We start from the raw sequence: 56,314 nt of genomic DNA, 5'->3' as shown, positions 1-56,314 counted from the left end.
CAAGATCGGCATACTGCTCAGGAACGGCGGCGATGACAATTCCATCAGGTGAGATCACAACCGAGGAGTGGGCATACGCAAAATTTTGGAGCGTTTGCTTCAGGAAGTTCAGCGCTTCCGGATGATCGAGCCCGAGTGCGGCGAGCTGATCTGCATTCTCACCGGTTGCCAGGGAGATACTCACAAGCTCTTCGTTGATCGAGGTGATCGATTCGTCCAGTATCCGGTTCATCTCACGCTGATTGCCGGTATCTTCATCTGATCCTCCAATGCATCCGCAGATGCATACGGCAAGGATGATCACCGGGAGTAGCAGTGCATTCAATTGTCGCATAGAGAAGATATATTTTCATCATCGATAAAAAGGCGATTGATATCCCTCTTCCAATGCGGGAAGGAGGGAAATATTTATGATTTCTATGGTATAACGCTGATATTGCCAAGTGAGAGAGATGTCGCGACGGAACACGCGTTTTTCACGGGATATCCTGTATCAGGAAGAGTATTTCGGTGGCTTTCCCGATGCACCAGAGTACCTGGCCGCAAAGGATCCTGAGAGGTACAATCGAAAACAGAAACGAAATGAGAAGGCGCCGAAGAAAAATCCGATGCGGGGAAGAGGTGATGATCTTCTCGATGCAGATCTTTTTCCCATAAAGAAGAAGATGAGAGGGAAGATGGGTAGTTTTGATTCTGAGAGATTCATCTGAACAATAGGCATTTATTTGTTATCTCCGGGTTCCAGCCTTTCCAAAGCTGCCGGAGGGATATGGTATTTTTACGTTAGGGCTCATTTTTTGAGCCTTTTTATTTAAATGCCCTCTCCTTATCTCCAGTCCTTCTTCATCGCCTCTCTCCGCATCTCCTGCGGCATCAGCTCGATTGCGTACCGAAGAGCCGTCCGGGGCATCATCCTCTTCTTCCTCTGGACATAGGCGAAGACCTCGTCCCGGTGTTTCCTGCTCTCCTCCTTCAAAAGCCACCCGTATCCTTTCTGCACCAGATCCTCGGTATCCTCAAAGAGGATATCTGCGATTCTGAATGCTTCTTCGAGGAACTCTCCTTTCTTTGCAGGGACGATCAACGAGACTGCAGCAGCACGCCTGAGCCATCGGTTCTCAGATTCTGCCCATGAATAGAGCTTTACTATAGATTCCGGATAATTCACCAGGAGATCGCCGATGGTGTGATTGCAGAAGGTGTCGCAGGTTGCCCAGTTTGTGACATACCGCAGAATCCAGCCCTCGAAGATATTCAGATCATCTGCTTCGAACCGGTCGCTGAACCGGGGTAGCCATTCAGAAGCGATGAATGATTCCTCCAGGTAGCCCGAGGCGAACAGCTCTTCGCATAGGGAGAAGACCTCTTCTTTCTCCATCCTCTTCAGAGCGGGAAGATAGGATCTGGCAATCTTTGCCACCTCGGCAGTCTTCATACCGTAGGTAGTAACTTCCTCCTTAAAGAACCGCTTCCCGCTTTCTGCGAGCGCCGGATCTGCTCTCTCCTTCAGGGTGGATCGGATCTCTTCAAGTATGGTATCCATACAAGGAGATCTCTCTTTTTTGGCAATAGAGGTTCCTCTATATGCTTCCCCCTGAACAACCCCTTCATTGGTATCGAATCAGTCCGCTTATGTACCGGTGTGCCCAGAAGAGGGCAAAGAGACCTCCACAGGTATTTCCGGCAACAACACCCCACCAGACTCCTATCTCTCCATAGGAGAGCGATATGCCGAGCAATAAGATGAAGAGCGTGATAAAGACGATGTTTCGGAAGAATTCCAGGATAAGTGCGGAGAGGCCCCTGCCTGTACCCTGGAAGATGGCTGAAGAGAACATGCCTGCCGGCACAAACGGGAAGAACCAGCAGATCGTCCTGAGAAATGCTGTTATCCCGGGTGCCATATGGGCGCTCTCTGCTGAGTAGGTGAAGATGACCGCAAGGTACGGCGCCAGCAGCCAGGTGGCGGCGGTCAGGGTGAGCGAGATCAGAACCCCGTACCGCAGGGCGATCCCATGGACAGAACGGAGTTTCGAATAGTCACGGGCGCCATATGAGGCACCGGCAATTGAGATCATGGCGATGCTGATCCCGATTAGCGGGATGATTGCAAAGAGCACAACCCGCCATCCCGCCGTATAGATTGCCACCGCATCTGTCCCGGTGGTTGTGACGAGAATGGCGTTGATTAAGATCGCCACACCCGACATCATAACGAACTGGAGGCTCCCGGGGATGCCGACTTTGATGATATCCGATGATATCTCACGCCTGGGCCGGATCTCTGATACATTCAGGGTGACATACGTTGAGCGCTCAACAAAGAGCCAGTAGAGGATCAGGGCCGATACGATCACGATGGATATGAGGGTTGCCCAGGCAGCACCCGCAACCCCAAGCCCCATCGGGTAGATCAGGATCGGGTCAAGGATACAGTTGATTAAAGCCGATGCACCCATTGCGTACATTGTCTTCTTTGTTGATCCCTCAGCATTGAAGATCGCATATGAGATGGAGGCGAAGAGCAGGAGCGGTGTTCCAGTAAAGACGATCCTCGCATATTCGGCGGTGAGCGGGGTTGCATCTCCGGCGCCGAGGAGCAGTGCCATCGGTTCGGCGAAGAAGACCAGAATCGGAGTGATCGCAGCTGAGATGATAAGGATAAGGCCGATCCCCTGCATCGCCGCCTGGTCGGCCCCCTTCCGGTCACCTGATCCGATCCTTCGGGATATGGCGGAGCTTACACCCGCTCCAAGCCCGTTCCCCAGCCCGACCAGGATAAGAAAGAGCGGTGTCACGAACCCGACAGCAGCAAGCGCATCTCCTCCAAGACCGGCAACCCAGATAGCATCGACAAGGTTATAGATGGACTGGAGGAGCATCGCGATGATCACCGGGATTGAGAGTGCAATTATCGCCTTCTTTGGATCGCCGGTTAAGATGGAGACTCCTCTGTGAGATGGCTGGTCTGTGGGGTTCATAGTATCATGGAATTATAAATTTTGTCTTTAACTGTATTGATCTCAGGACAGATAATCTCTCCGAAAACAGAACCCTGCATATCCTATTGTCTCTTGCAAATGTTCCCTGCTAACTTCCAGGAAACAATTTAGAGCTGCATAAAGCACCTTTATTGGATAGTCCACCTCAAAGGGGTTTAAAATCCTTGCGATCCAAAAAGCCTCCTTTATCGCCTTTGTACCTGGATCTCGGTTGACCCTCCCGATACCGATGATCCTTCCTGCTACCCCTGGATGCTGTATGCCGGGCAATATCATCATGCGGATCCAAAAAGGGATCTATCCGCGCAGGAGAAAGGTATAGCCTCGTATGCATCATCCAAATAGATGGGTTTCTTTATCTTGGCAGGAGAATATTGATTATCAATGACGCTCCGGTGTGACCTGCATATTCATACCAGCTATTCTCGTGACGGTGAGAGCCGGGTCGAGGATATCATCAGAAGAGCTGAGGAGATTGGACTGGATGCGATTGCGATCACCGATCATGATACCGTCACAGGAGCGAGATATGCGCTTGGCCAAAAGACGAAGGTATTAATCATCCCCGGAATCGAGGTCTCGACGAAAGAGGGGCACCTCCTTGTCCTTGGGGTGACCGATCCGATACCGGCGGGCCTTCCTGTCAGGAAGACGATTGCCATTGCAGAGAAGATGGGCGGGGTGACGATCCTGCCCCATCCGTTTCATATGTGGCGGCATGGTGTCGGGCTGAAGCTGAAGGATGCCCTTGAACTCGTCGATGCAGTGGAGGCATTCAATTCCAGGTATATTGTCGGGACCGCGAACCGGAAAGCGGCCCGTCTTGCCAGGAGGTTGGGGAAGCCCTGTATCGGCGGGAGCGATGCCCACCACTGGCGGTATGTCGGATATGGTTCCACCCTGATCGATGCCGAACCGACTGTCGAATCGGTGCTTGAAGCCATCCGTTCCGGAAAGACGATTGCATCCTGCCGGATGACCCCGCTCCGCACCTATACCCGCCAGTCGCTCAGAAGCACATGGAGGCGGTTGCAACGGAGGATACCAAACCTTCGCCGGTAAGAATCGCCCTTTGTATCAGCTATTTCGGGCAGGGATTCTCGGGTTCACAGCAGCAGCCTGATGCAAGGACCGTCGAAGGTGTACTGATTGACGCCTGTATGAGGCTTGGCCTCTTTGAAGATTTCCGCTCTGCGGGATTTGTCTCTGCCGGGAGAACCGATGCAGGTGTTTCGGCACGACGCCAGGTGGTTGCGTTGACAACATCCTATCCTGAACGTGTAGTATCTTCCTTAAACCGGATGCTCCCCTATGACTGCTGGTGTTCTGGCTGGGCAGAGGTTCCTCTGAATTTCAATCCCCGGTACAGTGCGGCCAGCAGGACATACCGGTATCTCTTCCCGGGCGAGGGTCTTGATCTGCATCTGATGGAGGAGGCGGTATCCTGGTTCATCGGCTTCCATGATTTCCGAAGGATTGCACGGGTGGAGGAGGGGAGAAACCCGGTCCGCCATATCCTCTCTGCCCGGATCTTCTCAGAAGATGGCCTGATTGTCTTTGAAGTGAGCGGCGAGAGCTTTCTCTGGAATATGGTTCGGGGTATGGCGACGCTCCTCCTTGCAGCTGGTGCCGGGGTGATTTCGCCGGATCGTATCGGCACCCTCCTCACCGAAGCAGGTCCCCGGATCCCGGCCGCCCCGCCGGATTCGCTCATTCTCTGGGATGTTGACTGCAACATCCTCTTCAATCCACTTGAGCGATCAGATAAGGGTGATCAGAAACTCAGGAATGAAGCAGACCGGCTACGGATCGGAGAAAAATTAGTTGAGTGGTTAGGCGGGGACCGCCGAGATCTCTTTAGGAATAAGGAGATTCACGATAAACTGCGGCACCTGTTTTGATGTCCTTACTGCAAGGAAGAAGTTTGCAGTCTGCGGGTCAGAGAGGCCGCGGTAGGTGAGGTATATCTGGAAGTTCGTATCGATGACGGTGATACCAAGCGTCTTCACAACCGCCCGCCGCTCGGATATCAGCTTATCTTCTCCGACAACCAGTTTCTGGGTCTGCCCGTCAACTGCGATCATCATCTCATCCTGGGTGGAGAGGGCGACCATATCGATCCCGCCGACTGTCACGGTCTTTCCAAGCGGGAACCATACATTGTAGGTGGTAGTATAGGGGTACGACTGCCCCTGCACCGGCGCATACATCGTCACATTCAGCGTCGCAAAGATCGCGATCACGCCGATGAGGAGGATCAGGACGAGCACTCCGATGATCTTCAGCTTACTGCTCTTCTTTTTCTTCTCCTCAGGCTTTTCCATGTACCGAATCTCATGGATCGTCTCCTTCTCATGGGTGGCCTGCGGTGGTGGAGCGGCAGCTGGCTTCTCAACCGGAGCATTCAGGGGGTCCTGGGTCACCTCCGGTTCTTCTATCTTCTTTTCATCATCTGTCATAGTGCATCACACACAATGAAAGGATGCGATCAAAATATATAATGTATATGGGTCGCAGGACGTTATCTCTTGATAAATGGAAGAAGGGCAATTACAAGATGAAAGAGCGATCGTATCCTGATTCGTGCCCTGATATTCGCTGACCATCCGGCCTCTGCAAAATCAGGGATGATATTCAGGTCAAGCCGGGTTGTCCGGAGTGCTCCCCTGAGAGCAGCGATCCAGCCGTAGAGCTTCCCTGTTTCACCGGCATCTCCTGTCCCGATCCTGCCGGAGATCGAAACCGAGTCGATTGAGATCGGCAGCTTCAACAGTGCGGAGAAAGGAAACCCGCTCTCTTTCTCTGCCTTCTTCAGGATCTCACCGTCTTTTTCTTCCTCTTTTTTGCCTGCCTCTCCTGTATCTTCCGGAATACGAAATGAAAAGACCGGTTTTTCAAAAAGCCAAAGCTCAAGGGTGTTTCCCGGGAGGAGGAGGATCGCGATTGGACCGAGTCCTGCTCCGGCAGACCATTCCCTGGAACTGATCGATCCAAGTACCGTGACACAAAACGATACCAGCACAAGGGTGGCCAGCCCACCAACGCATGCAAATACGAGGAGTACGGGGTAGAGTTCCATTCACTCTTTCTTGGATCCCCGGATCGCCTCGATCACCGAGGGGAGAGACTCAGCGGCTGTTGAGATCGCTTGTGCAACCTCCCCTTTCTTTCCGAGTGTGAAGATCTGGATCCCCTCAGGTCCCGGAATATTCTGGTGAATCACCATCACCGCAACCGGGGTGACACCAGCACCGGCGCCTCCACCGGCTCCAAGCCCGTCATCGCTCTTTCCTTCTCCACCTCCAAATCCAAATCCGACTGACGAGATGGTGAAGATCGACCGGTCGCCCGATATGATTGGATTTGAGACAAGTATATCTGAAGAGACCATCGTTCTGAGGTGCTCCAGAATTGCATCAAAGACATTTCTCTCTGACATGGTAGTGAGATACTACCAGGTGATTATTAAGTATGTGTATCCCCCCTCTGAACACATTTATTCAACAATGTATAAATATGTACAAAACACACCATAGAATATGCAAGCAACAGTACACCAGACGGTGATGCCATCGGACTGGCAGCAGCCGCAACCGGATTGTTTCTCCCGATAAGGGAAGCAGATCCGGTTGCGGTCTACCACGCGATTGCCGATGGCCCCGGTTATATTCTTGAATTCCCCGGCCTTCCGGCGATGATCGGAATTGGATCACGGGTGAAAGCACTTGCGGGCGATCCTTTTGATGCCCTGAGGGCAATGGCAGCAGATCCCCCATTCTCCCCGGCGGGATATTGCGGTTATGAGGGGGGAGGAAGGTTTCTCTCTGCCGGTTTTGCACTTCGTGTCGATCCCAACGGAATCACCCTCTTCCCGCGTATTCCGAATGACGAGGCAAAAAGCCGGATACAGGGGATGGCCGAACTCCTCCTCTCACGTGATCTCTCCTATTCTGCACCGCAGACCGGTGATCTTCCGAAAGATCAGAGGACAACAATGGAGCGTTCCCGCTTTACTGATGGCGTTAAGCAGCTCAAGTCCCATATCGTTGATGGCGACTGTTACCAGGCGGTCCTCTCCAGAAAGATACATCTCCCCTTCAAAGGAGATCCCCTCCGGATCTATTCTGCTCTGCGATCCAGGAACCCCTCATGCTATGGATATTTCCTTGATTTTGGTGATGAACAGGTGGTGGGGGAGAGCCCGGAGATGCTTGTTGCGGCGAGCGGGAGTGCCCTCACCACTGTTCCTATCGCTGGTACACGGCCGCGGGGCGGAGATTCGGTTGAGGATGACGCGCTCGCAGCAGATCTGCTTGCCGACAAAAAAGAGCGGTCCGAACACCTGATGCTCGTCGATCTGGCGAGGAACGATATCGGCAGGGTGGCGGCATATGGCACAGTGGCGGTCTCCCGGTATGCTGAGGTGGCGAAGTACCGAAAGGTCCAGCATATTGTATCAATAGTGACAGCAGAGACAGCTCCCGGATATGACGGCTATGATGCGCTCCGCTCCTGTTTTCCCGCAGGCACTGTCACCGGCGCCCCGAAGAAGCGTGCGATGGAGCTGGTTGATGAACTGGAGCGGGAGCCTCGCGGGATCTATGCAGGTGCGGTCGGGTATGCAGGGAGATCCTCACTCTCATTTGCGATCGCCATCAGAACCGTTGTTGTGAGGAACGGTCTTGCAACTGTGCAGGCAGGTGCCGGGATCGTTGCAGGATCCGACCCGGATCGGGAGTTCGATGAGACTGCAATCAAGGCGGAAGCCTGCCTCCGTGCAATCTCGGCAGCCGGGAAGGAATCGGCATGAGAGTGGTGATCGTGGACTGTTTTGACAGTTTCAGCTATAATCTTCTTCAGCTCGTGGGGAGCCTCGGGGGTGATCCGGTGGTGATACCAGCAGACCGCCCGCTTATGGCTGTACAAAAAGAGGAGCCTGACAAAATCATCCTCTCACCGGGACCTGGAAAACCGGGGGATCTGGCGCTCCCGATGGAGGTGCTTGACACCCTTTCGAGGAGAGTGCCGACACTCGGCGTCTGCCTCGGGCACCAGGCGATCTGCTCTTTTGCCGGCGGGCAGATCATCCATGCTCCCCGCCCTGTGCATGGGGAGGTCTCGGAGATCTCCCATGACGGCTGCGGGATCTATACCGGCCTTCAGAATCCGTTTCCGGCTGTCCGGTACCATTCGCTTGTTCTTGACGAACGCACCCTCCCGGACGATCTGCTGATCACCGCATATTCCCTGGATGATCACCTTCCGATGGGTGTCAGGCACCGCCGATTTCCGATCGAAGGGGTGCAGTTCCATCCTGAGAGTTTCCTCACCAGTATGGGGGATCGCCTGATCGCCACATTCCTTGATGGAGGGTTCGCATGATCCAGGAGGTCTGCGTTGCGATGGCGGAGAACGCACCACTGCCGCAGGGAGGCTTTGCCCTGGCATTTGAGGATCTCATATCGGGGTCTGCAACACCTGCCCAGGCAGGAGCGTACCTCTATGCCCTGAGAAACCGCACCCTGACAGGAGCGGATCTCGCCACCTGTGCCTCGATCCTAATCTCTCATGCAAAAACCATTCAGATACCAGGATCGGATCGTGCGATTGATACCTGCGGGACAGGCGGCGATCACGCGATGACGTTTAATATCAGCACGGCCGCCGCATTTGTCGCGGCAGGTGCAGGAATACCTGTCCTGAAGCATGGGAACCGGGCACAGACGAGCAGGTCGGGGTCTGCGGATGTTCTCTCTGCACTTGGTGTCTGTGTAGATGCTTCCGGGGACCAGGTGATCCGATCCTTTGAAGAAGCAAACATTGCCTTCCTCCCGGCCCCGAAGTACCATCCTGCCCTGAAGAAACTGGCAGGTGTCAGATCCGAGCTTGGATTCAGGACGATCTTCAATATCATCGGTCCGCTCTGCAACCCGGCAGGCCCAATCAACCGGATCATAGGTGTCGCTGATCCCGCTCTCCTCAGGCCGATGGCAGAGGCGCTCAGATCACTCGGAGTTCAGCGTGCACTCATCGTCGCGGGTGACCGGATGGATGAGCTCTCCCTCTCCGGCGAGAACCGGATCTGTGAGCTTTGTTCAGGGGAGATCACCGGGTATACGCTGAATGCAGCCGATCTCGGGCTCCCGGAAGCTTCATGCGATCTCCTCCGTGTCAGGAGTCCTGAGGAGAGCGCTCTCTGTGTCAGGCAGGTGCTCGCCGGGAGAGAGGGGCCAGCCCGGGATATCGTCCTCCTGAATGCGGCAGGGGCAATCCTTCCCGGGGGAGGGGCATCGTCCTTCCCGGCGGCCCTCAGAATGGCAGCAGATGCGATCGATTCGGGCCGGGCAGCCGATGCTCTGAGCCTTCTTGCGGAGATTACCGGGGGTATCTGAATGGTTCTTGATGCACTCATCGCCTCATCTCATCGGCGTGCAGCCGCACTGCCTGATACTTTTCCATCCGCGCTGTTTCCTCTCCGGAGCCTGAAGAAAGCCCTCCTTTCCCGGTCACCGGCGATTATTGGGGAGGTGAAGTATGCCTCTCCGGGGGGGCCGACTGGTGCAACCCTGCCGCCGGGACGGCTTGCTGCTGCAATGGCTGCGGGCGGTGCAGTCGCAATCTCGGTCCTAACCGAGCCGACGGTCTTTGCCGGTGATCCCTCTTTCATACGAGAGGTGCGGCGGCATGTGACCCTCCCTATCCTCAGAAAGGATATCCTGGTGCATACGCATCAGATACGGGAGAGTCGGGCGCTTGGTGCGGATGCTGTCCTGTTGATCGCTTCAGTCCTTGGGGATGATCTCCCTGTATTTGTCGACTTCGCGATCGCATGCGGGCTTGAGCCGCTTGTTGAGGTGGTGTCATCTGAAGAGGCGGTACGTGCCCTTGCCACGAGGGCCGATCTGATTGGGATTAATAACCGCGATCTCAGGACACTTGAGATAGATCTTGCCTGTTCTGCCAGGATCGCTCCGGTAATAAGGGCCGCAGGCCGGATACCCGTTGCGATGAGCGGGATCTCAAATCCGGTTGAAGTGCAGCAGGCGATGAAGAGCTGTTGTGGGGTACTCATCGGAACCTCGATTGCATCGGCAGCGGATCCGAGGGAAGCAACGGAGGCGTTTGCATGTACGTGAAGGTCTGTGGGATCACCCGCCCAGCCGATGCGGAGCTTGCAGTATCTGCCGGAGCTGATGCAATCGGCATCCTCCTTTATACCGATTCACCACGCTCTGTTACACCCCGAAGGGCTGAAACAATCCTCAAGTCAATCGAGGGGAGGGTGGAGACGGTCTGCGTCACTACCACCCGGTCACCTGCATACCTCCGGGAGATATGTAGCCTCCGTCCGGATGCGATCCAGACCTATCATCCCATGCATGTGCCTGACCGGTTCATCTCTGTATCAGGCTGGGATGGGATCAGCCCGCCACCCGGTGATGCCGATCGCCTCCTCCTCGATGCTTCGCATGGCAGGGGTCTGTTACTGGATACTGCGGTTGCACAAGCGGCGATTGCAGAAGCAACGGTGCCTGTTGTTATATCCGGAGGGCTTACGCCTTCATCTGTTGTCGGCGTAATCCAGTCGCTCCACCCTGCAGGGGTCGATGTCTCAAGCGGTGTCGAATCCTCTCCCGGTGTGAAGGATATGCACCGGATGCAGGCGTTTGTCGCTGCCTGCCGGGGGTCTTCACGATGAGGTTTGGAGAGTACGGGGGAAGATATGCCCCCGAGATACTGATTGCACCCCTCCAGGAGCTAGCAGAATCGTATGCATCATTCAGGGAGGATTCCGGGGCACAGTCTGAGCTTGAAACGCTCCTCACCAGCTATGCCGGAAGAGAGACGCCGCTCTATCGATGCAGGAACCTTGGGAGGGAGACCGGGGTTAGAATCTGCCTGAAACGGGAAGATCTCCTCCATGGCGGCGCCCATAAGATAAACAACACCCTTGGCCAGGCGCTCCTTGCAAAACGCTCTGGAAAAGTCCGGCTGATCGCAGAGACAGGAGCCGGCCAGCACGGGGTGGCAACCGCAATGGCAGGGGCTGTCCTGGGACTTTCGGTCGAAGTCTTCATGGGTGCTGTCGATATCGGGCGGCAGGCATTGAATGTTGCGCGGATGGAGCTTCTTGGCGCCACCGTCACCCCCGTGTCCAGTGGTTCAGCAACACTCTCCGATGCGGTCGATTGCGCGCTCCGGAACTGGGCTGCCACCGCAGAGAACTCCCATTACCTGATTGGGTCCTGTGTCGGCCCTGATCCGTTTCCGGGACTGGTGCGTGATTTCCAGTCTGTCATCGGCAGGGAGCTGTATCATCAGTCGCTTGCACTGGAAGGGAGGCTCCCCGATGCGGTTGTTGCCTGTGTAGGAGGAGGATCGAACGCAATCGGGACCTTTGTCCCGCTTCTTGATACCCCGGTCAGGCTGATCGGGGCAGAAGCCGGTGGCCGGGGTCTCAGTCCCGGCGATCATGGGGCTTCCCTCTCCTGTGGCACACCGGGGGTGCTTCATGGGGCATTCACGCAGGTACTCCAGGATGCAGAAGGAATGATCTCCCCGACGCACAGCATCTCAGCAGGGCTTGATTATCCAGGTGTTGGTCCCGAACATGCCAATCTCCGCGATATCGGGCGGGCGGAATATGTGTGCGTCTCTGATGCAGAGGCGGTCTCTGCTTTCCGGCTCCTCTCAAAGAAAGAGGGGATCATACCGGCGCTTGAGTCTGCCCATGCGGTTGCAGCGGCACTCCGGCTCGCAGAAGATATGGATCGCGGGAGCATGATTGTGGTCACCCTCTCAGGGCGCGGGGACAAGGATCTCGGCACTATCCTTGGAGGCGGGGCATGACCCGGATCAAAGAGGTGTTCAGAGAGAAGAGCAGTCCACTCCTGATCGCCTGCACGGTCGCCGGGGATCCGACCCCGGATGCCTCGCTTCAGGTAATCAGGTCGATGATAGAATCCGGTGCTGATATGATCGAGCTGATCGTCCCAAACACAAACCCGGTCGCAGACGGCCCCGTGATCTCCCGTGCTCATGAACGGGCTATCCGGGGCGGTATTGGTATTTCGGGGGTCTTCTCCCTAATCTCTGCAATCCGGAGGGAGAGCCAAATACCGATCTGCCTGATGACGTATGCCAATCCTTTAATCGTCCGCGGCGTATCAGCGTTCATCGCTAATGCCGCTTCAGCGGGTGCAGACGGGATACTGGTTGTTGATATGCCGCCTGAGGAAGGAGAGCTGCTTCTCTCCCAGCAGATGATCGATCCGATCTTCATCATCGCCACGACAACGCCGCCTGACCGGAGAGAGATGATCGGCAAAATCGGTCGGGGCTTCCTCTATATCGTCTCAGCTCCGGGCGTTACCGGAAAGAGGGAGCATCTTCCGGATGATCTGAAGCAGAGGGTAATAGAAGTGAAGAAGAGCACCACTTTGCCGGTTGCAGTCGGATTTGGTATCGGATCAGCACAAACCGCGTTTGAGGCGGCGGCTGCCGGTGCTGATGCTGTGATCGCCGGATCGGTGATCTCAGGTGCGATCGAGAGACACCCGGACAATCCTGATCCGTATGTGCGAGAAGCAATCAGATCGATTAGATCCGGAATTGACCGCCACCGATTCTCTCGATCCGCCGGGCGATAATATTTGCTGCATCGATGACGGTGTCCGGATGCGGTTTTAAGATTGCAACCGGGATATCGACGATCTTCTCGATGATTGAGGCTATTATCGGGGCGCAGATGATGCCTGATGCTCCCTCTTTCTTCGCTTCGACCGCCGCCATCATGCATTCGTCGATCGAGTTAGCAGGATACCCCTTCAGCATGACCTGTGATCCGCCGATTGAAACCTTGGCTCCTTCGATCTCGTCGAGGAGGAACTTTGCGGCGACGACGGCGATGAATGTTCCTTCATGCGGCTCAAGCGTGGAAACGATCCTCCTGACCGTCGAGAGCCTCGGATCGCGCTCGCCTGATGCGATCTTATAGAGTGTTGCGGCGGGAATGCCGGTCTTCTGCGAGAGCTCGCGGATCGTCATATCCCTCCTCTTCAGCTCCTCGTCAAGCGCCTCGGCAAAGTCAGTCTCAAAGATCCGGCGTGAAAACATTGCGAGTAGGATCTCTTATCGGGAGGTAATAAGGCTCTCCTCAAAGTGTTTATGAGGAGAACCATCTCATCATGACGAGTCCGTCCTCGCCGTCCTTGTAATAGCTGTCATAGACGAAAACCTCCTGGTATCCGAGTTTTTTGTAGAAGGTGATTGCGGTGTGGTTTGAGATCCTCACTTCAAGCTCGATTGCGGATGCACCCTTCTGCCGGAGATCATATTCGATCCAGCTGATGAGCTCACGCCCGACACCCCTCTGCCGGTACTCATCTGCAACAGCGAGGGTGCAGATGTGACCGTAGATCACATCCCCGGTATCCTCGATGCCACCGCCGGAGAACCCGACGATCCTGCCGGCAGCCGTTGCCACAAAAAACGAGGAGAGATAAAGGTTCATTGCATCGCGCATCCCTGCCTCTCCCCATGGGTCGGTGAATGCCTTCTCTTCAAGAGCAATGATCTCCGGGATATCGCCAGGGTTTGCTTTCCTGATCATAAAGGTGATCCCATGCCCCGGATTGAAACCAGCCGTCACCATCTTTCAATAGACTATAGCACCTACAACTACGTGGAGTTTTCCATGGTTTCCATCTATCCTTTCAGAGCCCTCCATCCGTCAAAGGAGGAATCAGCCTACGTTCCGTCCGTTCCCTACGATGTTGTCGACAGGGATGAAGCGGCGGCATGTATCTCAGAAAACAGAAAGAGTTTTCTCAGGGTAATCCGATCTGATGCAGAACTCCCCGATCTCGATCCATATGATGATGCGATCTATGCCCGTGCCCGCGCGGTCTTCGATCAGATGCGGGCAGAAGGTCTCTTCGTTCAGGATGCGGGTGAGAGCTATTCGGTGTACCGGGTTGAGTATGAGGGACGCGTCTTCACCGGACTTGTTGCCTGTATCGGGGTCTCCGAATACCAGACGAAGGTCGTAAAACGGCATGAGCTGACACGGTACGACAAGGAGGAGGATCGGACACGGCATATCGATGCTGTTGGCGCACATACGGGCCAGGTCTTCCTGCTGTACAAGGATATGCAGGGGATCCATGATCATCTCGCCTCGCTTGCAACAGGGGAGATGGTTGCAGAGATGAAGACGAAATCTGGTGCAGTGCACCGGATCTATCCAATCACCGATCCGGATGCGATCCGAAAAATTACCGGGCTCTTTGCAGAGGTTCCCGCGCTCTACATTGCTGATGGACACCACCGTGCTAAGAGCGCCGTTAATGTCTATGAACGCAGGAGCGAACGAGGGGATGCTAACCTTGAAGCCAGCCGGTTCATGGGCGTCCTCTTTGCCCACGATTCCGTCCTGATTCATGGGTATTCCCGTCTGGTCCGTGACCTGAACGGGATGGCGCAGGATGAGTTTCTTTCTGCACTCGGTGAGATCTTTACCATCCGCGAACTAAATGATGTGAATACAAAAGCCTCATCCATCACCCCGGATGTACCGGGGAAGGGTCAGCATCTCTTCCACCTCTATATCGGTGGACGGTTCTATGAGCTGACCCGCACGATTGATCCCGCTGCCGATGCGATCTCCCGGCTTGATGTCTCCCTTCTCCAGGAGAGGGTCTTCTCACCACTTCTTGGGATCACCGATCCGAGAGGGGATGAGCGGCTCGCTTTCATGGGAGGGGCACTCCCGATTACAGACCTGATTGCCGGAGTTGATCGTGGCGATTATGCGTTTGCGATTCTGATGCAGCCGACAGACGTGGATGAAATCTGCGATATTGCAGATAATGACGGGATTATGCCCCCGAAATCAACATGGTTTGAGCCAAAGCTCCTCTCCGGGCTTGTTGTTCACTCAATCGACTGAAGCTGTTGTGAGAATTTCCCAATCTATTTTTCCCAAAAGCTCTTACCGTTGGAGAGAGATGAATCTCCTGTGCTCCGACTGTATCTGATTATCCTCATATCACTGATGCTCCTTGGCTCCGGCTGTGTCATGGCTCCCGGAGATCCGGCCCGGATTGTCTTAACTGATGTAGATCGTCCGGAGTACGAGATGATGAGGATAAGCTTCGATGATGCCGTGCGTCTTGCAGAGGAGCCGATATACCTGATCATCGGCCGTGATATGGTGCCCGATCAGATGGCCTCTTCCTGGATAATCCTCTCGGCAGATCCAAATGGCGGGTATGTCTTCTTCTTCATCACCGCAGACGGGGTGCGTTCTTCGAGATGGGAAGGAACAGTCCCCGGCTCCCCGATTAATCCGGAAGAGTTTCCATTCCCGGATAGTCCGGCAGCTGTTGTGATCTTTCCGGAGGAAGCCGGATGAAGGATAATGCGGTGGTGACGTTTGATTTTATGATCGGCTTTACTATCTTCATCATCTCGTTCATCCTGGTTGCTGCGATGATCCCCCATACGCTCTTCTCGGTGCAGTCAAGCCGGATCGATTTCGATGCGGTCGCTTACAGGACCGGGGTTATCCTCACAGAAGATCCCGGGATGCCAGCATCGCCTGTATTCCCGGTATGGGAACAGGTCTCTGATCCGGGCGATGTGATTCGGATCGGGCTTGCGGTTGAGCAGGGAAGTGCCAATATCCTTTCCAAAGGGAAGGTAGACCGGTTCTTTGAGGGGGGGTTCTTCACCTATCCTGATGATCACCGCCGGGCGCTCCTCTTTGGGGATTACCCCTATTCATGCAATGTTACTCTGACGATGATGGATGATCATTCCATCCGGTCGGTCGGTCCGCCTCCTCCGGATCTCTATGGGACCGTCCGGAGGGTGGTGGTGGTGAAGGAGCCGTCGTATTTGATTGTGGATGGTTTGGTACACTCAGAGTTTCTTGTTGTCGAAAACGAAACCCCAAATCAGCGCTTCTCTGTTGAGGTAACCATGGATCAGCTCCTTGACCGGTCAGTTGATCCGGTATTTTCGATTGATCCGAGGACCGATTTGCTCCAGATCGAGATCAGGAACTTTGGTGAGTACCTCAATGTATCGGCCCCTCATGCAACTCTTGTTCAGATCATCATATCCCGTGCGGGTGTCCCGATCACCTACTCTGCCTATTCTCTCTGGCTGGATGGCGAACCGGCAACCCTCCCGGGAGAGCTCACCGACTCGCTCTTCTTCACACTCTCCCCGGTCCCCGAACCGCCGTGGAGGAGTACTGATGCAATAGGGATCACCTTCGTCTTCGATGACGATCCCCCGGCATCCCTGATGACCGGTACTCATCTCTATGATTACCAGAATGCCACCTTACCTGATCCGGATAAGGCAATCCTCGAGGTGGCGGTATGGTAGGAGATGGGGCTTCTCTCTATACCATCGAAGGGCTTGCAGCCGGGCTCCTGATGATCGCAACCGCGGCAATTGTCCTCCAGTCGATATCCGTCTATACGCCCGGGGATACGCATATTGATGATATGCTCCTCGAACAGCTCGGCGCTGATGCACTGGCGGTGCTGGATCTTCCGGTTGAGCCGGATGGGAGGACGCAGCTTGAGGTGCTGCTCCATAATGGGGATGACGGTTCTGCATTTCACGAGGCATTCTACCCGCTTCTCAGGATGCGATCCTTTGCCCCCGACGATCCCGTGCAGTATGCGGCATCCATCTCGTTCCGTGATGGTGACGAGGGAGTGGTTGTAGTGCCATACACGAGTGCTGCATCCCATACCGGTGCGGCCCCCTATACAGGGAGGGATCCTGCGATCCGGGTGAGCAGGTGGGTGCATCTCCAGGCGTGGCATGGTCTGCCCCCCCCGATCCCAAACAGGGATCAGATGGCACTTCTGGAGGTGATCCTATGGCGGGGATGAACGATAATGGCCAGTGGATTGTGCTGATGGGTTTTTTAATCAGCATCGCCCTTCTCTTTCTGATGGTGATCATCAACCAGGCGACGCTTGTCGGGCAGACAACGGCAGAAGGGGTGCTCGAGTTTCCAAAATATGAGATCCGGGATCTCAGGACCGAGGTGATCCGGTCTTTCAGGGAAGATACGCTGAATTCAGCTCTCTACCAGGATATAAGGGTGCTCTCCCTGAAACGAAACCATGCGATTGTCAGTCTCGGGAGCAGCCCTATGGAAGGGCTGGATGCGACGATGGTGACGATACGATTCAATAACGGAGTGACGGTATATGAAGAGACCCTCCTCGTCTGATGCGGTTTCAAACCTGATCGGCTACATCATCATCACCGGTGTCCTGATGGTACTCCTGGTGACGGTGATGATCTCTGCAAATGATGCCCTGATGGTGAAACCGGCAGAGCGGTTCACGTACCACAATTATGTTGATATCGGGAACGGGATGTCGGTTCGGATCGTCGATATCTACACGCTCGCCCCGGTGAACGGCTCAATTGTCTCCGATATCGATATCCCATATGATGTCCTTGGGGAAGGGTATATCATCACGGTCCGGCGATCCGGGGTTGACCAGGAGATCCTGGTGGTAGGTGATCGGACCGAGACTGTCATCTCTCTTGCCGGGATCGGGGCGACACGGGCGGTGAGGGGAACGACGACAGGCGGCGGAGTGAACCGGGTTATCTATGATTCGGGAGGTGTCTGACCAGTGAAGAACGATGACGGCGTATCTGAGGCGATCGGTTTTATCCTGATCTTCTCGATCGTGGTGATCGGGATTGCGATCGTCGTCTTATATGGCTTCCCTCTCCTCCTTGCTGGCCAGGGGAGCGCTGATATACGCAACATGGAGCAGACGATGATCGTGCTCCAGAATGATCAGAAGTCGCTCAGTTACAAGATGGTTCCCTACAAGGAGACGGCGTTGCAGGTGCAGGGGGGTGTCCTCTTTGTGACTGGTGAGTCCGGGAGCTTTTCTGTCTCATACCGCACACCAGTCGGGGAACTCGTCTCACTTCCCGCATATGAGACCGGGCAGATCCGGTACGTTTCGGATCTCGATTCTACCAGGATCGCAATCGAGAACGGTGCCGTCTTTACCCGTCCGGAGAAGGGCATTGGATCGGCGATGCTCGCCGAGCCACGCTGGTACTATGATGATTCCCAGGGGATGCTGATCCTCTCGTTTATTATGATCAGTACCGGGAGTGAGCGATCGCTTGCCGGTGTCGGGAGGATCGAGATGAAGAGCGATCCGGTGGGGAAGATAACGACCGAGTATGATGTTGCACCCGGCTCTATTGAGATCCGCTATGTTGCTCTCTCCCCCGATCATGATTATCTGGTTGCCTGGGGGAACTATATGACCGGAAGGCTTGGAATGGTGCGGGAGAGTGACGAGATCTACAGCCATCCCTCGGCATATAAACTCGTTATTCAGGAGACGCTCATTGAAATAACTGGTCTTTAAACGGCAACAGGCATATAAAAGAAGAGCAAAAATGAATAGTTAGAGTGGTTTCAGAGGTAGTTGTGTGCCCTGAGCCAGTCTACCTGGGGTTTTGTGTACCGGTAGATGATGTCGGCCTTTTCATCCTGGAATGACCAGGGGATAACGATTAAGATATCACCTTCGCGGATCCAGACACGCTTCTTGATCTTGCCTTTGATCCTGCCCATCCGGGTGACGCCATCGCCGCACCTGACACGGATATGGTTTGACCCAAGCATCAGATCAGCAATAGCAAACTGTTCTTTTAAGCGTCTGTTCGGAATTCGTACACGTACAACCCCTTCTGGTTCTCCGGTTCGTTTATTGTTATCAGTCAGAAAATCTACCTCTTTCTCCCCCACGTTTGAATATCATAATGGTGGCCACCAGGCATCCATCGCGCGAGTATCTGCTAAAGTATGGATTCCAGAGTTACTTAAAGTATTGCCTTCATCAAAGAGAAGTGGGGGGTTAATGCCTCCTCAAGCCGGAGTATGATTCAATGCATACCTGACCGCAGCCTCTGCATGGATCCGGGTTGTATCAAAGACTAAAACGTCTACATCCTCCTGGCTGATTAACATGGGGATTTCGGTACAGCCGAGGATGATCCCTTCTGCACCTTCTTCGATGAGGCTTCTGATGATCCTCGTATACTCTTCCTTTGATTCCGGATTGATGTAATCCACACAGAGCTCATCGAAGATGACGGTATTGACGATCTCCTGGTCAGCCATATCCGGAACGAGCACAATGAGGCCGAACTCTTCTCTCAGCCGCTCCTTGTAAAATTCCGAAGCCATTGTCTTCTTTGTGCCGATGAGGCCGACGGTTGTGATATTCTTCTCCCGCACCTTTCTGCCCGTCTCATCGATGATGCTGATGATCGGAATATCGACTGCCGCTTCGATAGCAGGGATTGTTGAATGCATAGTATTTGAGCAGATGATAATGCAGTCTGCACCGCCGCGTTCAAGCCGCTCTGCTGCATCAACCATAATCATCGTGAGACCTTCCCAGTCTCCTTCATCGGCAAGCCGTTCCTGTTTTGAAAATCTCCAAACTCGATCGAGTACAGCAGGATATGAGCCGAGTTCTGCTCGCCGTATTCGTCCTGCACCATCTGGTTCATCATCCGGTAGTATTCAGCAGACGAGACCCAGCTGATCCCCCCGATCATGCCGATTGTCTTCATCTTCTGATCCTGCGGGTGGTGGATTACAGGGGTATCCTGAGGCGAAGAGGGAGGGATAGTGGCAGGGATAGGGGTTGGGTCAGAGGCAGGAGCAACACAGCCCGACACAACGAGGGTGAGGACGAGAGCGAGGAGGAGAACATGTACGGAAAGTGGAAGGGGGGAATCCGGCCGCAGAGGGGTGCCGGGTCTGTGGATGGGAGTGTGGTTCACAGTGATCATTTCGAATCATCAGGATGCCTCAGTGGTATATATCACGTATCTGTAGTGTCTATTTATATTCGAGAAAAAAGGTTCTCATTTGACTAATGATTGCTGAAATGCGTACGTATCTCAGAGGCTTCACCCAAACCCCCCATCACCAGTAATCATCGATGAACCTCTCTGGGTAGACCGGATCCCGGAACCTGACCTTCGCCGGATCGAACTCCTCGGGATCGAATGGTCCCCCCCACCATTCCTTGTAGGATGTGTGCTCTTTATGCCGGGGATTTGCCATGGCACGGAGAAACTCTGCATATCCCCCTACACCTCCTATATCCTCAGGCGGGCAATGGCGCCGCCCGTCAATACACCGGGGATACATCCCCTCCCCCTCTCGAGGAAGCTCCTCCTCAAAGACGACCCTGTGATGCCAGTCATCTCCGAAATCATATTCATGCAGGGCTGTCCTGCCGGGCTTTCGGAAATGCCACCTGATCTTCTCCTTCCGCTCATCATAACAGACCACCTGGCCTTCCGGCAATTCGTTTGTCATATCGGTGATCAGCTTTTCTTCTCCGCTATATGGATCCCTGATAAGGAAATCATGGAGGTGATAATCCTCCCATCCAAACGAATCGACGATGGCATAGTGGAGATCGCGGAAACTGCTGGTTGATGCGATCTGCACCCTCCGCCAGATGGATGGCTTGATCTCAAGGAGCTCGATTTTGAACTGGTAAACCGTTGAAAAGACTCTTCTCATGACATCCCCCTTGCATGGGTATGATTATCCTGAGCGGTGATGAATATGGCTGGTTTGGATATTGAATAGCTGACCATTACATTAACAACTCTCTTCTTCGTATCATTGGGAGTATTGGGGATCAGTTGGGGATTAATTGGGGAAATTTAAAACATCATTTGGACTCATATCCAGAAAATAATCCGAATAAACTGCATTTTTCAAATATTCGCCCTGATGTAATTGGGGAAATATACGATGATTGTAAGTTATTTTGGTTCTCAATTTGCCATCCCGCTGCCCCCAAGTATCTTCTCCCATGAACGCCCCATCTTTTCTCATGGCTGTTAAGGTGTGGTTCGTCTCTTCTGAGGCGGGATGTTGTGGCGAGAGCCTCCAGGGAAAGGTGCTGCGGCTCCTTGATGCGGCAGGGCTAAAGGATATAATCCCAAAGCAGGTCCTTGTCGCCGTGAAGACGCATTTCGGTGAGGAGGGGTGCGACAGCTTCGTCTCGCCGCTCTATATCCGGCAGGTTGTTACAAAGGTGAAGGAGGCGGGCGGGGTGCCGTTTGTCACCGATACAAACACCCTCTATCGGGGGATGAGGCATGATGCCGTCTCCCATCTCGCGCTTGCGATCCGGCACGGGTTTGGATCTGAGGTGATCGGCGCTCCCGTCTTCATCGCAGACGGCCTGCGGTCAAAGAACGATGTGGTGATCGAAATTCCGGGCGTACACCTGAAGGAGACCCGGATTGCTGCTGGGATTGCTGATGCGGATGCTTTGATCGTCGTCTCGCATGTGAAGGGTCATGCGGTCGCCGGGTTTGGGGGAGCGATCAAGAACCTCGCGATGGGATGTGCATCCGCAGCCGGAAAACGGGAGCAGCACCGTGCAATGCCCGCAATCGTCAGGGAGGACGACTGCGAGGGCTGCGGGGGCTGCGTCTCGTCCTGCCCCGAAAAGGCGATCACCTTTGAAGGTGCAGCTCATGTTGATCCCGACAACTGTATCGGGTGCGGTATCTGCGTTCTGACCTGCCCTGAATCTGCAATCTACTTTGATTACGAGCGTGATGCAGCGCACCTCTCGGAACGTCTTGCCGAATATGCCCTCGGTGCCGCCTCCCTCTTCCCGGAGAAGGTGCTGTACCTGAACTTCCTTCTCAGGATTACCCCCGACTGCGACTGTGCCCCCTTCAGCGACCGGCCGATTGTGCCTGATATCGGAATTCTCGCATCAGCAGATCCGGTGGCAATCGATGCTGCAAGCCTGGATTTAATCGACGGCCAGCAGGGGTTTGCCGGAACCCGGCTTGCCACGCATCATGCCCCCGGCGAGGATAAGTTTGCGGGAGTCTGGCCCGAGATCCCCATCAGGACGCAGATCTCCCATGGAGAGCGGATCGGCCTTGGTACATCAGAGTACGAACTGATCCGGATCTAATCGCTTCGGGAGAGGTACTCCCGCATGATCTTGATAGCGCAGTAATCGCCGCACATCGAGCAGGGGCCTGCATCAGGAACCCGTGCACTGAGTCCGTCGGGATCGATCGCAGCTTCGATCTGGCCCTTCCAGTCAAGCTCTGCCCTGCATGACGAGAGTGTGGCATCGGCTTCATCTGATCCGAACCTGACGGTATCTCCGATATGGGCCGCTATCTTAAAGGCGATCAGCCCCTGCCTCACCTCTTCTTCGGTCGGGAGGCCGATATGTTCGGCAGGGGTAATCGCACAGAGATAGTCAGCACCGGCAGAGACTGCAACGGATGCCCCGATTGCTCCTGCGATCTCGTCGTGCCCGACTGCCCGATCGGTGGCAAGCGGCCCTGCAACGAAGAGTGGGTAGGGGGCAGCATCCTTGTAGAGCCGTACACATAAGGGGATGCGGTCGATCCTGACATGGCCGCCGCAGCCTTCCACGATCACCTGGACACCATGCTCGTGGCAGCAGTCTGCAATATCGATATTCTGTTTCCGCTCAACCGCGGCGGCGGCATCCCCGCCATCCACGATGCTCCCGCCCCGCATGGTATTTCCCAGTGAGATGACGATCTCGTGTTTCCGGGCGATCTCCATCACCTCGTCAAAATATTCGAGAAACGGGTTTTTACAACCGGTATGGAGCATATATCCCGCGGTCATGGATCCGCCTTTTGAGACAACACCGAGAACCCTCTGGCTCCTCCGGAGGGCTTCGAGTGTCTTTTTGTCTGTCATGTGAAGGACAAACGAGCTCACCCCTTCTGCTGCCTGTCTTCTGAGAGTATCAATGATCATATCCGCATCCAGGCAGTCGATACCACCGCAATCGACGACAGCCTGGTAGATCGGGACGGTTGTCAGGGGCAGTTCTGTCTCACTCAAAATCGCGGCCCGGATCTCCCTGATATCCCCGCCCATCGAGAGATCGGTTAAGGTATCTGCACCATACCGCTCGGCAACAGCTGCTTTTGCGACCTCGGTGGCGAGATCTGATCGCACCGTCGAGGTGCCGATATTCACATTCACTTTTGCTGAAAATCCTCTGCCGATCCCAACAGCCCTTTTCTCTCCAGCCATCACAATGGCACTGCCGTTTGCGATATTCTGAATGAGAGCTTCGGGATCGAGGCCCTCCCTCTCTGCGGCGGCTATCAGGTGATGAGGTATCCATCCATCTCTTGCATCTTCAATAATCGTCCCCATGTGATGAAAACTCCGGGCTTTTCTAATACTATTTCTGATTCCAATGAACAATGAAGGTGCGCATAGGAGGATGCATTTATTCAAAAAAAGGCGTTATGCAGGATAATTTACTTAATTTGATCAGTTTTCTGGTTTTTCCTCACAAACCGCATCCTCTCCTGGATCTTTTGGGATGCCGCCTGTATCTGATCGTGGTATTCTGCCTGTTTACTACTCACACACATCTCCCTGCTCAGTCCGAGGGTGTGGAGGATTGTTGAGACTTCATTCAGGATATCGTTCCGGGTGAGCTGGGGGAGGACCATTTCGTTCATCAGGGTTGCATTCTTCTCTGCTCTCCTCTGGCGTCCCAATTCCATGGCATGTTTATGTAATGCCATCTCGATGGTGGCCTTCAGCTCCTGATCGTGGACAGGCTTTAAAAGATAGCCGTATGGCTCAGTCTTTTTTGCTTCTTTTAAATAATGGTCGTCAGAAAACGCGGTGAGGTAGATCACCGGGATACTCTGGTGTGCCAGTATCTCGGCTGCAGCCTCGATTCCTGTCTTTTCACCGGCAAGCCTGATATCCATCAGGATCAGATCCGGGTTCTGCTCCCTTGCTTTCAGAACTGCCAGATCCGCTTTTGGAACAATCCCGCAGACCGAGTATCCGAGCTTCAGCAGGGTTTTTTTGATGGCCAGCGCAGTGATGGCTTCATCTTCAACGATCAGTATCGTTGCAGTACTCATCCTTTCCACCTCTCCTCCGGCAGGATCAGATCAGATGTCTGATATGGAACAGGGAGACCCTCCTCTTTAATAAACGTTGTGTTCTCTCCAGATCACCTGGCGGGATCTATAGATCGCAATCCGATCAGCCAGGGCTGATTCTCCCTTCTTCTCTTCCACCTATTGAGTCCCGGAAAGCCACTCCCGGGATACTATCAAAGAAGAGATCATACATATACTATTCCAATGTCATTGCCGCGGATACATACAGATCGTCTGGATCTCATCCCGACAACGGTTGAGATCCTCAGAAGCGATCAAAATGACAAGGCAAAACTTGCTCGTCTCCTCAATGCCCATATCCCTGCACATTGGCCGCCAATGCTCCTTGATGCAGAAACACTCTCTGCATTCATCACCATTCTCGAAGAGGAGCGTGATCCATTCTTTATCTGCTGGTACTGGGTACGGGATGAACCGGGCCACTCTATGCGGGAATTGATCGGAAGTGGTGGAATTGCTTCATCACCGTGTTCTCCTGACACTGTAATCATTGGATATTCAATACTTGATGAGTACCAGAGCAAAGGATATACTACCGAAGCCGTGAGAGGACTTATACCGGTGATCTTCCAGATGCCGGGCCTACAACAGATCATCGCAACCACCTATTCGCACCTCACCGGATCAATTCGGGTACTTGAGAAGAATGGTTTTGTCTATGCCGGCACAGTTCAATCAGGGGAAGGTATTGAGGAAGGATCTGAACTCTACATCCTGAGGAGATGATCTATACTGGTGGAGATGTTTTGGATTTGGAGGAGAAGAAAAACTATTCCATGAACAGATATCCAGAAGATCCTGCTTATCCTGGTATCATAAATCGCCCTTCCGGCACCCGGATCTCAAATCTCGCTCCTTTGCCGGGGATGCCGGTTTCATGGATGGTGATAGTGGTGATTCCGAGGATCTCGCGGGAGAGGAAGAGGCCAAAACCGGTATTTTTGCCAAAACTACGGTTAAATATCTTTTCTTTATACTCTGCCGGAATGCCCCCCCCATCATCCTCCCAGAGTATGATGAGATCGTTATTCTCTCTCCTGCAATGAATCCGGATCCCTGTTGCACCTTCTGTATGCCGGATCGTATTGTCATAGAGGTTGTAAAAGACCTTCTCTGTCATTCGATCTGCATAGATCGATATATCCTGACAGTCACTCCTGATTGGAATGTCGCCTTTTGGAATCTTCCTGATCATATCATGGAGTGAAAGCCATGCAGGCTCCTTCACGCCGAGCTCCTCGTACTGGTCGGTGAAGTCGATCTGCCGCCTGATGTTCTGGGATGCTCCCATAATCCTGTCGGTATAGTCTTTCTCCTCGGGATCGCCCCTCTCATCCACGCTACATTGCAGTATTCCAAGGTACCCGATGATCATGGTGATCTCGTTTAAGATGTCATGGCGGGTGATACTCGAGAGGATCTGGAGTTTCCGGTGTGCGAGAGAGAGGGCTTCGGCTGCCGCCTTCTCCTCTGTGATATCCATCCCGAAGATGATAGCACCGTCTGGTTCTCCCAACTCATTATAGACGGGGCAGCCCTTCAGGTGGAAGATCCTCCCGTCGGGAAGCATGACATCGCCCTCCTCGATGCTGCCGCTCTCAATCGATCTGATCACAGGGCAGCTCTCGCATTCGTCTGCCTCTTCCTGCCATATTTCATGGCACCTGGCCCCGACAAGACTTTCCGGATCTCTATTGGCATAGGTTCCTGCTACCCGGTTTGCATACCTGATGGCATAATCTGGACCGATATGGATCAGCATAACCGGCATTGAATTGAGGACGGCTGCCTTCTCCTCTTCCGAGCGCCTGAGCCTCTTCTCCATTGAATGCTTGTAGAGTGCCATCTCAATTGATGTCTTCAGCTCCTGCTCCCGGACGGGCTTCAGGATGTACCCGTATGGTTCGGTCTTTTTTGCCTCTTCGATCAGGTTATCATTGGAAAAGGCGGTGAGGTAGATGATCGCGATATCGCTTTTTGCCCTGATCTCGTTTGCTACATCAATTCCGCTCTTCCTCCCGGTGAGCTTGATATCCATCAGGATCAGGTCAGGCATCTCTTCACCGGCCATCCTGACTGCGATCTCTGCGTTATGGGCAATGCCGCAGACAAAATATCCAAGATTTGTCAGATGCTTTCTGATGGCCATCGCGGTGACGGCTTCATCTTCAACGATCAATATCCTGGCAATGGTCATCGGACTCTTCTCTCCATCGAAAACCGGATGAGGAATTTTGTACTGTATGATGTCACTCATTTTTATAAAAGCTATGGTGATTAGACAGTATCACATAGTATTCATACAAATGGCGAACAGAATTCCCTGTATCATTGAATCCTCTGTATAGCCGGAAGATTAGGTGATCCGGGTCTCTGTTTCGTCTGATGGTTCAGGGTAGCAGGATACCGATCATGCGGATTCTTCAAACCGCCCTTTCTGCACCCTGATCTCAAAGCGTGCCCCCTCGCCGGGTATGCCGTTTTCGGTAATGGTGATCCCGGTGATCGCAAGGATCTCGCGGGAGAGGAAGAGCCCAAATCCGGTATTCTTCCCAAAGCCCCGGTTAAATATCCTCTCTTTCATCTCCTCAGGAACACCTGCGCCGTCATCCTCCCAGATGATCAGAAGATCCACGTCATCTCTCTCGCAGTAAATTCTAATCCCGGTTGCACCGTCTGCATGCCTGAGGGTGTTGTCATAGAGGTTGTAAAAGACCTTCTCGATCATCGGATCAGCAAAGATCGAGATGCCGGGACATTCATTCCGGATTGGAAGCTTCTCTGTGGCAACCTTGTTGATCAGGCTGGCAAGAGAGAGCATCCTCGGCTCATCGATCCCGAGGTTCTCGTATTCCCGGGTGAATTCGATTGCCCGCTGGATGTTTTTGGAAGCGGTCCTGATACGGTTGAGATAATGTGCCTGGTTCTCATCGACACTCATCCCTTCTGCAAACTCAAGGAAACCGAGTACGGTGGTGATGTGGTTGAGGATATCATGGCGGGTGATGCTCGAGAGGATCTGGAGTTTTTCGCTGGTCAGCCTGAGTGCATCCTCTGCTTCCCTCTCCCTGGTGATATCAATGCCAAACTCGATGATTCCCTCGAAGTTCCCTTCATCATCATAGACCGGGCACCCCTTCAGATTGAAGATTCGTCCATCCGGCAGATGCACCTCCCCTTCCTCGATCCTGTTGGTCGCCAGTGAGCTGAGCACCGGGCAGCTCTCGCAGGACTCTGATCGTCCATGCCAGATCTCAAAGCAGTGTCGGCCGATCAGATCCTGTGGGCTCATACCGACTATATTTGCTGCATCCCGGTTCGCATACCGGATGGTCAGGTCGGGGTTTAGGTATGCGAGCATCACCGGCATCGAATCGAGGACGGTTGACTTCTCCCTTTCCAATTCCCTGAGCGCCTCTTCTGCGGCTTTCCGCTCGCTGATATCACGGACGACTGAAAGGATATGGGTCTCATCAGGGTGCCTGATGATGCGTGAGCTGACCTCAACCGGGAACGTTGAGCCATCTTTCCTCTTATGATCGGATTCGAATATGGAATGCCCCCGCTCCAGGAGCTCCTGCATCCGCTCAGGTGCTTCGCGGATCGCCTTTTCACCGGCGATATCGATGACGGTGAGTTCGAGCAGCTCATCCCGCGTGTATCCGAGGCTCTCGCATGCACGTCCGTTCACCTCGTTGAATTTGCCGGGCATACCGTCTGCATCGATCTCATGGAGGAAGATCGCATCACCTGCCGCCTCGAAGAGGGCAAGATAGCGGTCCTTTGTTTCGGAGATGATCTGCTGTGCTGTATACAGCTCGTCGATATGGGATCTGATCTCCTCTTCAGATGCCTGCAGCTCTTCGTTTGCTGCCATCAGCTCGTCATTTGATCGGCCAAGGAGCGTGGCAAGCTCGACTCTCTGCATCGAGAGGTAGGTGATTATGCCCGCGATCAGGATGAATAGTGCCACCCTGATCGCTGCACCCTGTAGCAGATCGAAGTCGGTGGTAGTTGCGGCAAAGAGGATGAAATAGAGGATTGCAAGCAGGATGGAGAAGATGAAGCCACGCTTATAATAATAGATGCATGCAATGATGATCGGGATGTAGAAGAGGTTCTGGTGGATGGTGAACCAGCCTATTGAGAGGGAGTAGAGGGTGATAATGATGCAGATCGCTGTTGTTATGGTGAGTGCGATAAACGGTATTCTCTCAGATTGATTGCTCACCATGATACTCCGTATTTCTGATAAAACAGTGTTTGTAGTGTGTCTGTTTATAACTTTGTTGGTTCTCCTGTTCTGATGTAAACTGTTGCTGATGGAAAATAGCTTGTATGTAGGATAATTAATGTTATTAAATCTCCTCTTTTTATGATTGAACGTTTCATTGGCGATATCTTCAAGTATACCGGGGTTTAAGTACATAATAATGGATATTAAGAAAATTTACTTTAGTTGTGCCTGGATGCCAGGACTGATCCTGATACTCCTGCTCATATGCGCAGCATCCGGATGCGTTGCGGATGCAACCCCTGAGGATTCTGTGATAGTTACCGACCAGTACGGGCGTGATGTTTCTGTTCCGTCTGATGTCGGGTCTGTCCTCTGTTCAGGTTCAGGCTGCCTCAGGTACCTCGTCTACCTTCAGGCAGAGGATCTCGCCGCCGGTGTGGATTCTGCCGATAAGGTGCAGGATGATGTCCGCGGCAGGCCATATTCGATTGTGCATGCGGATTTGTTTGAATCACTGCCGCTTTTTGGGGAAGTGCGTGGAAATGACGATCCCGAGAAGATCGTTGCAATCGGTCCTGATCTCGTCTTCAAGACAACCTCTTCCGGAATAGCTGCCGGGACGGCTGAAACAGAGGCGCTTCAGCAGAGGACGGGTGTGCCGGTGATCGGGTTTGAGTATGGATCGGTCAGGACAGACGCCGACAAGCTCGTGATGTACGACTCACTCCGCCTGATGGGCAGCGTGATCGGCCGGGAAGAACGGGCCGAAGCGGTGATTGCCTTTATTGAGAAGGAGATTTGCGATCTGGAGGATCGGACACGGGATATCCCGGTATCTGAACGCAAAAGGGTCTATGTCGGCGGTATCGGGAACAAGGGAGCCCACGGCATCATCTCGACCGAGCCTGCATACGGGCCGTTTGCCTGGGTGCATGCGGAGAATGTGGCTTCCGGACTTGGATCTGATCATGCTGATGTTGCCAAAGAAGCCCTTGTGGACTGGGATCCGGAGTATCTCTTCATTGATCTCTCCTCAATGCATCTTGGAGAGGGAAATGCCCTTGATCAGCTGAAGAACGATCCGGCATTAAAAGGGCTTTCTGCTGTCCGGAACGGGAACGTCTATGGCGTACTGCCGTTCAACTCGTACACGACAAATTACGGAACCGTGCTTGCGGATGCGTACTTCATCGGATCAGTCCTGTATCCAGAGCGGTTTGCAGATGTTGATCCTGCTGAGAAAGCTGATGAGATCTACTCATTCCTCGTCGGGGAGCCGGTATTCTCACAATTAAACAGCCAGTATAACGGGCTTGGTTTCTCGCAGATCCAGCTTTAAACCATACCCTCTCTCTTCTCCACAACGGGGGATTATATCCCGCATCTTCATCATGACCCCCGGGTCTTCTTTCTTCGCCCGAATTGTTAAAACATCACACAATTTGATTATTTTTGTTCTATTCACGACCAAATAGGTGTGTTTAAGTAAGCGCATCTCGTATCCTCATACGATGTGGTGCTATGAATAGCCGAATTCTTATTATACTCTGCGGAGCGGTGCTTCTCTCCCTCCTTGCAGTTGCCGGATGTACGACAGATGCCGGAACTGATCAGACAACAGCGGGATCAGAGATCACCATCACCGATGGATTCGGGAGATCTATTACTGTTCCATCCCCTGTTGAGAGTATCCTCTGCTCGGGATCGGGCGGTGTCCGGTATGCTGTGTACCTGGAGAGTGTTGACCGGATCACCGGCGTGGACAGCCAGGATAAGAATTACCGGGAGATTGAAGGGAGACCCTATGCCTTGATCCACCGTGATCACCTGATGACACTCCCGCTCTTTGGGGAGCTCCGTGGCAAGGACGATCCCGAGAAGGTGATTGCGATTGCACCCGATCTCGTCTTCAAGACCGGATCGACAGGCACAAGCTACGCGACAAGCGGCCCGGAAGCAGATCTGCTCCAGCAGAAGACCGGAGTGCCGGTGGTTGCATTCCCCTATGGCTCACTCAGGAATGATGATGAGAAGAGAGAGATGTATGATGGCCTCCGCCTGATGGGTGCAGTCCTTGGGAAAGAAGCCCGTGCCGAAGCGGTGATCGCCTATATCGAGGCGACGATGGCGGATCTTGAATCACGTACCGGCGATATCCCTGCTGCTGACCAGAAGCGGGTCTATATCGGCGGGGTGAGCAGTGCCGGTGCGCATGGCATCATCTCAACCGAGCCTGCATACCCGCCATTCCTCTGGGTGCATGCGGATAATGTTGCCGCCGGCCTCGGCCCTGCACATGCCGATGTTGCTAAAGAGGCGATTGTGGACTGGGATCCCGAGTACATCTTCATTGATGTGAATACCATGACCTCGGATGATGAAGGCGCTATCGGGCAGCTGAAGCATGATCCCGCATTAAAAGGGCTCACTGCTGTGAAGGAGGGAAGGGTCTATGGTGTCCTCCCGTACAACTTCTATAATGTGAACCACGGGACTGTGCTTGCAGATGCGTATTTTATCGGCAAAGTCCTCTATCCCGACCGGTTTGCGGATATCGATCCATCAGAAAAGGCCGATGAGATCTATTCCTTCCTGCTGGGAGCGCCGGCCTTTGAGCTCTTAAACAGCCAGTATGGAAACCTCGGTTTCTCCCAGATCCCAATCTGAATTCCTTTTTTTCACTAGTATTCTGGCAGGAAGGATCAGATCCTTCTGTCCACCGTCTGTTGCATGCAGTATGATCGCCGGAGCGCCAGGTTCTCACCAGCCGTACAGGATATTGAGTTTTTATTTTCCTGTGACTATACTCATCTAACATCTCATCTTCTCGTGAGAGAGTACGCATCCAGGTGTTGAGAGAGCATTCCACCAAAAAAGGCCCGTACAGGCAGGATGCCTGTAATGCAGGTCCTCCTCCCTTTGGGGTTATTTCTTCCCCTGTATGGAGTGGTGTATCACTCCCTCAGGGCAGACATCGGCACAGGTGGCACAGAGGATGCATTCGGGATTCTCCATCTTCCCTTCCCTGACCATGCCGTGTACGTCAAGGCCCATCGGGCACTTCTTCGAACAGGTGTTGCAGTCGGTGCAGAGATCTGCATCTGCACTCAGCTGGAGAGCCGGCCAGCCTGCGAAGTTCCGGATCTTTCGTCCTATAATCATGATGACTGCAATCGGGCAGACGATATGGCAGAATCCCCGCTTTCCGGTTAAGAATGCGATAATGAAGATCGCAGCAAAGATCATCACGACAATCATCAGGACCTGTACAGATGAGATTGAGATGCCGTTGACCGTTCCATAGAAGGGATCGACTCCCTGTATTCCGCCTGCTGCGAGGAACGCCCGGGCGATCGCTGCAATCCAGAGCACGGCGACACCGTACTTGATCCAGTTGGGCCATCCCTCTGTTACCGTCTTCTTAATGAGAGGAGAACCGAGCTCCTGGCATGCACCCATCGGGCAGAGCCATCCACACCAGATCCGCCCGGCAAAGAGGGAGAGTATAAAGAGGATGATATAGAGCAGGAAGGCACCGTTGACGATCCCTTCAGATGCACCCATCATGATGACTATCGGGGAGATGTAGAAGATCGTGACAGGGATGAGAAGGAATGTAAATATGAGGATCCATCTCCGGATATTTACGCGTTGGGATTCTTTTTGTTGTACCTGGTCTGGTTCAGCCATGATTTTTCCCTTCAGAAATGTGAAACGTTTCAGAGCTTAAATTATCTGATAGATATTCATCTCATTCTCATGTTTGAACATCCTGTATTCCGCTGATTGGGATATCGCTATTATTCTGGCAGGAGGGATCAGATTCGCCTGCTTACGGTTCGTGCATGCAGCCTGACTGCGAGTGCGGTGAAGAGGACTGAAAATACCGTCAGTGCCGCGAAGTTTACGGGCAGCGGGAAGGTATTCGTTCCCATGATACAGTAGCGGGCGATATCGGTGAAGTAGGTGAGCGGGGAGCAGACTGCAAGCACCTGGCCAACGAAGGGGAGCTGCTCTACGGGGATGAAGACGCCGCTGATAAAGATGAGCGGGAACTTTAGGAGGGACGAGAGCATCATGATGTTTGATGGAACATTCGTTGCCGGTGTTGAGAGGAGGAGCCCGAGTGAAGAGAAGCAGATCGAGGCGAGGATGATCCCGGCTATGAGCAGAAGCGGGTGAATCGGGATGATTCCGAGGATCAACCCGATTCCAAGCGGGACTATGGCTATTCCGATCCCAAACAGAACAGATGCAAACATGTCGCCTGCGATCAGGGTCTTCATCGTGATCGGGCAGGCTATCAGCCGCTCAAGGGTTCGTGCCTGTGCCTCCCATGGCTGGATCACCGGCGAGACCGCGGTTGCCGTGAAGAAGACGGTCATCGCCAGGAGGCCGGAGATCAGGAAGGGCATCGATAATCCCCGGTTTCCGGCTGCAAATGCAAGGAAGAGGAAGAGCGGCATGAAGAGGCCGAAGATCACAACCGGCCCTTTTGCATAGTAGATCCGGATATCCTTCTTCGCAATCGCAAATGCCCGCTTTGCCTGTTCGATGATATGTTCAGGGCTCATAAGATCCACCTTCGGTCACCCTGAGGAACGCTTCGTCAAGTGTCGGCGCCAGTGTCCTGAGTACCTCTATCTTCAGCTGGTGCTCTACTCCAAATGCACAGATCGCGTGGATGGTGGAATCGACATCTTCTGTTGTGATCATCCATTTATCCCCTTCCCGCCGGGCTGATTTGATCCCCGGGAGTGAGGCGAGCTTGTCATCTGTTCCAGCCGGATCGAAACTGACTTCGATGGTATGCAGCCGCTCGATTGCCATCTTCAGCCGCTCAGGCGAGTCGATGGCAGCAATCTCTCCTTTTCGCATAATGGCGACCCGGTTACAGAGCCGGTTTGCTTCTTCCATATTGTGGGTGGTAAGAAAGATGGTGGTGCCGCCATCATTGAGTTCCCTGAGCATGCCTGTGATCAGCTGGGTGCTCTGGACATCAAGGCCGGAGGTCGGCTCATCGAGGAAGAGGAGATCAGGTTCATGGAGGAGAGCCATTGCAAGGATCAGCCGCTGTTTCATCCCTTTTGAGAAGCCCTGCACCTTCTGATCCTTTCGTTCAAGGAGGCCGAGGGCACCGAGAAGTGTTTTTGCACGCTCTTCAGCATAGTGTTTCGGAACACCATAGAGTTCTCCCATCAGCATCAGGTTCTGCCAGGCAGAGAGATCGCTATATGCGTTTGCGGTCTCCGGAACCACTCCGCACCGCTGTTTTGCCCTGATTGGTGTATGCACAATGTCATAGCCAAAGATCGCAGCGTTTCCTCCATCCGGCGAAATCACTCCGGTCAGCATCCTGGCGGTTGTCGTCTTACCTGCACCGTTTGGGCCGAGAAGACCAAATATCTCTCCTCTTTTGACCGAAAACGAGATTGAGTCGACTGCGACGATATCGGCGAAGGTCTTCCTGAGATTGGTTGCGATGATGGCGTCTTGGTGATGATCTGCTTCTTTCACACTCCTCTCTCCTGCGAATCCGTCCTGTATCTATCTCTTTTGATGGCGGTTATTGATTATGGTTCGTTTCAAAAAAATAAAAATAATAAATTAGGTAATACAAGAAATTACGAAATAACAAATAGGTATGTTTAAGTTATCTCGTATATGATCTAAATATGATGTGGTATTATGAATAATCGCATTCGTTTGATTATTTGCGGAGTGCTTCTGATCGCACTCCTTGCCGTTGCGGGATGTGTCGGTGAAGCCGGCTCCTCCCCTGTTCAAACGGCTCAGCCAAAAGAGTTGACCGTAACCGACGGCTTTGCCCGGACGGTGACGATCCCGCAACCCGTAGAGAGCGTGCTCTGCTCGGGCTCCGGCACACTCCGGTACCTGGTGTACCTGCAGGGTGAAGATCTGGTTGTTGGTGTCGACAGCATCGAGAAGCAGGGTAGGGAGATTGAAGGGCGCCCCTATGCCCTGGTGCACCGGGAATGGTTGCAGACGTTACCGCTGTTTGGCGAGTACCGTGGAAAGGATGATCCCGAAAAGGTCATCAGTATAGGCCCTGATCTCGTCTTCAAGGGTGGATCAACCGGGACTGCATATGGCACAAGTGCAGCCGAGGCAGATACCCTTCAGGAGAAGACAGGCACTCCTGTGGTTGCATTTGCCTACGGTTCGCTCAGAAATGAAGCTGAGAAGACTGAGATGTACACCGCCCTCCGGGTGATGGGCAAAGCGATTCAGCATGACGACCGTGCCGAAGAAGTGATCGCGTACATCGAAGCGACGATGGCAGACCTTGAGCGCCGGACTGGCGATATCCCGGCAGCCGAACAGAAACGTGTCTATATCGGCGGTGTGAGCGCTGCCGGGGCACATGGTATCATCTCGACAGAGCCTGCATATCCGCCATTCCTCTGGGTGCATGCGGATAATGTCGCCTCCGGTCTTGGAACCGCACATGTCGATGTGGCGAAAGAGGCGATTGTGGACTGGGATCCTGATTATATCTTCATTGATGCTGGTACAACCCGGATGGATAATGAAGGAGCAGTCGGCCAGCTGAGAGATGATCCAGCTCTTCAGGGTCTCACTGCCGTGAAAGAGAAACGGGTCTATGGAGTGCTTCCATATAACTTCTATAACACTAACTATGAAACAGTACTTGCAAATGCCTATTATATTGGCAAAGTGCTCTATCCGGATCGGTTTGCGGATATCGATCCAGTAGAGAAGGGTGAGGAGATCATGACCTTCTTCGTTGGAAAACCAGTCTTTTCTGAGCTGAACAGCCAGTTTAACAACTTCGGATTCCGACCAGTATCCCTTTGAGAAAAGATCTCTCTTTCTCCTCTTTTTTCGTGCAGGTGTGTCTTCAGTGGTTCTCTTCTCTCATCAGATCGGCTTTATCCGACAGGGTGCTGCTGTAAAAGGTGCCGCGGGCGCCCCGGTATGACCTGATCTCGTTTTCCTTCTCTAGATCACGCAGAATCTTTGCCACCTCGCCGCCGGACATCCCGGTTAGCGTGATGATATCCTCAATCGTTGAGGGGCGGCGGGAGAGCATTGCAGAGATCATCTCTTTCTCTTCACCCATTACTGCTGCTGATTGTGTACCTGCTGGCGAGAGGTTGATCATCTCAACACGCTCTTTCCCAAGATGATCCCGGATGGAATTGAGGTCGGCTTCTGATGCCGCCTCCACCCAGCTCTCAGGGGCGGGGCGGTCAAGCGTGTTCAGCTGGACGCGATCGGGATTGATCTCTTCGATTGCATCCCGGAGCAGGGTGAGCTCTTCATCTGTTGTATTGATCCCCGGAATGATGAAGACTTCAAGCCAGATCTCGCCCCGGTACTCTCGCCTGAACTCTTCCATCCCTTTGATGATTGCATCGATTGAGAGGGAAGCGTGGGGCCGGTGTATTGCTTCAAATGTCTCCTGTTTTGCCGAGGTGAGAGTTGGGATCACCCGGTCTGCTGCCAGCAGTTCCGATCTGACATCGGGCCGTGAGAGAAGGCTTCCGTTTGTGAGGACGCTGATCGTATAGCCGGGGAACTCGTCTTTTACCATTGCTATCACATTGCCAATCGAGAGCGAGAGGGTCGGCTCACCTGATCCGGCAAAGGTGACCGAGTCGAGATCCGGGTGAGTGGAGAGGATGCTCCTGAGTTCATTCATCACCTCGTCTTCAGGGATGAACGTGGATCGTTCAATTATCTGGTTGGTGGTCTCCCCGCATTCGCAGTAGACGCAGTTGTATGAACAGGTCTTATAGGGGATGAGATCGATCCCAAGCGATCTGCCGAGCCGGTGCGAAGATACCGGGCCAAAGATGTGCCTGTATTTCATCTGATGCTCCTGTATCTGGTGACTTGGGTTCTCCGGAGATAACTGCATCCAAAGCTGCAAATGTTGTACGTGTTTTCAACTATTCCTGCAGGACCATATGCATACTCTATCTGGTGATCCGGTGCCTTTGGCTTTCCGTGTTGGAGTGTGGAATGATATTCATAACAAATTCTAAAAGGATATTCTTATGTGGTCTGTTACCCTACATAGATGTGAGGGAGTATAATGGATCTTAAAAATCGTATTAAATTACTCCATATCCAATCTGCCGGATTCCAGAGGACTTCCGGCAGAAGAGAGACACTGAGGGGGGGTTGGTAGTTACGTGCATTTCGCAGATGGAGAACTTCCAAATGATTACCTGAAGTATACGCACCGGAAGGTGGTCTGGATCATCGGGGGGATCGCTGTCCTCTTCCTCCTGCTGATCCTCTCTATATCTGTCGGGGCAGTATCGATTCCTCCCTATGAGGTCTTCATGACCTTAATCGGTCAGAACATGACTGATAAGTGGGATCGGATCATCTGGAATATCCGGCTCCCGCAGGCGCTTGCAGCGATCATCTGCGGTGCGGGGCTTGCGGTTGCCGGGGTTGCGATGCAGTCGATCCTGAGAAACCCGCTCGCCTCACCGTTCACGCTTGGGATCTCAAATGCGGGTGCGTTTGGTGCGGCGGTTGCTATCATCTTCCTCGGCACCGGCAGGATGACATCGACGACTGCGGGTGCTGTGATCATCAATAATCCCTATATAACAACCATCTGTGCCTTTGTCTTCTGCATGCTTGCAACCATTGCGATCATAGCGATCGCAAAGATCAAGGCTTCATCACCGGAAGTCGTGATCCTGGCGGGTGTCGCCCTCTCGTCTCTCTTTACGGCAGGGGTGATGTTCCTCCAGTACTTCAGCGATGATGCCCAGCTTGCGGCGGTTGTCCACTGGACATTCGGCGATGTCGGGCGTGCCGGCTGGTCTGAAGTCACCCTGATGGGGGCGATTGTGATCGTTGCGTGTATCTACTTCATCGCAAACCGCTGGAACTACAATGCGATGGATGCCGGTGACGAGACGGCAAAGGGGCTTGGGGTGAATGTCGAGCATCTCAGGAATGTCGGCATGATCGTTGCTGCGCTTGTCACCGCAGTCCTCGTCTCGTTCCTCGGCGTGATCGGTTTTGTCGGGCTTGTCTGCCCGCATATGGTCCGGCGGATCATCGGGGACGAGCAGCGGTACTTGATCCCCGGCTCGATCGTGATGGGTGGCGTCCTCCTGCTTGCTTCAGATACTGTTGCCCGGCTGATTGTCGCGCCGTATGTCCTGCCGGTTGCCATACTGACGGCGTTCATGGGTGCTCCGATCTTCATCTACCTGCTGCTGCGGGGGTATCACCGATGATCCTCAATGTTGATGAACTGAAGTTTATGTACCGGAACAAGGGGATCCTCGACGAGATTGCATTCTCAATCAACGAAGGCGAGATTGTTGCGATCCTCGGCCCAAACGGTGTCGGGAAGACAACACTCCTCAAATGCCTAAACCGGATCCTTGTTCCGAAGCAGGGTGCGGTCTCTGTCTGCGGCGATATGATTGATTCGCTTGAACTGATGGAGATAGCACGGCGGATCGGCTATGTTCCCCAGCGGGTGGAGACCGGCAGACTAACCGGATTTGATGCCGTCCTCCTCGGGAGGCGTCCGCATATCGGCTGGGATGTATCTGAAAAAGATCTCCGGATCGTCGAGTCGGCATTCCGGACATTTGGGATCAATCACCTCCGCCTCCACTACATCGACGAGATGAGCGGGGGGGAGCTCCAGATGGTCGCAATCGCACGGGCCTTTGTCCAGGAACCGAAGATCCTGCTGCTGGATGAGCCGACGAGTGCGCTTGACCTGAAGAACCAGATCGAGATCCTGCAACGAATCCATCACATCGTTGCAGAACACAATATTGCTGTCGTGATGACGATGCATGATCTCAATACGGCTCTCCGGTATGCAGACCGTTTCATCCTCTTAAAGGATCAGTCGATCCATACCTGCGGCGACAGAAGCGTCATCACTTCAGATGAAATCGAAGCGGTGTACGGCGTCCCGGTGATGATCGGAGAGCTTGAAGGAGTGACCTGTGTTATCCCCAGGTGCCTCTGCAATGGGAATGGGAATGGAAAGAAAACGAAGATACCACAAGACGAAGAAGGTACTACCTATGTGCGAAACTCATGATCATCAGCATTTCGAATCGGCCGGAAAATACCCGGCATTTGAAGAGTGTGTGACATTCCATGGACACTCATGCCCGGGACTTGCGACAGGCTACCGTGCTGCCCTTGCCGCGATGCAGGCGCTCTCTGTTGCCCGCCCCTATGACGAGGAGCTTGTAACCGTTGCCGAGACGAATGCCTGCGGTGTTGACGCGATCCAGCTTGTAACCGGCTGCACTGCCGGGAAAGGCAATCTCATCATCCATGATTACGGCAAGCATGTCTTCACCTTCTATGCCCGTGAGAAGAACAGGGCGGTGCGAATCCTGATCAAAAACCGCGACGTACAAGGCCGGGAGGAGATGGATGCCCTGCGGAAGAAGGTCTTTTCCGGCATTGCGACTGAGCCTGAACAGAAGCGGTTCTATGAGCTGATGGCTGAGGCAACTGAAGCACTCCTGACAATCCCGCAGGATGATATGCTCACCGTCACCGAGGTGGCATTCAACCCGCCTGAGAAGGCCCGGATCTTTACAACTGTCATCTGCCCGGACTGCGGTGAGCCGGTTGCGGATGCAAAGATGCAGACGGTGAATGGAAAAGCTGTCTGTGCCACCTGTGCCCGGAAGAACTGATTGCTTCAGTGAATCTTCCCCCTCTTTTTTTGTAGTTCATTTTCAGATAAATGCGAAAAAAGTTGAAGTTTACGATGAACTTTTCATCTTCACCGCCAGATCAGATCATATGAAGTTACTTCCAATACTTGCATGCCTCTTTCTGGCAGCGTGCCTGGCGGTTGCCGGATGCGTCGGGGATCAGCAGGCGACACCGCCGGATGGCAAAGCCGTCCTCGCCCTCCCCGGAACTGAATGGGAACTGACAGCTATTGCGATCACCTCGGTGAACCTCGTCAAAGGAACAACGATCACGCTCGCCTTCGATGAGGAGAGTCTTGGGGGCACTGCCGGGTGCAACCTCTACTTCGGCAGCTACACTCTTGATGAGTACAGGATCTCAATTGAGGGGATTGGATCCACCCTGATGTACTGCGGAGATCCGGGTGTGATGGAGCAGGAACAGCTGTATCTCTCGCTCCTTTCGGATGTGGCAACGGTTCGGATCGATGGCGATACACTGACCCTTTTTGATGCAGATGGGGTGGAAAGCCTCATCTTTGAGAAGATACCGGAGAAGGGGCCAGTCGCATCTGCGATACCGGGGACAGCATGGGAGCTTGGGACGATCGGATCAAGAGACGGAACCGCATCGTCGGTTCTGAGCGGGACAACAATCACCCTCGTCTTTGATGAGGAGGCCCTCAGCGGCTCTGCCGGATGCAACCGGTACTTCGGATCATTTGAGGCAAATGGCAACGGAATCGCAATTGATGGAATCGGATCGACGAAGATGTTCTGCGGCGATGCAGGCGTGATGGATCAGGAGCAGAAGTATATTGCCACACTGGGCGAGGTTTCATCTTTTGAGATTGGATCAGAAACCCTTACCCTCTTTGATGAAGAGGGACATGCCAGGCTGATCTTTCATCCAAAGTCAACAGAGATCACTCTTGAGAGCAGCAGATGGATGCTCGAATCGATCACGGAGAGTGAAACCGTGATCAGGGCGCTTCCTGACCGGGCTGTCACCGCAATCTTTGATAACGGTTCTGTCGGCGGGAGCGGAGGATGCAACAGCTATTCGGCGGCATACGAGGTTTCAGAAAATGGCTTACTGAAGATTGAGCCTCCGATCCAGACACTGGTCTACTGTATGCCGGAAGAGCTGATGGATCAGGAGAGCAGGTACTTCTCGCTCCTGCCTGAGATGAAGGCGTATGAGATTGAAGATGATCGGCTTCTCCTCTCATCATCAGATGGGGAGATTGTTCTCTCGTTTCTGCATATACTGCCTGCATAAGGTGGAGAGATCTCTTCTCTTCCCTCATTTTGTATCCCGCGGGGAGAAGAGATGACTATATGATGTGTTTTCTGATAAATTCCCTGATCTTCAGCGATTCGAGCCACCCCTCATCAAGGAGTGTCACAATATGATCGATCTCATATGCCTGCCTGCTGATCCGCTCAAAGACCTCTCCTTCATTCATCGAGGTGAGGGCGATTATAACGGCAAGCGGGTTTCTGATCGAATCGTTTAGAACAGCCAGGTTCTGTATCTGTTCCTCTATCTGGATGAGAGCTGTCCGCCTCAGCTCTTCAAGCTCTTTTCGTTCGGTGATATCCTCTGATATGCCGAGCAGATACGCAGGGTTGCCGGATTCATCCAGTATCGGCATTTTTTTGGTGTGGAGCACCCGCTCACCTTTTTTCTGTGTCAGGATCGATTCTTCAGGGATCTCAACGAGTGCCTTTGTGTCGAGGGCATCCCGATCCTTCTGAATAAATGCTTCTGCCTGCTCTTTCGGGAAGAAGTCATAATCGTTTTTTCCGATGAGATCTTTGCGGGATACTCCAAGGAGCTCCTCTCCTGCTTTATTGAACCTGACAAACCGCAGTTCATCGGCATCCTTCACAAAGATCATATTTGGGATCTCCTCCACAATTGAGTTTAAGAACTTCTCACTCTCGCGAAGATCCGCTTCGATCCTGTTACATCGTATAATTTCGTCTTCGAGCTGGCGGACCTTCTTCTGGAGTTTCCGAAAGAGAACCTCATTGTACTCCCGCAGCAGTTCCATCTCTTCTTCAAAGGTCTTTTCAGCTTGTGGAGGCTTCTCTTTCCCGGCTTCTTCGAGCACCTCCCTGACGATTGCGATGAGGATATCGGGCTTCTGCGGTTTTGTGACAAAACGCTCTGCGCCAAGGCTCAGGGCAAACTGCTCATCCCTTGGATCGGTGTATGTCGCGGTATAGAAGATGAAGGGGATCTGTTGTAGTTCTGTATCTGCCTTCCACCGGCGGCAGAGCTCAAATCCGTCCATCTCCGGCATCAGGATATCGGTGATGATCAGATCCGGCGGACTCTTTACTGCTGTTTCGAGTGCCTCTCTCCCGTTTATTGCCGTGATGGGCGTATATCCATAGCCCTTCAATATAGCTTCCAGCAGATACAGGTTCTGGGGATTATCATCGGCTATCAGTACGGTAGTCATCGTTTCTCATCGATTGATTGGATTTTATTGAGGGTTAGTATCCGCTTAATCGGTATATGCCTTTGGATCGATCAAAATCCTCTGGCATCATCCTGAAAAATGGTTGCCATTCTGATTGTGTTCCCGGTATAGACTCTCAGGAATGGTGATCTCAAACCGGGCGCCCTCACCCGGAGTGCCGGTCTCGATAATCTTCATACCGCTGAGATTGAGGAACTCCCTGGCAAAGAAGAGCCCGAATGTTCCCCTGCCTCCGACGATCCGCTCAAAGATCTGCTCCTTCAGTGGCACGGGAATGCCGACGCCGTCGTCTTCATAGATTACGATTACACCGTCTGATGTTTTTTGGTACCTGACGGTTATCTTTGTCGTTTTTTGGCCGTGCTGAATGGAATTTACCATGAGATTTAAAAACACCCGTTCGATCAGGGGATCGGTCTTCACCTCAAGCCCTTCAAGTTCGCATTCAAGGATTGTATTCTTCTTCTGGCTGATTGCCGCAAACTGATCCCTGATCACCTCTTTTGGAGCTATCCATCGGGATGTGTTCACCCCAATCTGCTGGTAATCCTTTGTCTTTTTTATGAGGTTGTGGATACTCTCCAGTATCTCTCTCTCTTTTTCGATGTAGAACTGTCTGCTTTTCTGATTCTTCTCCTGCTGTTCCAGATCGAGATATCCCAGTGTCGCGGTGATTTTGTTCTGGATATCCTGGTAGGTGACCTCGGTCATCAGTTCGAGCTTGTGGTTTGCAAGATTGATCTGCTCTTCATGTGCTTTTTGTTCGGTGATATCCTCTGAAATGCCAAGCAGGTATCGTGGCTCTCCTGACTCATCGAGTATGGGTATCTTTTTTGTGTGGAGTATCCTCTCGCCCATCTGATGTGTCAGAATCCTCTCCTCAGGAATATCCCGCAGTCTCTTTTCACTCAGGACCTCCTGATCTTTTTCTCTGAAGAACTCTGCCTGCTCTTCCGGGAAGAAGTCATAATCGCCTTTTCCAATGAGTTCTTCGCGGGATATCCCGAGGAGCTCCTCTCCTGCCTTATTGAACCTGATGAACCGGAGATCTGCTGCATCTTTAACGAAGATCATGTCCGGAATCTCTTCAAAGATTGAGTTGAAGAACTTCTCACTCTTCCGGAGATCCTCTTCGATTATGTTGCATCGTGCGATCTCGTTCTCAAGGTCTCCAACCTTCTTCTGGAGTTTCCGAAAGAGCACCTCGTTATAGGTTTTCAGAAGCTCCATCTCTTCTTCGAAGGTTTTTTCAGGTTGTGGAGGCTTCTCTCCCCCGGCTTCTTCAAGAACCTCCCTCACGATCCCGATAAGCACGTCCGGCTTCTGAGGCTTGATCACATACCGCTCTGCCCCCAGGCTCAGGGCAAACTGCTCATCCCTTGGATCGGTGTAGGTCGCGGTATAGAAGATGAAGGGAATATGGTTTAGTTTTGGATCTGCCTTCCACCGGCGGCAGAGTTCAAACCCGTCCATCTCCGGCATCAGGATATCGGCAATGATCAGATCCGGCGGGTTCTTCTCTGCTGAATCGAGAGCTTCTCTTCCGTTTGTTGCCGTGATGGGCGTATATCCATATCCCTTCAACGTAGCTTCCAGCAGATACAGGTTCTGGGGATTATCTTCGGCAATTAGTACTGTGGTCATCTAGTGATCCCCTTTGCTTCTGGCAGGCAGAAGGTATGCCTCTATCTGGGAGATAAAGGTAGCCGGGTTGATCGGCTTTTCAATATATCCTGTGCATCCGGCGGCAAGCGCCTTCTCCCGATCTCCCGGCATCGCATAGGAGGTGAGGGCAACGATGGGGAGATCGGCGATCGCCTGGATCTCCCTGAGCCTCCGGGCCGTCTCATAGCCGTCCATACCCGGCAGCTGTATGTCCAGGAGTATCAGGTCAAGGCGTGTAGTGTCTGCTATTGTGATCCCTTCCATACCATCGGCTGCACGGATAACGGTGTATCCTTTTGCTGTCAGGATATACTGCACCAGGTAGTAGTTCTGGTCATTATCTTCGATATAGAGAATGGTCTCTTTCATCTGTTCCTCCTCTCTGCGGGCAGGGTAAATGAAAAGATCGATCCCTTTCCAGGCTCGCTTTTCACACTGATTGTACCTCCCATCAGGTCGACTAGCTTTTTAGAGATTGAGAGGCCAAGCCCTGTTCCCTCATATTTTCGTGTCAGGCCAGTGTCAATCTGGGAGAACGGCTTAAAGAGTTTCGGAATATCGGCCTCTTCTATCCCTATTCCCGTATCGATGACACTGATTGATACCTGATCCTCCTCTTCTGAACATTCGACCCGGATATGGCCTTTTTCGGTGAACTTGATTGCATTACTGAGGAGATTTAAGATCACCTGCTCGATCCTGCGTGCATCACCCCTGACCTCTTCCACTCCCGGTCCGATTGCAAGCTCAAGTGGCAGTTTTTTTCTGTCAGCTGCCGGCTTCATGGTCTGGATCACCTTTTCGAGGATGGTTTGGATCTCCACCGTCTCAATAGCGAGAGTGAGCTGCCCGGCCTCGATCTTCGATATATCCAGCACATCATTGATCAGGGTGAGCAGGTGCTCGGCACTTGCGGCTACCATCCCGAGCTGTTTCTGCTGTTCATCATTGAGCGGCCCCGCAAGTTCCTGGAGAAGGATTCCTGAGAACCCGATGATCGAGTTTAATGGTGTCCTGAGTTCATGGGACATTGTTGCAAGGAAGGCAGATTTAAGTCTGTCTGCTGATTCTGCCGCCTCTTTTGCCTCCTCAAGTTCATGCGTCCTCTCAGAGACGATATCCTCCAGGCGGTCCCGGTACTCTTCAAGCTCCCGGTATGCCTCCTCCCTCATCGTTTCTTCAGTTTGAATCGTTTTGACCATCGCTTCAAATGACCTGGCAAGGCTCTCCACCTCTCCTGCACCTTCGGTTGGGATCGTCCTGTCGAGGTCCCCTGTTTCGGTGATCTCCCTGCTTACTTTTGTAAGGCTGGAGAGCGGCCTTATGATCGTCCTGTTTAAGAAGAAAAGGGTGATGCCGCTTAAGAGAATAAGGGCAACGAGGACGAAGAGGAGTATCCACCCGATCGAATTATTAATCGCCTCTTCTATCGTGCTGAAGGGAATGAATGTTCCGATCTTCCATCCAAGTTCCGGGGAGGTGTAGTAGATCAGGTACCGTCCATCCAGCACCAGAACCCCCTCAGTGCCATTCAGAAACGTCTCTGTCTGTTCTGCAAGAAGATCACTGATATCGGTATGGAGCAGTGTTTCGTCTGAAGCTGCCAGGATTGTCCCTGTCCGGTCAACCAGGATCATCTCCCCGTCCCTGATCGTCTCAACAGTCGAGATGTAGTCTGTCAGGCTGACAAGGGTGATGTCGGCACCGACAACCCCGTAGGTTGAGCCGGAGTCATCGATCAGTGCTGTGACGATCCCGATATTCACGTCCGGGGTGGTAACGGCGAGATAGGGATCGGTCATCACGACCTCGCCGGGGTGTTCTGTTCCAAGGATATACCAGGGGCGCTCCCTCGGATCATAGGCAGTCGGGCGTGCCCGTTCATATGATCTCACAAAAGCTCCGTTCTCACGCCCCATATAGACAGAACTGACATAGGGGTGCGTCTCCTGGTACTCCCTCATCCGGCCGATTATTGCGAGCTCCTCTTCTGTGTAGGAGTAGGTAAATGTCTCTTCGTCCGCATCCAGGAAGCTCGTAAATGCTGCATCATCGGGGTTCCTGATGATGTGGTTTAAGGAGAGCTGATGGACATCGTGGTGCGCCTCCATGATGAAGTTTGTAAGGGCAAAATCGATATGCTTCAGCTGGGTGATCGTCGTATCAGATATGGTATCCAGATTTTGCGAATGGAGCGTGGTAGGAAGCACTCCGCCTATCAGAAAGAGGACGAGGATGGCAATTACAACATACAGGAGCAGGACTTTCGACCTAAGTGACATTGCAGTATGGGAATACAGATCTCTCTTTCTATTAACAGTTGTTATTCTCATTTTTTTCTTTCATCATCCGGGATCTGTGGGGTGATGCCATATGTGCCTCTTTGCGGCTGTGGAGCCGTGATAGCCTGGTTTTTTACCTGTTTCGTATCCCTCCTGCCCTCCCCGCTTCTGCATATTTTTTTGGGAGTTCCAGAGCACCTCCTGAGGAAGCGAATCTGCCGTAATTATCAGCAGTGTTTGTCTAATGGAGGCGCCATTTTCCGCGCAGTACCTGAATGGTTTATATGCTGGTAAAATATGGCTTATAAGTCTTCGTATAATCTTTAAATATGGTTTAAAATCATGCAATTCTGTGGTATTTTCCTTTCTTTTCCTGCTGTGATCTCAGAATCCTGATGGGAATGCTTCTGATCACTCCGGTTCGCCTGATGCAGGGGGCGGATGTCAATTGGGTTAACTATGTTTACTAAACTCAAAAATACGTCCGCAAAATACTTAAAATGCAAATCAACAGCTTTAAGCTTTGAATCCTGCATCTCTCAATTGTCCGAGGTAAAACTATGGAAATGAAGTATGTACCAACGACCTGCCCGTACTGCGGGACAGGATGCACATTCAACCTCGTCGTCGTTGACGGCAAGGTAACGGGCGTCGCCCCCTACCAGCGTTCCCCTGTCAATGAGGGAAAACTCTGTCCAAAGGGCGTGTATGCCCACGAGTTCGTGAACCGCGAAGACCGGCTGACCACCCCTCTCATCAAGAAAGACGGAACGTTCGTCGAAGCCAGCTGGGACGAGGCATATGACCTGATCGCCCGGAAACTGAAATCGTACAAGGCAGATGAGATGGCGGTGCTTGCCTCTGCAAGAACCTCGAACGAGGACAACTACGCGATCATGAAGTTCGCCCGCGGTGTCTTAAAGACCCGCCACATCGACCACTGCGCCCGTCTCTGCCACGCCTCGACCGTTGCCGGCCTTGCTGCGACATTCGGCTCCGGTGCAATGACCAACTCGATCGGCGACATCGCCCAGTCGAAATGCGTCTTCATCATCGGGAGCAACACCTTCGAACAGCACCCGCTTATTGGGCGCCGAGTCATGCAGGCAAAGAAGAACGGTGCGAAGATCATCTACGCCGACCCCCGTCTCACCCCGACCGGCAAACAGGCTGACCTGTACATGCAGTTTAGATCCGGCAGTGATGTTGCTATTCTCAACGGCCTGATGCAGGAGATCATCAGAAACGGCTGGGAAGACAAGGAGTTCATCGCCAACCGGACAAAAGACTTTGAAGCGCTGAAAGCAGTCGTTATGAAGCCCGACTACAGCCTCGAGAACGTCTCAAAGATCTCAGGCATCCCCATTGACCAGCTGAAGACCGCCGCTGAGTGGATTGCGAAATCCGGTGCAACCGCGATCCTGTATTCGATGGGTATCACGCAGCACACCGTTGGTGTCGACAACGTCAAATCGATCGCCAACATCCAGATGCTGACCGGCAACCTCGGGAAAGCCGGTGCCGGTGTGAACGCGCTCCGTGGCCAGAACAACGTGCAGGGCGCCTGTGACATGGGCTGTCTGCCGGTTGTCTTCACCGGATACCAGAAGGTGATCGATGAAGCCGCCCACAAGAAGTTCTCCGACGCCTGGGGCTTCCCCGATGGCATCTCAGCACCTCAGAACGGGTATGAAGTCACCACCATGATGGATGTCTTAACCGAGAAACCCGGTGAGCTGAAAGCGATGTACATCATGGGCGAGAACCCGATGCTCTCCGACCCCGATCTGACCCATGTCGAACACGCAATAAAAAGCCTTGAGTTCCTCGTTGTGCAGGATATCTTCCTGACCGAGACCGCCCAGCTTGCGGATGTCGTGCTTCCCGCAACCTGCTATGCCGAGAAGGACGGTACCCAGACCTCGACCGAGCGGCGTGTCCAGATGTGGCGGAAAGCCCAGGACCCGCCTGGCCAGGCCAAACTCGACTGGCAGATCCTCGCCGAACTCTCGGCAAAGATGGGGTATGCAGGCCAGTTCCCATGGCAGAGTGCTGAAGATGTCTTCACCGAGATCGCTAAAGTCACGCCGTCCTATGGCGGTATGAACTACGAGCGTCTCCGCAAGCCCGAAGCGCTGCACTGGCCCTGCCCGGCCGCCGACCACGCCGGTACCCCGATCCTGCATATCGGCAAGTTCTCGCACCCAGATGGCCTTGGCGTCTTCTTCCCGATCGAGTTCAAGTACCCGGCCGAAGTTCCGGATGCAGAATACCCGTATATCTTCACAACCGGCAGGAACCTGTTCCACTGGCATACCGGTTCAATGACCCGTCGTTCCGCATCGCTTGAGAGCGAGGTTCCGACCGGCTGGATCGAGATCAATACTGAAGATGCACACGATCTCGGTGTTGCTGATGGCGAGATGGTGCTCGCAAAGACCCGCCGTGGCGAGATCAAGGTGCCTGCCCGCGTGACAAAGGAGATCATGAAGGGTGTGATGTTCATGCCGTTCCACTTTGCAGAATGTGCGGCAAACGTCCTGACCAATAACGCACTTGACCCGATCGCAAAGATTCCGGAGTTCAAGGCCTGTGCTATAAAGATTGAGAAGATACAGGAGGCCTGAAGATGGTAGCAAAAGGCGATATGCTCTATGCATGGGCATCAACAGAAGAGGGTGTCAGGAAGGGCGAATGCGGCGGTGCGGTCACAGCACTGCTCAAGTACGCACTTGAGAGCAGGATGGTCGATGGCGTCCTTGTGGTGAAGAAGGGATCTGATATCTATGATGCGACGGTTGAGATCGTGACCGATCCTGCCGATGTCGAGAAAGCATCGGGGTCATTGCACTGCGGTACCCTCCTCCTCTCAAAGATCCTGACAAAATATCTCGAGGGTGCAAACGGCATGAAACTCGCCCTGCCGGTGAAAGGGTGCGATACAATGGGCATTCTCGAACTTGCAAAGAGGGAGAAGATCAATCTTGACAACCTGATCTTAATCGGTCTCAACTGCGGAGGCTCAGTCTCCCCGGTCGATGCAACGAAGATGATCACAGAGAAGTTCGCGACGAGTCCAGCTGACGTTGTGAAAGAGGAGATCGACAAGGGCCAGTTCATTATCATCAAAAAAGACGGCTCTCACAAGGGAATCTCCATCGACGAGCTCGAGGATGAGGGCTATGGCCGGAGAACGAACTGCCGCCGGTGCCTCTACAAGATCCCCCGCCAGGCAGATCTTGCCTGCGGAAACTGGGGTGTCATCGGCGACAAGGCCGGAAAGGCGACCTTCATCGAGGTCTGCTCCGAAAAAGGTGCAAATCTTGTTGAAGAAGCGGCCGCCTCAGGCGCACTGGCAACTGCCCCGGCTGATCCGAAGGGTATTGCAATCCGGGGCAAGGTCGAAGGTGCCATGCTGAAGCTCGGTGAGAAGTGGAGGAAGAAGGATTTCTCGGCACTCTCCGACAAGCTCTGGGATACCATAAAGGAAGAGACATCCCGGTGTATCAAATGCTACTCCTGCATCGAGAACTGCCCGGTCTGTCTCCCGATTGAAGCTGAACTGAAGAAGGCAACGACGATGGTCCCAACCGGCCAGATTCCGCCATCCCCGATGTTCCATATGCGCAGGTTTGCCCATATCTCGGACTCCTGCATCAATTGTGGCCAGTGCGAGGAGCTCTGCCCGATGGATATCCCGCTCGCCCTCCTCTCCCATGCGGTCAGATCCGAAGGCGATGCGACATACAATCCGAAACTCGGGTCTGCCCCCTATAAAAACTAATATTTTTCTGTGCGGAAAAACGATGGCACGATCCAGGGAGGGTTCTTCCTCCTTCCCTCTGGGTTTTTTTACTTTTGTCCTGTCAGTCTATAGGATAAAACAAATGGAGATGGGAGGTGAGTGATCTCAGGAACCGCTCTCCTGATAATTCCGTGTCAGGTTCAGTATAGTGTCCTTTCATATCTTTTCTGGCAGTGATATAGCAGACGCCGGAATAGATTCTCTCCCGCAGGAGTTTTGTGCAGGCCTGATGATACCGTTCAATGTACGAGGCGCCTTTGAATTCAGGAAAAACCTCGAAATGTGGCTCCCTAATTTGTATGCCTCTTTGAGAGTCTCTGCAATCTTCAAGCAGGATCAGGCATCCAAGCCAGGGGGGTGGCGAGGTCCTGAACGCACCCTCACGATAGGCAGTCCAGAGATCAACTGCACTTCCAACCAGCTCTTCGGTACGGTTGTTGATACTTTAGGTTAAAACGTTCAATCTGCATCGAGTGATACTCCTCTTCGATCTCAATGCTGATACTGTTCCGTCCCCACCGTGCTGCTGCAATGGCAGTTGTGCCTGTCCCTCAAAAGGATCGAGAATGGTATCGCCGACAAAGGAGAACATTCTGATGAGCCGCTCTGCCAGTTCCAATGGGTATGGTGCCGGATGGTTGCGGGTGGATGCTCCTTTCAGATCCCATATCTGCCTGAACCATATCTTCTGGTTCTCTTCAGAGATGATGGAGAGCAGCCGGGCGGTGTGGGTAGTCTTCCGGTATCCCCCCGGCTTTCTCTGGAAGAGTATGTACTCGATATCATTCTTGACTATGGCGTTAGGCTCATAGGGTTTTCCGAGGAACGATCCCGGAGATTGCGACTCAAAGGAGGCATTGGCGATCTTATACCAGATGATCGGTGCAAGATTATCAAACCCGATCAACCGGCAGTGCTCCTGTATTGAAGCATGGAGGGGCATTACACTGTGCCGCCCGGTACTTCTGCGTGGGAGGCAGACATCGCCGACGACAATAACCAGTCGTCCTCCGGGAACAAGGATCCGGTGGATATGCTGCCAGACGTGATCGAGCTCTTCAAGGAACGTATCATAATCTCCGATCTGCCCGAGCTGCGATTCTTTTTCAGGGTAGTGTTTCAGTATCCAGTATGGCGGTGAGGTAACGACCAGATGTACGCTCTCGTCAGGTATGTATCCAAGGTTTCGGCAGTCTGAATTGATGAAACGGTGAGCTGTCGGGATGCTTGCAGAGACTGCTTCGATCTCCTTCATCAGGATTTGATCTTTGGCAATGAATGGTATTGCACGTTGCCCCCTCTCCCCGGCAACTGCCGCAATATCCGGATGAATAAATGATTCCAGTTGCCTGCCTATATCGGATTGATTGGCATAGAGTATCTTTTCTGGAAGATTGTGTTCGGGTGCTCCGGATTGGGCGGCGTGCGAGATCATGTACCTGAGTAGTAGTTGATGCACGTGGTATGATAATTATCCCGATCGCGATGTGAAAGTGAAGGTTTTGATGATAGGACGGCTCATTGGAGATTGGCATGGCTGGCTCCCGGGAGATGCTCCCAACCAACATGAAACTGTTGTTCCAGGGTTATGGAGGAACAAAAACACTCACGCCCCGCAGACTCCGCTCAGCCCCATTGCCATTGTCTCCGACATAGTATGTGCCGGAGCAGGGGGGACTGCCTCTGTGTGCAGAAGCCCCCCCGCCCGGCAGGAGCCACCAATAATGGCAGTAGATTTCGAACAGATACGAAACAACAAAACAGCGGTCCGGAACCTCCCGGCACCGCTTGCAGATACCGCGGCCCTTGAGGCTGTGGTCGGATCGATCCTTGCAGACAACCCCTTCGGATGTGTCGCCTATGAGTCCGGTGGCGAGACGATCCCGGGCGTGGTCCGGGGCCGCGAGCAGTATACCGCCCGGATCGTGTACCTTGACGGAGACGGCAAAAAGGCCGGTGCAGCCACCGTCACCGCCGGGACAACCGCCGGGATGAATGCAGCAGCTGATGCCGTCCTCGCAGATGCCGCACTCACCGCAGCCGTCGGCGGCACCCCGCAGCGTGATGCGAATAAGGATTCCTACTCGTGCCAGCTGAAGTGCCATGACCCAAACGGCGAGACCTATACGCTCACGTTTGGCAGAAAGGCTGTGCGGCTGACAAGCTACGAGGATGACGCGATCCTTGATGCCGTCGAGGACTGGGCAGACACGGTGGTGTCACTGAGCTGAGAAGTGAGAGGGTATCTTCTCCTTTTCCTCTTTGGCTATGATTTTTCCGTTCTTTTTGGTGTGTATTTTTTGGAATGTGCAGCATCTCCTCTTTTTTGACTGCTCTGCTTGTGGGTAGTGGGGTGTTTTAGACCGACGTTGACAGATGAGATTTTCCACAACTCACACATCATAGTCTTTGCTTCGGAGAAGTTTTCGATACATCTCCTCAGTAAATGGACATTGAATAAATGATTCAAGATCGGACTTACTATTAAATTTCATCTGTTTGTACATTTTTGCCAGAAGATCATTCGATAGATCTGATGCGCTACCGTGGCTGATTTTCGTATGAACCCGATCACAAATTCTTCCTTCCGAGTCGGTGAATCTATAAAATATATGGTTTCCGGATTTAATTTCGATAAATCCTTTTGATACGGCAGCTTTGGAGAAGTCACGCTTTTTTAATGACAAGCTCAGACCTCACCATATTTTTCCTGAACAATCTTTTCTGCGGCCTGAAAGTCAATATATTCTGAGAGTCTTTTTTTAAGCTCAACTGATTCTGGAGTGTGTCTTTCATCAGGATAGTGAATAAAACTTATAATATGTCCTTCAATTTCATCAATTAATGATTCTAAAGCCTTATTGTAATTCACACCATATGCGTGTAATGAGAGACTTTCTTGTTCAATACACCAGAGTTTCTCTTCATTATCATAATGGATATCAAATGTCAGAGGTTTGCGGAACACATAATTACCCGCATTGAGGAGGGTTTCAGTTTTTATTTCAGATAGTTCTGAGATTGAATGTATCTTTGCGTGCTTCTGGGTTCTTGTCATTTCACCAGCAAGGTGAACCCATTTTTTATACAGTGACTTCACTGTCTCATCTTCTGATGGATTAAAGTAACAGTTGATTTTATGGCCGTTTTTTGCTTCAATTGTAAAGTAATATTCCCGATCTCCGTTTATCCTGACGATAACTCCGCTGACAGACACCTCTCCATTTCCTCCATAATCTATCATGAGATCGTTAAGATAACTGGTTAAATGTTTTGGAATAAAACATCCACTCTCAGGTCTGGCATAGGATGTTTTTATTTCAATCTGAGAATTTAATGATGACAATGATGTAAAACTCTTCAGAAGATCGATTCGTGCACCAGGAGATATTATTTCAGATTCAAATTGTTCTTTAAAAAGGTCTGGCTTTATATTCAATGTAGTAATAAGCCTCTCCATTGTTCCAGTTATATCTGTGAAGAGATTATCGCGGTTCAGCGACGTGGTGTATGCCATCGGGTACATCGGGATAATAACACTGCCTTTCTGAATCTCTTTGAAAAACAGGCGAAAATCCTCTTTTTTATAGTCTTTTCCATATTTTGACGTGCCAATTGTATCAATGGCACGCTGTAGATCTGTTATTATTTTGGCAAATGCCATGCCATCTATAGAGTTGTTCTTTAGAATTGCGCCCTCACGGACGATTATCCATGTTTTAGGCGATTTATTCTTCTCCATGCCATCCTCTTACTATACTACTCTCCTTAGAACCCTTAATATTTCTGATGCCAGACAATCACCTTCTTATTATGATAACCGGTGATGGGGCATTGAGAGAATTTGCTGAAGCTCACCGAATTCCCTGTCAGGGCACAACTCTGGCTTCTTGATCATATGGTGGAAAGGAAACTGCTATCCTCAGGTGAGGGAGCAGCTGTATTGAAGCGGATGCTTGGAAGAAAACGCTGGCTTCCGAGGAAAGAGTGTGAGAAGCGGATCGTGTTCTGGGAGGGGATGGAATGACTCTGGAGCTGCATCTGATATTTATTATGCTCACTCGAAATCCATCCGAAATCATTTAATCCAGAGATTCAGATGGGCTCTCACGCCGGTACCCATCCCGTGGCACCTTGATCTCAAACCGTGCCCCCTCTCCATATACCCCCGTCTCGGTGATGGTAATCCCGGTGATCGCAAGTATCTCCCGGATGATGAAGAGCCCGAAACCGGTATTTTTCCCAAAGCCCCGCATGAATATCTGCTCCTTCTCGTCATCGGGGATCCCGGGGCCGTCATCCTGCCAGCTGATCAGAAGTCCGGTATCAAGGGGGGTGCAGCCGATTGTCACGGTGGCTGCCCCCTCTGCATGCCGGATGGTATTGTCCATTAAGTTGTAAAAGACCTTCTCGATCATCGGATCGCAGTAGATCGAGTATCCCGCACAGTCACAGGCAACAGCGATATCCCCGCTCCTGAGTTTCTCTACCAGGTTTTGTACCAGGAGCCAGATTGGCTCTTTTACGCCGAGCTGCTCGTACTCGCGGGTGAAGGCGATCTGCTTCTCGATCACTTCGGCAGCATCATGCACCTTTCCCAGATAGCGGGTTTGGATTGGATTGTCATTCTCTTCCCCGGCAAAATCCAGGTATCCCTGGATCACCATGATCTGGTTCAGGATATCATGGCGGGTAACACTGGAGAGGAGCTGGAGCTTTTTGTTGGCGAGCCGCAATGCCTCTTCTGACTGTTTTCGTGTGGAAATATCTGTGTGGGTTCCAAGAACGCGGACCGGCTTCTTCTCATCATCCCGCTCCACCACTGTACCGCGGCTCTGGATCCATGAATATCCACCGTCCCGCCTCCGTGCCCGGAACTCCAGTGTATAGGTGTCTCCCGTTTTGATATGGCGCTCTATTTCAGTTTCAATGAGTTTTCTCTCTTCCGGGTGGATAAGGGAGAGGAATGACTCATATGATCCTTCGAACTCCCCCGGCTCGTATCCGAGCATCGTATAGTAGATCGGACTGAAGAATGTCTTCCCGGTGCGGAGATCCCAGTCCCAGATCCCGTCGTTAACCGCGTTGATCGTGAGTCGATAGCGTTCATCGACCTCGTTGAGGGAATTCTGGGTCACCCGCTCCCGTGTTATATCCTGCAAAAGGATGAGCCTGCCATCCAGCTCCCGGTTAGCGTTTGTCAGGAGGTCGACTGTTCCGTTGAAGTAGTGTATGGTGCCATCATCTTCCTTTTTGAGCTCCCGTTTTTTGCTCTCTTCTTCCCTGCAGAAAGAGAGAAGCTCTGGCCAGTTTTGTGCAGCATCATCAATCTGCCAGCTGCCTTTTGTTCCCGGCTCCCGTGAGAAGAATGCATATGAAGCGGGATTTGCATCGATGATATATCCTTCCCGGTCAAGGACGAGCATGAGCAGGCTCATCCTGTCAACGAGGTGGCTCCGTGCTGCCGGGATGATATCGAGGAACCGGTACCGGAAGAGTGCTATTGTGAACAGTATTGCGCTGATCCAGAAGAGGGGTGCTGCCATGTTGATTCCCGGAACCGGTGTGATCCCAAGGACAAAGAGGTATGTAATGACTGTCGGAATGAGCAGTGCGGCAAAAAGGATGATCGTCTGCTTCTCAAAAAGAGTCTGTGTCTTGCTGCTTTCATTGAAGAGGATGAGGTAGGTGATGATCAGGAGTGCGAGGGAGAAGCCGGAATAGATATGGAAGAATAGCGACTCCGAATAGTCGAGATAGGAGACGGATCCGGTGGTGACAAGAGAGAAGTTGTACCTGAAGAGAGTATGCCAGGGGCTCGTCAGGGCAAGGAGCGTGGCAGCCACAGGAATTGCGAGGGCAGGAAGTACCCATTCCTTTGTGATCCATTCCGGCTTCCTGACATACTCCAGGATGAGCCAGAGTTCAAGGATTGCGATATAGGGGAGGAAGAGGAAACGGAGGTTATGAAAGAGGGTTTTGTACTGGAGTGTCTCTGAGAGGAGCTCAAGCAGATGTACACAGGCAAAACCTGTTGCGGCGATCATCAGGAGGGTATAGGGGAGTGCAATCTTCATTCCCGGAATGAGCCTGCTTCCATAGAGAGCCAGGGCTCCGGTACACATTGCCGAGAAGATGAGCATCCAGATGAGAAGAAAATAGGTGTCCATCGCCAGATATCCCCGTTTCTACGTAGGTTATGGGGTATCGGCGTATATAAATGCTTATATGGCTCAAATGGCGCAACCGCCCCTTCCCCTCACATCTGCTGGCGATTATGGATGAAATTACTCATTGTTTCTGAGGATATTCCGGGCAAGCCAGATCCGAAAGACCGAGTCCAGTATGCCATACCTCCCCTCAGCGGGCTTGTCGATGGTCATTGTATTGGTGAGATCCCTCATCGAGGCGGTGAGCGAGGATGATTGCGTGCCCATACTTTCGGCTATATCCTTCAGACGGCGGGTCTTTTCGGCTGAGAGGTACTTCAGGATATCCTGCTGCTGCCTGCTGAACTTGCATGCGTACCGTGATTCAAATTCGCTGTCGAACTCGTCAAGCATGGAGGAGAATGCGAGTTCTGTGTCATCTGAGGTGATCGAATCCCTTCCTTCGAGGATTGTTTGCTGGTACAGCAGAAATCCCATCTTCTGGAAATAGAACGGGAACCCGTCTGTGTATCTATAGATGGTATCAAGGGCATCGCCAGTGATTGTGATCTTCTGCATCTGGAGCCGGGAGCGGATGTACCTGCTCACCTCCTCCTCTCCGATCGGCTCGAGCCGGACTTTTGCTGCCATCAGGTAGAGGGGGGAATCCGGCTTCAGGAAGACCTTGTTCAGGAGTGCAACTGAAGATCCCGAGAAGATGTACCGCACATCCGGCCGGCTGTCCATATGGGTCTTGAAGAGGCTGAAGATCGCGGGATTGAATCTGCTCAGCTCCTGAAACTCGTCGAAGGCGATGACGATCTGCTCGTCGATCTCGCCCGCGAAGTGTCCGATAAAACAGAAGGTCTCTTCGATCAGCTCGGATTCGGTCACCTCGCTCTCCCGGAACCGGAGGTAG

At 52.7% G+C, this 56,314-nt stretch carries 60 protein-coding genes and 1 pseudogene (2 of these 61 only partly in view); 30 read left to right on the top strand and 31 right to left on the bottom strand.

The features are described 5' to 3' along the window. On the bottom strand, positions 1-334 hold the beginning of the coding sequence (locus tag FTO68_RS00725) for a cache domain-containing protein (protein WP_255331434.1). 1,331 nt of this gene lie to the left of the window's left edge; only the first 334 of its 1,665 coding nucleotides appear in the window; it begins with the start codon at positions 332-334; the stop codon falls past the left edge of the window. A gap of 118 nt (positions 335-452) precedes the next feature. Here FTO68_RS00725 and FTO68_RS00720 point away from each other — a divergent pair, with 118 nt between their 5' ends. Next, positions 453-710, top strand: coding sequence for a hypothetical protein (locus tag FTO68_RS00720; protein ID WP_255331433.1), 258 nt, complete (start codon positions 453-455; stop codon positions 708-710). Positions 711-826: 116 nt separating this feature from the next. Here the strand turns inward: FTO68_RS00720 and FTO68_RS00715 are convergent, their stop codons facing one another. The 3 genes from FTO68_RS00715 to FTO68_RS00705 form a co-directional block, all read right to left on the bottom strand. Beyond that, complete coding sequence (locus FTO68_RS00715) at positions 827-1,543, bottom strand: DNA alkylation repair protein (protein WP_255331432.1); 717 nt, start codon at positions 1,541-1,543, stop codon at positions 827-829. Between the two features lie 64 nt (positions 1,544-1,607). Then, positions 1,608-2,981, bottom strand: a complete 1,374-nt coding sequence (locus FTO68_RS00710) for an MATE family efflux transporter (protein WP_255331431.1) — start codon at positions 2,979-2,981, stop codon at positions 1,608-1,610. A gap of 42 nt (positions 2,982-3,023) precedes the next feature. Beyond that, a complete protein-coding gene (locus FTO68_RS00705) occupies positions 3,024-3,272 on the bottom strand; it encodes a hypothetical protein (protein WP_255331430.1) in 249 nt (82 codons plus the stop codon). Between the two features lie 114 nt (positions 3,273-3,386). Here FTO68_RS00705 and FTO68_RS00700 point away from each other — a divergent pair, with 114 nt between their 5' ends. Both FTO68_RS00700 and truA read left to right on the top strand, forming a co-directional pair. Next, on the top strand, positions 3,387-4,064 hold the full coding sequence (locus FTO68_RS00700; protein WP_255331429.1) for a CehA/McbA family metallohydrolase: 678 nt from the start codon (positions 3,387-3,389) through the stop codon (positions 4,062-4,064). Beyond that, positions 4,022-4,903 (top strand): tRNA pseudouridine(38-40) synthase TruA, encoded by an 882-nt coding sequence (truA, locus tag FTO68_RS00695; RefSeq protein WP_255331428.1) that lies wholly within the window; start codon positions 4,022-4,024, stop codon positions 4,901-4,903. Before FTO68_RS00700 ends, truA begins: the two co-directional genes overlap by 43 nt. Here the strand turns inward: truA and FTO68_RS00690 are convergent. From FTO68_RS00690 to FTO68_RS00680, 3 genes are all read right to left on the bottom strand, one after another. Beyond that, positions 4,835-5,461 carry a hypothetical protein gene (locus tag FTO68_RS00690; protein WP_255331427.1) on the bottom strand — a complete coding sequence of 209 codons (627 nt, stop codon included), beginning with the start codon at positions 5,459-5,461 and terminating at the stop codon, positions 4,835-4,837. The genes truA and FTO68_RS00690 overlap by 69 nt on opposite strands. A 62-nt stretch (positions 5,462-5,523) precedes the next feature. Further along, positions 5,524-6,081 (bottom strand): DUF2953 domain-containing protein, encoded by a 558-nt coding sequence (locus FTO68_RS00685; RefSeq protein ID WP_255331426.1) that lies wholly within the window; start codon positions 6,079-6,081, stop codon positions 5,524-5,526. Further along, on the bottom strand, positions 6,082-6,441 hold the full coding sequence (locus tag FTO68_RS00680) for a spore germination protein GerW family protein (RefSeq protein WP_255331425.1): 360 nt from the start codon (positions 6,439-6,441) through the stop codon (positions 6,082-6,084). Positions 6,442-6,600: 159 nt separating this feature from the next. On the opposite strand from FTO68_RS00680, the gene FTO68_RS00675 reads away from it, so the two are divergent. Genes FTO68_RS00675 through trpA form a run of 7 tightly spaced genes read left to right on the top strand, consistent with a single transcriptional unit; the run spans position 6,601 to position 12,652 of the window. Next, positions 6,601-7,812 carry an anthranilate synthase component I family protein gene (locus tag FTO68_RS00675; RefSeq protein WP_255331424.1) on the top strand — a complete coding sequence of 404 codons (1,212 nt, stop codon included), beginning with the start codon at positions 6,601-6,603 and terminating at the stop codon, positions 7,810-7,812. After that, positions 7,809-8,384 carry an anthranilate synthase component II gene (locus FTO68_RS00670; RefSeq protein WP_255331423.1) on the top strand — a complete coding sequence of 192 codons (576 nt, stop codon included), beginning with the start codon at positions 7,809-7,811 and terminating at the stop codon, positions 8,382-8,384. The genes FTO68_RS00675 and FTO68_RS00670 overlap by 4 nt, the downstream gene beginning before the upstream one ends. Further along, positions 8,381-9,394 (top strand): anthranilate phosphoribosyltransferase, encoded by a 1,014-nt coding sequence (gene trpD, locus FTO68_RS00665; RefSeq protein ID WP_255331422.1) that lies wholly within the window; start codon positions 8,381-8,383, stop codon positions 9,392-9,394. The genes FTO68_RS00670 and trpD overlap by 4 nt, the downstream gene beginning before the upstream one ends. Continuing rightward, positions 9,395-10,138 carry an indole-3-glycerol-phosphate synthase gene (locus tag FTO68_RS00660; RefSeq protein ID WP_255331421.1) on the top strand — a complete coding sequence of 248 codons (744 nt, stop codon included), beginning with the start codon at positions 9,395-9,397 and terminating at the stop codon, positions 10,136-10,138. Next, positions 10,129-10,701: a phosphoribosylanthranilate isomerase gene (locus tag FTO68_RS00655; protein ID WP_255331420.1), complete on the top strand. Its 573-nt coding sequence runs from the start codon at positions 10,129-10,131 to the stop codon at positions 10,699-10,701. Before FTO68_RS00660 ends, FTO68_RS00655 begins: the two co-directional genes overlap by 10 nt. Next, entirely contained in the window at positions 10,698-11,852 is a 1,155-nt protein-coding gene (gene trpB / locus FTO68_RS00650) for a tryptophan synthase subunit beta (RefSeq protein WP_255331419.1), read from the top strand. Before FTO68_RS00655 ends, trpB begins: the two co-directional genes overlap by 4 nt. Further along, the gene (gene trpA, locus FTO68_RS00645) at positions 11,849-12,652 is read left to right on the top strand and encodes a tryptophan synthase subunit alpha (RefSeq protein ID WP_255331418.1); all 804 of its coding nucleotides are present in this window, start codon (positions 11,849-11,851) and stop codon (positions 12,650-12,652) included. Before trpB ends, trpA begins: the two co-directional genes overlap by 4 nt. Here the strand turns inward: trpA and FTO68_RS00640 are convergent. Then, on the bottom strand, positions 12,603-13,118 hold the full coding sequence (locus tag FTO68_RS00640; protein ID WP_255331417.1) for a helix-turn-helix domain-containing protein: 516 nt from the start codon (positions 13,116-13,118) through the stop codon (positions 12,603-12,605). The genes trpA and FTO68_RS00640 overlap by 50 nt on opposite strands. Positions 13,119-13,167: 49 nt before the next feature. Continuing rightward, positions 13,168-13,614, bottom strand: a complete 447-nt coding sequence (gene rimI / locus FTO68_RS00635) for a ribosomal protein S18-alanine N-acetyltransferase (RefSeq protein ID WP_255331416.1) — start codon at positions 13,612-13,614, stop codon at positions 13,168-13,170. 12 nt (positions 13,615-13,626) lie between these two features. Here rimI and FTO68_RS00630 point away from each other — a divergent pair, with 12 nt between their 5' ends. The 7 genes from FTO68_RS00630 (at position 13,627) to FTO68_RS00600 (ending at position 18,442) form a co-directional block, all read left to right on the top strand. Further along, positions 13,627-14,952, top strand: a complete 1,326-nt coding sequence (locus FTO68_RS00630) for a DUF1015 domain-containing protein (protein ID WP_255331415.1) — start codon at positions 13,627-13,629, stop codon at positions 14,950-14,952. Positions 14,953-15,021: 69 nt separating this feature from the next. Further along, entirely contained in the window at positions 15,022-15,417 is a 396-nt protein-coding gene (locus tag FTO68_RS00625) for a hypothetical protein (protein WP_255331414.1), read from the top strand. After that, positions 15,414-16,400, top strand: coding sequence for a hypothetical protein (locus FTO68_RS00620; protein WP_255331413.1), 987 nt, complete (start codon positions 15,414-15,416; stop codon positions 16,398-16,400). The genes FTO68_RS00625 and FTO68_RS00620 overlap by 4 nt, the downstream gene beginning before the upstream one ends. Further along, complete coding sequence (locus tag FTO68_RS00615) at positions 16,394-16,918, top strand: DUF7288 family protein (protein WP_255331412.1); 525 nt, start codon at positions 16,394-16,396, stop codon at positions 16,916-16,918. The genes FTO68_RS00620 and FTO68_RS00615 overlap by 7 nt, the downstream gene beginning before the upstream one ends. Next, the gene (locus tag FTO68_RS00610; protein ID WP_255331411.1) at positions 16,906-17,265 is read left to right on the top strand and encodes a hypothetical protein; all 360 of its coding nucleotides are present in this window, start codon (positions 16,906-16,908) and stop codon (positions 17,263-17,265) included. Before FTO68_RS00615 ends, FTO68_RS00610 begins: the two co-directional genes overlap by 13 nt. Further along, on the top strand, positions 17,243-17,677 hold the full coding sequence (locus FTO68_RS00605; protein WP_255331410.1) for a hypothetical protein: 435 nt from the start codon (positions 17,243-17,245) through the stop codon (positions 17,675-17,677). The genes FTO68_RS00610 and FTO68_RS00605 overlap by 23 nt, the downstream gene beginning before the upstream one ends. A gap of 3 nt (positions 17,678-17,680) precedes the next feature. Continuing rightward, a complete protein-coding gene (locus FTO68_RS00600) occupies positions 17,681-18,442 on the top strand; it encodes a DUF7289 family protein (protein WP_255331409.1) in 762 nt (253 codons plus the stop codon). 50 nt (positions 18,443-18,492) lie between these two features. On the opposite strand, the gene eif1A is transcribed toward FTO68_RS00600, so the two are convergent. The 4 genes from eif1A to FTO68_RS00580 form a co-directional block, all read right to left on the bottom strand. Then, positions 18,493-18,825, bottom strand: a complete 333-nt coding sequence (gene eif1A, locus FTO68_RS00595) for a translation initiation factor eIF-1A (protein WP_438362288.1) — start codon at positions 18,823-18,825, stop codon at positions 18,493-18,495. Positions 18,826-18,945: 120 nt separating this feature from the next. Further along, on the bottom strand, positions 18,946-19,467 hold the full coding sequence (locus FTO68_RS00590) for an aspartate/glutamate racemase family protein (protein ID WP_255331408.1): 522 nt from the start codon (positions 19,465-19,467) through the stop codon (positions 18,946-18,948). Continuing rightward, positions 19,464-19,880 carry a hypothetical protein gene (locus FTO68_RS00585; protein WP_255331407.1) on the bottom strand — a complete coding sequence of 139 codons (417 nt, stop codon included), beginning with the start codon at positions 19,878-19,880 and terminating at the stop codon, positions 19,464-19,466. The genes FTO68_RS00590 and FTO68_RS00585 overlap by 4 nt, the downstream gene beginning before the upstream one ends. A gap of 136 nt (positions 19,881-20,016) precedes the next feature. Next, a complete protein-coding gene (locus FTO68_RS00580) occupies positions 20,017-20,625 on the bottom strand; it encodes a plasmid pRiA4b ORF-3 family protein (protein WP_255331406.1) in 609 nt (202 codons plus the stop codon). A 319-nt stretch (positions 20,626-20,944) separates the two neighbouring features. Between FTO68_RS00580 and FTO68_RS00575 the strand changes: the two genes are divergently transcribed. Then, a complete protein-coding gene (locus FTO68_RS00575) occupies positions 20,945-22,051 on the top strand; it encodes a DUF362 domain-containing protein (protein ID WP_255331405.1) in 1,107 nt (368 codons plus the stop codon). On the opposite strand, the gene thiC is transcribed toward FTO68_RS00575, so the two are convergent. Then, complete coding sequence (thiC, locus tag FTO68_RS00570; protein ID WP_255331404.1) at positions 22,048-23,292, bottom strand: phosphomethylpyrimidine synthase ThiC; 1,245 nt, start codon at positions 23,290-23,292, stop codon at positions 22,048-22,050. The genes FTO68_RS00575 and thiC overlap by 4 nt on opposite strands. Before the next feature lie 107 nt (positions 23,293-23,399). Then, positions 23,400-24,023, bottom strand: a complete 624-nt coding sequence (locus tag FTO68_RS00565; protein WP_255331403.1) for a response regulator — start codon at positions 24,021-24,023, stop codon at positions 23,400-23,402. A gap of 231 nt (positions 24,024-24,254) precedes the next feature. On the opposite strand from FTO68_RS00565, the gene FTO68_RS00560 reads away from it, so the two are divergent. Continuing rightward, positions 24,255-24,791: a GNAT family N-acetyltransferase gene (locus FTO68_RS00560; RefSeq protein WP_255331402.1), complete on the top strand. Its 537-nt coding sequence runs from the start codon at positions 24,255-24,257 to the stop codon at positions 24,789-24,791. A gap of 76 nt (positions 24,792-24,867) precedes the next feature. Here FTO68_RS00560 and FTO68_RS00555 read toward each other — a convergent pair whose 3' ends face one another. Further along, positions 24,868-26,322 (bottom strand): ATP-binding response regulator, encoded by a 1,455-nt coding sequence (locus FTO68_RS00555; RefSeq protein ID WP_255331401.1) that lies wholly within the window; start codon positions 26,320-26,322, stop codon positions 24,868-24,870. 153 nt (positions 26,323-26,475) lie between these two features. Beyond that, entirely contained in the window at positions 26,476-28,299 is a 1,824-nt protein-coding gene (locus FTO68_RS00550; RefSeq protein ID WP_255331400.1) for a PAS domain S-box protein, read from the bottom strand. 199 nt (positions 28,300-28,498) lie between these two features. Between FTO68_RS00550 and FTO68_RS00545 the strand changes: the two genes are divergently transcribed. Together FTO68_RS00545 and FTO68_RS00540 are read left to right on the top strand one after the other, a co-directional pair. After that, positions 28,499-29,641: an iron ABC transporter substrate-binding protein gene (locus FTO68_RS00545; RefSeq protein ID WP_255331399.1), complete on the top strand. Its 1,143-nt coding sequence runs from the start codon at positions 28,499-28,501 to the stop codon at positions 29,639-29,641. Positions 29,642-29,823: 182 nt separating this feature from the next. Beyond that, positions 29,824-30,969, top strand: coding sequence for an iron ABC transporter substrate-binding protein (locus FTO68_RS00540; protein ID WP_255331398.1), 1,146 nt, complete (start codon positions 29,824-29,826; stop codon positions 30,967-30,969). A gap of 258 nt (positions 30,970-31,227) precedes the next feature. On the opposite strand, the gene FTO68_RS00535 is transcribed toward FTO68_RS00540, so the two are convergent. The 3 genes from FTO68_RS00535 to FTO68_RS00525 form a co-directional block, all read right to left on the bottom strand. Continuing rightward, complete coding sequence (locus tag FTO68_RS00535) at positions 31,228-31,992, bottom strand: 4Fe-4S binding protein (protein WP_255331397.1); 765 nt, start codon at positions 31,990-31,992, stop codon at positions 31,228-31,230. A 128-nt stretch (positions 31,993-32,120) separates the two neighbouring features. Beyond that, positions 32,121-32,876, bottom strand: a complete 756-nt coding sequence (locus FTO68_RS00530) for an ABC transporter permease (RefSeq protein WP_255331396.1) — start codon at positions 32,874-32,876, stop codon at positions 32,121-32,123. Continuing rightward, positions 32,866-33,819: an ATP-binding cassette domain-containing protein gene (locus tag FTO68_RS00525; RefSeq protein WP_255331395.1), complete on the bottom strand. Its 954-nt coding sequence runs from the start codon at positions 33,817-33,819 to the stop codon at positions 32,866-32,868. The genes FTO68_RS00530 and FTO68_RS00525 overlap by 11 nt, the downstream gene beginning before the upstream one ends. Positions 33,820-33,990: 171 nt before the next feature. On the opposite strand from FTO68_RS00525, the gene FTO68_RS00520 reads away from it, so the two are divergent. Next, positions 33,991-35,142, top strand: a complete 1,152-nt coding sequence (locus tag FTO68_RS00520) for an iron ABC transporter substrate-binding protein (protein WP_255331394.1) — start codon at positions 33,991-33,993, stop codon at positions 35,140-35,142. A 43-nt stretch (positions 35,143-35,185) separates the two neighbouring features. Here the strand turns inward: FTO68_RS00520 and FTO68_RS00515 are convergent, their stop codons facing one another. Next, positions 35,186-36,160: a radical SAM protein gene (locus FTO68_RS00515; RefSeq protein WP_255331393.1), complete on the bottom strand. Its 975-nt coding sequence runs from the start codon at positions 36,158-36,160 to the stop codon at positions 35,186-35,188. 325 nt (positions 36,161-36,485) lie between these two features. Between FTO68_RS00515 and FTO68_RS00510 the strand changes: the two genes are divergently transcribed. From FTO68_RS00510 to FTO68_RS00495, 4 genes are all read left to right on the top strand, one after another. Next, positions 36,486-37,556, top strand: a complete 1,071-nt coding sequence (locus FTO68_RS00510) for a FecCD family ABC transporter permease (RefSeq protein ID WP_255331392.1) — start codon at positions 36,486-36,488, stop codon at positions 37,554-37,556. Beyond that, positions 37,553-38,386: an ABC transporter ATP-binding protein gene (locus tag FTO68_RS00505; protein ID WP_255331391.1), complete on the top strand. Its 834-nt coding sequence runs from the start codon at positions 37,553-37,555 to the stop codon at positions 38,384-38,386. The genes FTO68_RS00510 and FTO68_RS00505 overlap by 4 nt, the downstream gene beginning before the upstream one ends. Continuing rightward, a complete protein-coding gene (locus FTO68_RS00500; RefSeq protein ID WP_255331390.1) occupies positions 38,370-38,999 on the top strand; it encodes an FmdE family protein in 630 nt (209 codons plus the stop codon). The genes FTO68_RS00505 and FTO68_RS00500 overlap by 17 nt, the downstream gene beginning before the upstream one ends. Before the next feature lie 109 nt (positions 39,000-39,108). After that, positions 39,109-40,281 carry an META domain-containing protein gene (locus tag FTO68_RS00495; RefSeq protein WP_255331389.1) on the top strand — a complete coding sequence of 391 codons (1,173 nt, stop codon included), beginning with the start codon at positions 39,109-39,111 and terminating at the stop codon, positions 40,279-40,281. Positions 40,282-40,336: 55 nt separating this feature from the next. Here the strand turns inward: FTO68_RS00495 and FTO68_RS00490 are convergent, their stop codons facing one another. The 4 genes from FTO68_RS00490 to FTO68_RS00475 form a co-directional block, all read right to left on the bottom strand. Beyond that, complete coding sequence (locus FTO68_RS00490) at positions 40,337-41,473, bottom strand: response regulator (RefSeq protein WP_255331388.1); 1,137 nt, start codon at positions 41,471-41,473, stop codon at positions 40,337-40,339. 87 nt (positions 41,474-41,560) lie between these two features. Further along, positions 41,561-43,138: an ATP-binding response regulator gene (locus tag FTO68_RS00485; RefSeq protein ID WP_255331387.1), complete on the bottom strand. Its 1,578-nt coding sequence runs from the start codon at positions 43,136-43,138 to the stop codon at positions 41,561-41,563. Further along, positions 43,139-43,528, bottom strand: a complete 390-nt coding sequence (locus FTO68_RS00480; RefSeq protein WP_255331386.1) for a response regulator — start codon at positions 43,526-43,528, stop codon at positions 43,139-43,141. Continuing rightward, a complete protein-coding gene (locus FTO68_RS00475; RefSeq protein ID WP_255331385.1) occupies positions 43,525-45,441 on the bottom strand; it encodes a sensor histidine kinase in 1,917 nt (638 codons plus the stop codon). The genes FTO68_RS00480 and FTO68_RS00475 overlap by 4 nt, the downstream gene beginning before the upstream one ends. 560 nt (positions 45,442-46,001) lie before the next feature. Here FTO68_RS00475 and fdhF point away from each other — a divergent pair. Together fdhF and FTO68_RS00465 are read left to right on the top strand one after the other, a co-directional pair. Next, positions 46,002-48,068 (top strand): formate dehydrogenase subunit alpha, encoded by a 2,067-nt coding sequence (fdhF, locus tag FTO68_RS00470; protein ID WP_255331384.1) that lies wholly within the window; start codon positions 46,002-46,004, stop codon positions 48,066-48,068. Positions 48,069-48,070: 2 nt separating this feature from the next. Further along, positions 48,071-49,225: a Coenzyme F420 hydrogenase/dehydrogenase, beta subunit C-terminal domain gene (locus FTO68_RS00465; protein ID WP_255331383.1), complete on the top strand. Its 1,155-nt coding sequence runs from the start codon at positions 48,071-48,073 to the stop codon at positions 49,223-49,225. Positions 49,226-49,307: 82 nt separating this feature from the next. Here FTO68_RS00465 and FTO68_RS11905 read toward each other — a convergent pair whose 3' ends face one another. Together FTO68_RS11905 and FTO68_RS00460 are read right to left on the bottom strand one after the other, a co-directional pair. Continuing rightward, positions 49,308-49,688 (bottom strand): PaeR7I family type II restriction endonuclease, encoded by a 381-nt coding sequence (locus FTO68_RS11905; RefSeq protein ID WP_368659861.1) that lies wholly within the window; start codon positions 49,686-49,688, stop codon positions 49,308-49,310. After that, positions 49,648-50,501, bottom strand: a pseudogene (locus tag FTO68_RS00460) (DNA-methyltransferase). The gene FTO68_RS11905 and the pseudogene FTO68_RS00460 overlap by 41 nt, the downstream one beginning before the upstream one ends. 469 nt (positions 50,502-50,970) lie before the next feature. On the opposite strand from FTO68_RS00460, the gene FTO68_RS00455 reads away from it, so the two are divergent. Then, the gene (locus tag FTO68_RS00455) at positions 50,971-51,477 is read left to right on the top strand and encodes a hypothetical protein (RefSeq protein ID WP_255331381.1); all 507 of its coding nucleotides are present in this window, start codon (positions 50,971-50,973) and stop codon (positions 51,475-51,477) included. A 162-nt stretch (positions 51,478-51,639) separates the two neighbouring features. Here the strand turns inward: FTO68_RS00455 and FTO68_RS00450 are convergent, their stop codons facing one another. Both FTO68_RS00450 and FTO68_RS00445 read right to left on the bottom strand, forming a co-directional pair. Next, positions 51,640-51,933 (bottom strand): hypothetical protein, encoded by a 294-nt coding sequence (locus FTO68_RS00450; RefSeq protein ID WP_255331380.1) that lies wholly within the window; start codon positions 51,931-51,933, stop codon positions 51,640-51,642. Between the two features lie 2 nt (positions 51,934-51,935). Beyond that, a complete protein-coding gene (locus FTO68_RS00445; RefSeq protein ID WP_255331379.1) occupies positions 51,936-52,988 on the bottom strand; it encodes a hypothetical protein in 1,053 nt (350 codons plus the stop codon). Positions 52,989-53,090: 102 nt separating this feature from the next. Between FTO68_RS00445 and FTO68_RS00440 the strand changes: the two genes are divergently transcribed. Continuing rightward, positions 53,091-53,273 carry a hypothetical protein gene (locus FTO68_RS00440; protein WP_255331378.1) on the top strand — a complete coding sequence of 61 codons (183 nt, stop codon included), beginning with the start codon at positions 53,091-53,093 and terminating at the stop codon, positions 53,271-53,273. 55 nt (positions 53,274-53,328) lie between these two features. Here the strand turns inward: FTO68_RS00440 and FTO68_RS00435 are convergent, their stop codons facing one another. Next, positions 53,329-55,416 carry a sensor histidine kinase gene (locus FTO68_RS00435; protein ID WP_255331377.1) on the bottom strand — a complete coding sequence of 696 codons (2,088 nt, stop codon included), beginning with the start codon at positions 55,414-55,416 and terminating at the stop codon, positions 53,329-53,331. A 117-nt stretch (positions 55,417-55,533) separates the two neighbouring features. Then, positions 55,534-56,314, bottom strand: partial view of an AAA family ATPase gene (locus FTO68_RS00430; protein WP_255331376.1) — the 3' portion only. 518 nt of this gene lie beyond the right edge of the window; the window shows 781 of its 1,299 coding nt (coding positions 519-1,299); its start codon lies off the right edge, out of view; the stop codon is at positions 55,534-55,536.

It is taken from the genome of Methanocalculus taiwanensis (assembly GCF_024372745.1).
In the GTDB taxonomy this organism is placed as follows: Archaea; Halobacteriota; Methanomicrobia; order Methanomicrobiales; family Methanocorpusculaceae; genus Methanocalculus; species Methanocalculus taiwanensis.
The sequence above is the reverse complement of the archived record's forward strand: the minus strand, read 5'-3'. Positions and strand labels throughout refer to the sequence as shown.

Excerpts from the sequence above, each read along its gene's own strand:
- FTO68_RS00720 (WP_255331433.1), top strand. The coding sequence starts at position 453 with ATGTCGCGACGGAACACGCGTTTTTCACGGGATATCCTGTATCAGGAA.
- FTO68_RS00715 (WP_255331432.1), bottom strand. The coding sequence starts at position 1,543 with ATGGATACCATACTTGAAGAGATCCGATCCACCCTGAAGGAGAGAGCA.
- FTO68_RS00710 (WP_255331431.1), bottom strand. The coding sequence starts at position 2,981 with ATGAACCCCACAGACCAGCCATCTCACAGAGGAGTCTCCATCTTAACC.
- FTO68_RS00700 (WP_255331429.1), top strand. The coding sequence starts at position 3,387 with ATGACGCTCCGGTGTGACCTGCATATTCATACCAGCTATTCTCGTGAC.
- truA (WP_255331428.1), top strand. The coding sequence starts at position 4,022 with ATGGAGGCGGTTGCAACGGAGGATACCAAACCTTCGCCGGTAAGAATC.
- FTO68_RS00690 (WP_255331427.1), bottom strand. The coding sequence starts at position 5,461 with ATGACAGATGATGAAAAGAAGATAGAAGAACCGGAGGTGACCCAGGAC.
- FTO68_RS00685 (WP_255331426.1), bottom strand. The coding sequence starts at position 6,081 with ATGGAACTCTACCCCGTACTCCTCGTATTTGCATGCGTTGGTGGGCTG.
- FTO68_RS00680 (WP_255331425.1), bottom strand. The coding sequence starts at position 6,441 with ATGTCAGAGAGAAATGTCTTTGATGCAATTCTGGAGCACCTCAGAACG.
- FTO68_RS00670 (WP_255331423.1), top strand. The coding sequence starts at position 7,809 with ATGAGAGTGGTGATCGTGGACTGTTTTGACAGTTTCAGCTATAATCTT.
- trpD (WP_255331422.1), top strand. The coding sequence starts at position 8,381 with ATGATCCAGGAGGTCTGCGTTGCGATGGCGGAGAACGCACCACTGCCG.
- FTO68_RS00660 (WP_255331421.1), top strand. The coding sequence starts at position 9,395 with ATGGTTCTTGATGCACTCATCGCCTCATCTCATCGGCGTGCAGCCGCA.
- FTO68_RS00655 (WP_255331420.1), top strand. The coding sequence starts at position 10,129 with ATGTACGTGAAGGTCTGTGGGATCACCCGCCCAGCCGATGCGGAGCTT.
- trpB (WP_255331419.1), top strand. The coding sequence starts at position 10,698 with ATGAGGTTTGGAGAGTACGGGGGAAGATATGCCCCCGAGATACTGATT.
- trpA (WP_255331418.1), top strand. The coding sequence starts at position 11,849 with ATGACCCGGATCAAAGAGGTGTTCAGAGAGAAGAGCAGTCCACTCCTG.
- FTO68_RS00640 (WP_255331417.1), bottom strand. The coding sequence starts at position 13,118 with ATGTTTTCACGCCGGATCTTTGAGACTGACTTTGCCGAGGCGCTTGAC.
- rimI (WP_255331416.1), bottom strand. The coding sequence starts at position 13,614 with ATGATCAGGAAAGCAAACCCTGGCGATATCCCGGAGATCATTGCTCTT.
- FTO68_RS00630 (WP_255331415.1), top strand. The coding sequence starts at position 13,627 with ATGCCCCGGATTGAAACCAGCCGTCACCATCTTTCAATAGACTATAGC.
- FTO68_RS00620 (WP_255331413.1), top strand. The coding sequence starts at position 15,414 with ATGAAGGATAATGCGGTGGTGACGTTTGATTTTATGATCGGCTTTACT.
- FTO68_RS00615 (WP_255331412.1), top strand. The coding sequence starts at position 16,394 with ATGGTAGGAGATGGGGCTTCTCTCTATACCATCGAAGGGCTTGCAGCC.
- FTO68_RS00610 (WP_255331411.1), top strand. The coding sequence starts at position 16,906 with ATGGCGGGGATGAACGATAATGGCCAGTGGATTGTGCTGATGGGTTTT.
- FTO68_RS00605 (WP_255331410.1), top strand. The coding sequence starts at position 17,243 with ATGAAGAGACCCTCCTCGTCTGATGCGGTTTCAAACCTGATCGGCTAC.
- FTO68_RS00590 (WP_255331408.1), bottom strand. The coding sequence starts at position 19,467 with ATGATTATGGTTGATGCAGCAGAGCGGCTTGAACGCGGCGGTGCAGAC.
- FTO68_RS00585 (WP_255331407.1), bottom strand. The coding sequence starts at position 19,880 with ATGATCACTGTGAACCACACTCCCATCCACAGACCCGGCACCCCTCTG.
- FTO68_RS00580 (WP_255331406.1), bottom strand. The coding sequence starts at position 20,625 with ATGAGAAGAGTCTTTTCAACGGTTTACCAGTTCAAAATCGAGCTCCTT.
- FTO68_RS00575 (WP_255331405.1), top strand. The coding sequence starts at position 20,945 with ATGGCTGTTAAGGTGTGGTTCGTCTCTTCTGAGGCGGGATGTTGTGGC.
- thiC (WP_255331404.1), bottom strand. The coding sequence starts at position 23,292 with ATGGGGACGATTATTGAAGATGCAAGAGATGGATGGATACCTCATCAC.
- FTO68_RS00565 (WP_255331403.1), bottom strand. The coding sequence starts at position 24,023 with ATGAGTACTGCAACGATACTGATCGTTGAAGATGAAGCCATCACTGCG.
- FTO68_RS00555 (WP_255331401.1), bottom strand. The coding sequence starts at position 26,322 with ATGAGTGACATCATACAGTACAAAATTCCTCATCCGGTTTTCGATGGA.
- FTO68_RS00550 (WP_255331400.1), bottom strand. The coding sequence starts at position 28,299 with ATGGTGAGCAATCAATCTGAGAGAATACCGTTTATCGCACTCACCATA.
- FTO68_RS00545 (WP_255331399.1), top strand. The coding sequence starts at position 28,499 with ATGGATATTAAGAAAATTTACTTTAGTTGTGCCTGGATGCCAGGACTG.
- FTO68_RS00540 (WP_255331398.1), top strand. The coding sequence starts at position 29,824 with ATGAATAGCCGAATTCTTATTATACTCTGCGGAGCGGTGCTTCTCTCC.
- FTO68_RS00535 (WP_255331397.1), bottom strand. The coding sequence starts at position 31,992 with ATGGCTGAACCAGACCAGGTACAACAAAAAGAATCCCAACGCGTAAAT.
- FTO68_RS00530 (WP_255331396.1), bottom strand. The coding sequence starts at position 32,876 with ATGAGCCCTGAACATATCATCGAACAGGCAAAGCGGGCATTTGCGATT.
- FTO68_RS00520 (WP_255331394.1), top strand. The coding sequence starts at position 33,991 with ATGAATAATCGCATTCGTTTGATTATTTGCGGAGTGCTTCTGATCGCA.
- FTO68_RS00515 (WP_255331393.1), bottom strand. The coding sequence starts at position 36,160 with ATGAAATACAGGCACATCTTTGGCCCGGTATCTTCGCACCGGCTCGGC.
- FTO68_RS00505 (WP_255331391.1), top strand. The coding sequence starts at position 37,553 with ATGATCCTCAATGTTGATGAACTGAAGTTTATGTACCGGAACAAGGGG.
- FTO68_RS00500 (WP_255331390.1), top strand. The coding sequence starts at position 38,370 with ATGTGCGAAACTCATGATCATCAGCATTTCGAATCGGCCGGAAAATAC.
- FTO68_RS00495 (WP_255331389.1), top strand. The coding sequence starts at position 39,109 with ATGAAGTTACTTCCAATACTTGCATGCCTCTTTCTGGCAGCGTGCCTG.
- FTO68_RS00490 (WP_255331388.1), bottom strand. The coding sequence starts at position 41,473 with ATGACTACCGTACTGATAGCCGATGATAATCCCCAGAACCTGTATCTG.
- FTO68_RS00485 (WP_255331387.1), bottom strand. The coding sequence starts at position 43,138 with ATGACCACAGTACTAATTGCCGAAGATAATCCCCAGAACCTGTATCTG.
- FTO68_RS00480 (WP_255331386.1), bottom strand. The coding sequence starts at position 43,528 with ATGAAAGAGACCATTCTCTATATCGAAGATAATGACCAGAACTACTAC.
- FTO68_RS00475 (WP_255331385.1), bottom strand. The coding sequence starts at position 45,441 with ATGTCACTTAGGTCGAAAGTCCTGCTCCTGTATGTTGTAATTGCCATC.
- fdhF (WP_255331384.1), top strand. The coding sequence starts at position 46,002 with ATGGAAATGAAGTATGTACCAACGACCTGCCCGTACTGCGGGACAGGA.
- FTO68_RS00465 (WP_255331383.1), top strand. The coding sequence starts at position 48,071 with ATGGTAGCAAAAGGCGATATGCTCTATGCATGGGCATCAACAGAAGAG.
- FTO68_RS00455 (WP_255331381.1), top strand. The coding sequence starts at position 50,971 with ATGGCAGTAGATTTCGAACAGATACGAAACAACAAAACAGCGGTCCGG.
- FTO68_RS00445 (WP_255331379.1), bottom strand. The coding sequence starts at position 52,988 with ATGGAGAAGAATAAATCGCCTAAAACATGGATAATCGTCCGTGAGGGC.
- FTO68_RS00435 (WP_255331377.1), bottom strand. The coding sequence starts at position 55,416 with ATGGACACCTATTTTCTTCTCATCTGGATGCTCATCTTCTCGGCAATG.